This window comes from Streptomyces sp. CNX435 (assembly GCF_059570575.1).
Map to the genome: position 1 here is coordinate 115,344 of NZ_JCANTA010000013.1, position 57,671 is coordinate 173,014.

A 57,671-nucleotide genomic window follows, 5' to 3' on the forward strand; every position below is an offset into this window, starting at 1 on the left:
CCGTCCACGCCGCCCATGCCGAGCGCGCGCACCGCCACCGCTGGCTGATCCTCGGCGTCCTCGGCCTCGCCCAGCTGATGGTCGTCCTCGACGTGACCATCGTGAACATCGCCCTGCCGTCCGCTCAGGCCGACCTCGGCTTCTCCGACGGCGACCGGCAGTGGGTCGTCACCGCGTACTCGCTGGCCTTCGGCAGCCTTCTGCTCCTCGGCGGGCGCATCGCCGACCTCTTCGGCCGCAAGGTCACCTTCCTCGCCGGCCTCGTCGGCTTCGCCGCCGCCTCCGCCCTGGCCGGCGCCGCCGTGAACTTCGACATGCTCATCATCGCCCGCGCCCTCCAGGGCGCGTTCGGCGCGCTCCTCGCCCCGTCCGCGCTGTCCCTGCTGACGACGACGTTCACCGACCCGGGCGAGCGGGCGAAGGCGTTCAGCGTCTACGGCGCCGTGTCCGGTGCGGGCGGCGCCATCGGCCTGCTGCTGGGCGGCGTGCTCACCGAGTACCTGGACTGGCGTTGGACGCTGTACGTCAACCTGATCTTCGCCGTCTTCGCCTTCGCCGGCGCCGGCGCGCTGCTGGCCCGTACCGCGCGCGACCGCAGCGTCACGCTCGACGGGCCCGGCACGGCCCTGGTCACCACCGGCCTGTTCGCCGTCGTCTACGGCTTCTCCAACGCCGAGCACCAGGACTGGGGCGCGCCCGCCACCTGGGGGCTGCTGATCGCGGGCGGCGTGCTGCTCGCCGCGTTCGCCTGGTGGCAGACCCGCAGCCCGCATCCGCTGCTGCCGATGCGTATCGTCACCGACCGCAACCGCGGTGCGTCCTTCCTCGGCATGCTGATCGCCTCCGCCGGGATGTTCGGCGTCTTCCTGTTCCTCACGTACTATCTGCAGACCGGCCTGGAATACACCCCGGTCGAGTCCGGGCTCGCCTTTCTGCCCATGGTCGGCGGCCTCGTGATCGCCGCGACGCTCGCCACCAACGTCGCCGTGCCGCGCCTCGGGCCGCGGGCGGTGGTGCCGGTGGGCATGGCGATCGCGACCGCCGCCCTGGTGTGGATGACGACGCTGGACCTGAGCAGCTCGTACGTGGGGCACATCCTGCCGATGATCGTCGTGGCCGGCTTCGGGCTCGGGCTGGTCGTGGCAGCGGCGATGAGCCTGGGCACGCTCGGCGTCTCCGTACACGACGCGGGCGTGGCCTCCGCGACCGTCAACGCCATGCAGCAGGTCGGCGGCTCCATCGGCATCGCCCTGCTCAACACCCTGTCGGCCAGCGCCGCCACCGACTACCTGTCCGGGCGCGACCCCAGGGACCCGGCCGTGCGGGCGCAGGCGGCACTGGAGAGCTACCACACCGCGTTCTGGTGGTCGGCGGGCATCTTCGCCGTCGGCGCCATGGTGACCGTGTTCCTGTACCGGCGGGGTGCGCCCAAGGAACTGTCGGGCGGGGCGCCCACGATTCACATGTGAGCCCCGCCCGCGCCCGGTTCACGCCCTCACGCCCTCAGGCCCTCAGGCGCTCAGGCCCTCACGCGCTCACACGACGAGCAGCGACTTGCCCACCGTCGCGCGCCGGGCGAGCGAGGCGTGCGCCTCCTCGGCGCGCGCCAGCGGGTAGGTCGCGCCGATCGCGGGCCTGATGCGGCCCGCGGCGGCGAGGTCGAGGGCCTCGACGAGCGCGGCCTGCGCCACGGAATCGGCGGGAGGGCCGCTCGCCAGGGCGTTCGTCGCCCGTACGCCCCGCTCCTCCGCCCTGCCCGGGTCGATGTCGGCGAAGGCGCCGTCGGACGTCCCGTACGTCACGAACCTGCCGCCGCGCGCCACCGTCTCGAACACCACCCGGCCCAGCTCGCCCCCGGCGCCGTCGAAGGCCAGGTCGACGCCGTCCCCGCCGGTGGCCTCGCGGACCCGGTGCTGCCAGCCGTCCTCGGAGTAGTCGACGGCGTGCTCCGCGCCCAGCTCGCGGGCGAGGGCGAGCTTGCGCTCCCCGCGCGCCGCCGCGACGACGTGCGCCCCGGCGCCGCGCGCCAGCTGCAGCACCAGCGACCCCGCCCCGCCGGCCGCCGCCGCGACCAGCACCGTCTCGCCCGCGCGGGGCTGCCCCGCGCGGGCGAGGAGCACCGCCGTGACGCCGTCGTGCAGCACGGCCGCCGCCTCGGCGAAGCCGAGCCCGTCGGGAATCGCGGCGATCTTCGCCCCGTCGGCGACGACCCGCTCCGCGTACCCGCCGGACGCCGGGGCGACGACGCGCCGCCCGACCCACGCCCCGTCGACGCCCTCCCCGACGGCCAGCACCGTCCCGGCACCGCCGCCGCCCGGCACGTACGGCGGCTTCACCGGGAAGTACTCGCCGCCCCAGCCGCTGCGCAGCAGGGTGTCCAGGTAGATGACGTCGGCCACCTCCAGCCCCACGACGACCTGCCCGGGCCCGGCCACCGGCTCGGGCACCTCCGCCGGCACCAGCACCTCGGGCCCGCCGAACTCCCGTACCTCGATCGCACGCACCGCGACCACGCTCCCGTCTTGATCGACTCGACGCGGCCCAACGTAGGAGTTGAACAAGGGTTCAGGTCAACCGGCGCGGCCGGCGGGTCCGTCCCCCGCGCTGTCGCCGCCGCGGACCAGCTCCACCAGCGCGGCGTGCGTGTCGCCGTCCGCCGCCGCGATCAGCCCGCCCACACTGTCGTGCGGCGGGCGGCCGTCGATGCCCGTGACGACGCAGCCGGCCGCCCGGCACAGCGCGATCCCGGCGCCGAAGTGCACGCTGGCGCTCAGGTCGCCGCCGTCGGTGACGTACGCGGCGCGCCGGCCGGCGGCGACCCAGGCCAGCGCCAGCGTGGTCGACAGCACCCGCGGCCGGAAGCGGGCGGCGAACCCGGGGGCGGTCGGCAGCCGCGCCGCGTCGAAGGCGGGGGAGTGGGGGAACGGCGGGTCGAGGTTGACGTCGACGAGGCCGGAGCCGGGTGCCGGTGCCAGTTCCTCGTCCACGCCGTCGCGGCGCAGCAGGGCCCGTACGCCGTCGGTCCAGAACACCTCGCCGGCGAACGGGTCGGCGACGGCGGCCACGGTCGTCACGTCCCCGGCGCGCAGGGCGACGTTCACGGCGACCAGCGCGGTGCGGGCGGCGTAGTTCAACGTGCCGCACAGCGGGTCGACCAGCCACCTGCGCCGCGTGTCCGCCGGGCCGATCGCGCCGCTCTCTTCGCCGGTCACGGCGTCGTCGGGGCGGGCGGCGCGCAGCACGGCGACGACGGCCCGCTCGGCCTCGACGTCGGCGGTCGTGGCGAAGTCGCCCGCTGACTTCTCGTAGCGCCGCAGCGTCGTGCCGTACAGGTCGCGGAGCACCGCCGCACCCGCCAGGGCCGCCGCCACGGCCAGGCGCGCGTCGCTCGCACCCGGCGCATCCCCCGCCGCGTGCACCGGTTTCAGTTCTTCGTCCATACGACCAGCCTCCCCCCGCCGTACGCGACAGCGGCCGGCGGGGGGAGGCCGGGCGGAGCCTCCGGATCAACGGACCCTAGCGACTCGGCTGTTCGTCGCCCGCGGGCCGGGGCTGGGGCATGGTGTTCCGGACGGAGTCCAGGATGGTCAGCCCCTGGCCGACCAGCCCCGCCGTGAGCTGGCCGAGGCCGTCGGCGCCGTTCAGCACGTTGATGTTGGCGCCCTTCAGCCCGGCGGCGGCCTTCTCGACGATCTTCGGGAGCTGGTCGATCAGCTGCTGGTCCAGCGCGACCCGCTCGTACGAGGACGCCGCCTCGGCCTGGATCTTCATCCTCTCCGCCTCGGCCAGCGCCAGCACCCGGACCCGTTCGGCCTCCGCCTCCGCGGGCTTGACCACCTCGGCCTGCAGCTCCTGCTGGCGGAGCCGGGCCGCGCGCTCGGCCAGCTCGGTCTGCGCGGCGAGCACGTCCTGCTGGGCGTGCGCCCGCGCCAGCGGCCCGGCCTGCGCCGCCTCCGCCTCGACCCGGCTGACCTCGGCCTGGTACTGCGCCCGCACCATGGCGGTCTCCCGGGCGTACTCGGCCTGCTTCCGCGCGGACTCCTGCTCCGCCTCGGACGCCTTCTGCGCCGCCTGCGCCTCGGCGATCTTCGCCTCCCGCTGGATGGCCGCCTGGTGCGGCGCCGACATCGCCCTGATGTAGCCGGTGTCGCCGTCGTCGATCGACTGGATCTGGAACGAGTCGACGATCAGGCCGATCCGGCCCATCTCGCTCTTGGAGGTCTCCACCACCTCGGAGGCGAGCTTCTGCCGCTCGGTGACGATCTCCTCGACCGTCATCGAGCCGATGATGGCGCGGAGGTGACCGGCGAAGATCCGCCCGGTCAGCACCGACATCTCCTTCTGCTCGGAGAGGAAGCGCTGCCCGGCGTTGACGATGCTCTCGATGTCGTTGCCGACCTTGAAGGCGATGACGGACCGTACCGTGAGCGGGATGCCCTGCCTGGTCACGCAGTGCTCGGCGACCTCCGCCTCGTGCATCGCCAGCGACAGGAAGCGGGTCTTGCGGAAGATCGGCAATACGAACCTGCCGTGCCCGACGACGACGCGGAACGGCGCACCGTCCCGCCGGCGCCTGCCGCCCGACACCAGCATGGCCTGGTCGGGGGCCGGAACGCGATAGCCGAACATGCTTACCTCCTCAATCGACGGGACCGATGCCGCCGGTCAGCTCGTCCAACGGATCGGTCCACGCGATCACGGTGACCTGGCGACCGCCGCAGTACTCGGTGACCAGCACCTCCGCCCCCTCGGGCAGCGGCTCGGCGGACCAGGCGAGAAAGGTCTCGGTGCCGCCCCTGACCCGTACCAGGACCTCGCCGGGGCCGGCGGAGCCGCGGGTGGCGATGACGAGTACGCCGAGACAGCCGATCACGGCGTCGTCAGGCACCATCGATGGATCCCCTCCATCACCCTGCTCGCGACGGTCATGCTTACCCTGCTCACGACGACGGCCGCTCAATCTTGGTTTCCTCCCTCCGGGAGGGGGCCCGGGCGGGTTTCGCTCTTGGGTGTCAGTGAGGGCCCGTAGGCTGGCCCCCATGGCGAAGAGTGGCAAGGCAGCGCCCGCGGCCGGGGGCCGCGCGGTGGTGCGCAAGGCGAAACCGGCGCCGACGCGGACGGGGCTGGTGCGGCAGGCCCGGCGGATCTACCGCGAGCTGGCCGAGGTGTATCCGTACGCGCACCCGGAGCTGGACTTCGAGAACGCGTATCAGCTGCTCATCGCCACCGTGCTCTCCGCGCAGACCACCGACCTCCGGGTGAACCAGACGACGCCCGCGCTCTTCGCGACGTACCCGACGCCCGAGGACCTGGCCGCGGCCAATCCGGAGGAGGTCGAGGAGCTGATCCGGCCGACCGGCTTCTTCCGCGCCAAGACCAAGTCGATCATGGGCCTTTCGCAGGCCCTGCGGGACGACTTCGGGGGCGAGGTCCCGGGGAACCTGAAGGACCTGGTCAAGCTGCCGGGCGTGGGCCGGAAGACCGCGTTCGTCGTCCTCGGCAACGCCTTCGGGGTCCCCGGCATCACGGTCGACACGCACTTCGCCCGGCTCGTGCGGCGCTGGAAGTGGACCGAGCAGACCGACCCCGACAAGATCGAGCAGGAGATCGGGTCCCTCTTCCCGAAGAAGGACTGGACGATGCTCTCGCACTACGTGATATTCCACGGCCGGCGCATCTGCCACTCCCGCAAGCCCGCCTGCGGCGCCTGCCCCATCGCCCCGCTCTGCCCGGCGTACGGCGAGGGGGAGACGGATCCGGAGAAGGCGCAGAAGCTGCTGAAGTACGAGAAGGGCGGCATGCCGGGGCAGCGCCTCAAGCCGCCGCCGGACTACCCCGGCAAGCCCGCGCCCCCGCTGGGAGCCGCATGACGCGCGCACGCGGGATGCCCGGCGGACCGGGCGGCGGCGGCGCGGCCACGGGGGCGGGCCCGGGTGCGGGTGTGGCGGCGGCGCACGGGGGCGCGCGGAGTGCCGCCGGGGACGCGGACTCCGCCCGTACGCCGGTGGATTCGGCCCGTACGCCGGTGCACTCCGCCGCTACGCCCATGGACTCCGCCCGTACGCCCGCGGATTCGGCCGGTGCGCTCGCGGACTCGGCGCGCGCGTCCGTGGCCGTCAGCGACGACGGGCTGCCCGACTGGCTGACGCCCGTCGCCGACGCGGCCCGTACCGTACGGCCCGAGCAGCTGAGCCGTTTCCTCCCGCCTGACGGCGACGGCGGCCGGCCCGCCGCCGTGCTCGTCCTCTTCGGCGACGGCGACCACGGCCCCGAACTGCTGCTCACCGAGCGCGCCAGCTCGCTGCGCTCGCACGCCGGCCAGCCCTCCTTCCCCGGCGGCTCCCTCGACCCCGAAGACGGCGACCCCGAGGGCGAAGGACCGCCGCGCGCCGCGCTGCGCGAGGCGCAGGAGGAGACCGGACTCGACCCCGCGGGCGTGCAGGTGTTCTCCGTGCTCCCCCGGCTGTACATCCCGGTCAGCGGCTTCGTCGTCTCGCCCGTGCTCGGCTGGTGGCGTGAGCCCAGCCCCGTCGGCGTCGTCGACCCGGCCGAGACGGCCCGGGTGTTCAGCGTCACCGTGGCGGATCTCACCGACCCGGCGAACCGGGCCATGGCCGTGCATCCGCGCGGCCACCTCGGCCCCGCGTTCCTCGTCGGCTCCGCGCTGGTCTGGGGTTTCACCGCCGGCGTGATCGACCGGATTCTGCACCTGGCGGGGTGGGAGCGCCCGTGGGATCGCGAACGCCGGGTGCCGCTCGACTGGCACGCATGAGACGGTTACCGGGTGAACGTGCTGGACATCCTGCTGGTGGTGGCGGCCATGTGGTTCGCCGTGGTCGGCTACCGCCAAGGCTTCGTGGTCGGCGTCCTGTCCGTCTGCGGCTTCGTCGGCGGCGGGCTGCTGGCCATCTATCTGCTGCCGGTCATCTGGGACTTGGCGACCGACGGCGCCGCCCTCGGCCCGACGGCCGCGTTCGGCGCCATCGTTCTCGTGCTCATAGCGGCCTCCGTGGGCCAGGGGCTCACCACCCACCTCGGCAACCAGCTGCGGCAGTACATCACCTGGTCCCCCGCCCGCTCCCTCGACGCCACCGGCGGCGCGCTGGTCAACGTCGTGGCGCTGCTGCTCGTCGCCTGGCTGCTCGGCACGGCGCTGGCGACGACGACGCTGCCGACCGTCGCCCGCGAGGTGCGTGCGTCGAAGGTGCTGGGCGGCGTGGCCGAGGTGATGCCGAAGAGCGCCGACACCTGGCTCGGCGAGTTCAGCTCGGTGCTCTCGGAGAACCGCTTCCCGCAGGTCTTCGCGCCGTTCCAGAGCGAGCAGATCACGAACGTCCCGGCGCCCGACCCCGCGCTGGTCAACAGCCCGGTGGTGGAGCAGGCCCGGGAGAGCATCGTCAAGGTCGTCGGCACCGCCCCGTCGTGCGGCAAGCAGCTGGAGGGCACCGGGTTCGTCTTCGCGCCGCAGCGCGTGATGACCAACGCGCACGTCGTGGGCGGTGTCGACGAGCCCACCGTGCAGATCGGCGGCGAGGGCCGGATCTACGACGGCGAGGTCGTGCTCTACGACTGGGAGCGGGACATCGCCGTGCTGGAGGTCCCCGAGCTGGACGCCCCCGCCCTGCCGTTCGACCAGGACGACGCCGGGCGCGGCGACGACGCCATCGTCGCCGGCTTCCCGGAGAACGGCGGCTTCGACGTCCGGGCGGCGCGCGTGCGCGACCGTATAACGGCCAACGGCCCGGACATCTACCGCCGCGGCACGGTCAACCGCGACGTCTACTCGCTCTTCACCCTCGTCCGCCAGGGCAACTCCGGCGGCCCGCTGCTCAACCCCGAGGGCGCCGTCGTGGGCGTCATCTTCGCCCGGTCCATGGACGACCAGGACACCGGCTATGCGCTGACCGTCGACGAGGTCCGGGACGACATCGAACGCGGACGCACGGCATCGCGGCAGGTGGACAGCGACAGCTGCGCCATGTGAGACGCCGGAGGGCTGGGGGCGGGGCCCGCGGGATCCTTATGGAGACCCGGATGGAGAACCGGATGAAGATCCGGATGAGGACCTGGACCCGGTGGTGCCGCTCAGTGCACGCGCCGCAACCGAGCGCTCATCCAGCGGGCCCGGCGGCGGAGAATGTGCGGGATCCCCAGACGGAGGTCCACTTCACGGTGCGCCGCTGCGCCCGGGAGCGGTCTGGCGTCCGGGGCGGTTGCGCGGTGGGTTCCTACGTCGTTGTAGTCATGCGTCCAACCCATACCCCGGATCCTCCCCTCACCCGGCGGCCGGTAATCGCCCTTTCTCGTGCCGATCTGCCTATGCAGGATGCAATTGACATGTGCAGTTTCAGTCGCCGCCGCGCCGGGGCCGCGTCGCTTCCGCGGCGGCCGGCGCCGTACGGGCGGTGGACCGGCCGCCCACCTGGGGTGGCTCAGCGGTCGGGCTCGGGATCCCGTAGCCAGTTGACGAGTTCGGCGGTGAACGCGACCGGGTCCTCCTCGTGTGGGAAGTGCCCGAGACCGTCGAAAAGCCGCCACCGGTACGGCGCTTCCACGTACGCCACCGACCCCGCCGCGCTCCGCGTGCGCATCACCGGATCGAGGGACCCGTGCAGGTGCAGCACCGGCACCCGCACCGGCAGCTTCATCCGGCGGTAGAACTGTATGCCGTCCGGCCGCCCCAGCGACCGTACGAGCCAGCGGTACGGCTCCACCGAGCAGTGCGCCGTCGAGGGTACGGTCATCGCCCGCCGGTAGACCTCCAGCGCCTTGTCGTCCGGCTGCCGCGGCCCCGACCAGGCGCGGATGAGCCGGCCCACCAACGCGGCGTCGTCGGCGACGAGTTGCCGCTCGGGCAGCCAGGGGCGCTGGGCACTCCAGACGAAGGAGCCCGCGGCGCTCTGCCGTGGGTCGGTGAGCATCGCGGAGCGCCAGCGGCGCGGGTGCGGCATCGCGGAGACGGTCAGCCGGCGGATCAGCTTGGGCCGCATCACGGCCGCGGTCCAGGCCAGATAGCCGCCGAGGTCGTGGCCGACGAGCGCGGCGTCCGGCTCGCCGAGGGAGCGGATCACGCCGGTGACGTCGAGGGCGAGGTTCGCCGGGTCGTAGCCGCGGGGCGTACGGTCGCTGCCGCCGACGCCGCGGAGGTCCATGGCCACCGCGCGGTACCCGGCCTCGGCGAGGGCGGGCAGCTGGTGCCGCCAGGTCCACCAGAACTGCGGGAATCCGTGCAGCAGCAGGACCAGCGGGCCTTCGCCCATCTCCGCGATGTGGAAGCGGGCACCGTTCGCCGCGACGTCCCTGTGGGTCCAGGGGCCCTCGATGTGGACTGCCGGTTCGACTGGCGACGGTGCCGTCATGACTCCGAGCGTGCCACGTCCGCGGCCGGCTTGCGTCGGTCCGCCGGATGACTTCGGCCGCGCAGGGAGTCGGAGATGACGGTGGCGGTCTCCTTGGCGGAGTTCATCGCGCGCTCGGGCTTGCTCATTTTGCGCATCTTGGCGATGCCCCAGACGGCGACGAGCGTGCCGAGGAGCAGGTGGACGCCGAAGACGATGAGGAACGACCAGCCGAGGGCGAGGCCCAGGGCGTGCAGCCCGTACGCGGCGGCGAAGCTGAGCACCGGGATGCCGAAGAGGACCAGCGTGGCGGCGATGCCGAGGGCGGCGCCGCCGGCGCCGGCGCGCTTGATGTCCTCCCGGGTCTCGGCCTTGAGCAGGGCGATCTCGTCGTGGACGAGGGCGCTCAGATCGGTGGTGGCGGCCGAGACGAGCCGCCCGAGGCTCTGCTGCGTGTCGAGGTGGGCGTCGGTGCCGATCTCGACGGGCCCGGTTCTTTTCGTCGTGTTGATCACGTCCGCGGCCGTCCGGTTGCCTGCCGCACCGTTGCCGGCTGCGCTCATCGTCCGTCCCTTCGCCGCCTGGAGTCACATCATGCCCGACCGTCCCCCGGATCGCCGGGCGGGTGCCGCGTTTCGGCACGCCTGCGGTGCTCGGCGGCCTTTGCCTCGTAGATGACGGCCATCCGCAGGTGGTACTCCGGGTCGTCCTGCTGGTACATGTCCGGTATGCCGTCGCGGTCGTCGTCGCGCTCGTCCTCCTCCGCTATCGCCTTGTAGCGATTGTCGCGGATCCTGAGCATCACGCACGCGAGCACGGCGGCGATGAACGAGCCCATCAGCACCGCCGCCTTGGTCTCCTCGGCGAGGCCGACGTCCTCGGCGAAGGCCAGCTCACTGATGAGCAGCGAGACGGTGAAGCCTATGCCCGCCAGCGTCGCGACGGCGAACACATCGGGCCAGGAGAGCGCCGGATTCAGCTCCGCCCGGGTGAAGCGGACGGCGAGCCGGGAGCCGAGCGTGATGCCGACGATCTTACCGATGATGAGGCCGAGCACGACCCCGAGCGGCTCGGGGTCGGTGAACACTCCGCCGATCGAGTCGGCGTTCACGGACACACCCGCCGCGAAGAACGCGAAGACGGGCACCGCGAGCCCGGCGGAGAGCGGGCGCGTCTGGTGCTCGATGCGCTCGCCGGGCGAGACCTCTTCGCCCGGTCGGGTGGTGACACGCAGCATCAGGCCCATGGCGACGCCCGCGATGGTGGCGTGTACGCCGCTGGCGTGCATCAGCGCCCAGATGACCAGGGCCAGCGGTACGTACACGTACCAGCCGCGGATGTCGTGACGCTGCAGGAACCAGAAGAGGACGAGGCCGGCGGCGGCGAAGCCGAGGGCCACGAGGTTGATGCCGGCGGTGTAGAAGATCGCGATGATCAGGATCGCGAAGAGGTCGTCCACCACGGCCAGCGTCAGCAGGAAGGCGCGCAGCGCGGAGGGGAGGTTGCTGCCGATGACCGCGAGCACGGCGAGGGCGAAGGCGATGTCGGTGGCGGTGGGGATGGCCCAGCCGTTGAGGTCGCCGCGGCCGGCGTTGACGGCGACGTAGACGGCGGCGGGGGTGGCCATGCCGCAGAGCGCGGCGATGATCGGCAGCGCGGCCGCCCGCGGGTCGCGTAGCTCGCCGTCAACGAGTTCGCGCTTGAGCTCGACGCCGACGACGAAGAAGAAGACGGTCAGCAGCCCGTCCTTGGCCCAGTGCGCGAGGTCGAGTCGGAGGTCGAGCGCGGAGGGGCCGAAGGTGAAGCTCTTGATGTCCTCGTAGGTGCCGCTGAGGGCGCTGTTCGCGAAGACGAGGGCGACGACGGCCGCGGCCAGCAGGATGAGTCCGCCGACGGTCTCGGTACGGAGGGCCTCGGCGAGGAACTTGCTCTCTTTGAGAGACGGCCTGCGCAGGAACTGGGACTGCTGCGGGCGCTGGGGCGCGGTCACGGCGGGGCCTCCCGGGCGGTCGACGGCAGATACACGGGTGCTGTGTGCCGACCAGACTTCCCGGCGCGCCTCAGGGTCTTATCGCTCTCTTCACGTGTCTCCAACACCCTACAGGGCGACGCCGTTCGATCAGCCTGGGGTCAGATTACGGGGCAAAGGGGAGGTACGGCGCGGCCGGACGGCCGGGGCGGGGCGGGGCCTGCCGTCGGCGGCGGGGGACACCCCGCCGCCGACGGCGCTGCTCACCGGCCGACGGCGCTGCCGCGCCGCGCGGCCCTGCCGCGTCCGTCTCGCCGCCGCTCGCCCGGCCTCAGTCCTCCGAGGCGGCACTCGGCAGCTTGGCCTGGATGAGGTCCATGACCGTGGAGTCCGTCAGCGTCGTGACGTCGCCCATCTCGCGGTTCTCGGCGACGTCCCGCAGCAGCCGGCGCATGATCTTGCCGGAGCGGGTCTTGGGCAGCTCCGCGACCGGCAGGATCCGCTTGGGCTTGGCGATCGGGCCCAGGGCCTTCGCCACGTGCGCCCGCAGCTCCTCCACCAGCGCGTCGCCCGCCGCGTCAGCGGCTGATGTCTCGGCCTCCGCGCCCCCGCGCAGGATCACGAAGGCACAGATGGCCTGCGTGGTCTGCGGGTCGGTGGCGCCGACGACGGCGGCCTCGGCGACCTTGGGGTGCGAGACGAGGGCGGACTCCACTTCGGTGGTCGAGATGTTGTGCCCGGAGACGAGCATGACGTCGTCGACCCGGCCCAGCAGCCAGATGTCGCCGTCGTCGTCCTTCTTCGCGCCGTCACCCGCGAAGTACCGGCCCTCGAAGCGGGACCAGTACGTGTCCTGGTAGCGCTGGTCGTCGCCCCAGATGGTGCGGAGCATCGACGGCCACGGCTCCGTGAGCACCAGATAGCCGCCCGAGCCGTTCGGCACCTCGCGCGCCTCGTCGTCCACGACGGTGGCCTCGATGCCGGGCAGCGGCACCTGCGCGGAGCCGGGCTTGGTGCTCGTCACCCCGGGCAGCGGGCTGATCATGATGCCGCCCGTCTCGGTCTGCCACCACGTGTCCACCACAGGGGTGCGGCCGGCGCCGATGTGCTCCCGGTACCAGATCCACGCCTCGGGGTTGATCGGCTCGCCGACCGAGCCGAGCAGCCGTAGGCTGCTCAGGTCGAACTTGGCCGGGATGGCGTCGCCCCACTTCATACAGGCGCGGATCGCGGTGGGCGCGGTGTAGAAGATCGAGACCTTGTACTTCTGGATGACCTCCCACCAGCGGCCCTGGTGCGGGGTGTCGGGCGTGCCCTCGTAGAGCACCTGTGTGGCGCCGTTGGAGAGCGGGCCGTAGACGATGTACGAGTGGCCGGTGACCCAGCCGACGTCGGCCGTGCACCAGAACACGTCGGTCTCGGGCTTGAGGTCGAAGACGGCGTGGTGGGTGTAGGACACCTGGGTCAGGTAGCCGCCGGTGGTGTGCAGGATGCCCTTGGGCTTACCCGTCGTGCCCGAGGTGTACAGGATGAAGAGCGGGTGCTCGGCGGGGAACGCCTCGGGGGTGTGCGTCTCCTCCTGCCGGTCGACGATGTCGTGCCACCACACGTCGCGGCCCTCGGTCCAGGCCACTTCCTGGCCCGTCCGGCGGACCACCAGGACGCTGCGCACCTGCTCGGTGCGCTGCACCGCGTCGTCCACCGCCGGCTTCAGGGCGGACGGCTTGCCGCGCCGGTACCCACCGTCGGCGGTGATGACGACGCGCGCGTCCGCGTCCGCGATCCGGGTCGCGAGCGCGTCGGCGGAGAAACCGCCGAAGACCACCGAGTGGGGTGCGCCGATACGGGCGCAGGCCAGCATGGCGACGACGGTCTCCGGGACCATCGGCATATAGATGGCGACCCGGTCGCCGGTCTGCACACCCAGCTCCACCAGCGCGTTCGCCGCCTTGGCGACGTCCCGCTGCAGCTCGGCGTAGGTGATCGAGCGGGAGTCGCCCGGCTCGCCCTCGAAGTGGATCGCGACGCGGTCGCCGAGGCCGGCCTCGACGTGCCGGTCCACGCAGTTGTACGCGACGTTGAGCGAGCCGTCCTCGAACCACTTCGCGAAGGGCGGGTTCGACCAGTCGAGCGTCTTGGTGGGCGCGGTGGCCCAGCTGAGCCTCCGGGCCTGCTCCGCCCAGAAGCCCAGCCGGTCCGCACGCGCCTGCTCGTACGCCTCCGCCGTGACGTTCGCGTGTGCGGCCAGCTCGGCGGGGGGCTCGAACCGGCGTTCCTCCTTGAGCAGGTTGGCCAGGCTTTCGTTGCTCACGACATCTCCCTTTCCAGGATGTCCGCCTCAGTCCCGGGCCTAGCTCATCAGGCATGGGGAGGGCGTGACAAGTGCCTGGGGATAAAATGGTTTAGACCTGTGGGTAACCGTGAGGGCCGTGTGCTACCGGACATCACGCCGGGGCGGGTTGCTGCTGCAGGCCGGCGGGTCCGGGACGTACCGCGGTGAAGTCGCCGTGCGCGCGCATCACATAGGTCTGCGCCTCGCCGAGGTCGAAGTACATCCCGTGCAGGCTCAGCGAGCCGTCGGCCAGCCGACGGCGTACCCCCGGGTGCCGGCGCAGGTGGTCCAGCTGCTGCGCGACGTTGGCCAGGCTCATCCGTTCGGCGTCGTCCGCATATGGCCGGCAGGTGATCCGAGGGCCGCTGACGCGGGCCCGCGCCAGGGTCGGCAGCCCGTGGCGTAGCCACCGCCGCAGCGGAGTGAGCGGTACGTCGCCGGCGGCGGACCCGGTGTCCCCCCGCGCGGCCTCTTCGGCGAGCAGCGCCTCCATCGCGCCGCAGCCGGAGTGCCCGCAGACCGTGATCGACTCGACCCGCAGGACCTCGACCGCGAACTCGATCGCCGCCGCGACGGAGTCGTCGGGCGGGGCGGTGCCGGCGGCGGCGTCCGCGCCGGCCCCGCCGGCACCCTCCCCGTCCCCGGTCTCGTCCGGCAGCGGCACCAGGTTCCCCACGTTCCGTACCGTGAACAGATCGCCCGGCCCGCTCGACGTGATCATGCTGGGGACCATGCGCGAGTCGGAGCACGTGAGGAACAGCTGCGTGGGCCGCTGCCCCTCGCGGGCCAGCCGCGCCAGCTCCTCGCGCAGCCGCGGCGCGGTGTTGCGCTGGAAGTTGCTGATGCCGCTGAGCAGCCGGTGCGCCGGGGCGGGCCGCTCCGGCGTCGTGACGCAGCAGTGGTTGCGCCACGGCGTCCAGGGGTGGCAGTGGTGCGCCGTGCCCGGCTCGGCGATGCGCCGGCCCGTGGCGGCGGTCAGCTCCGCGGCGCCGCCGTGCGCGATGTGCGCCCGGCGCCACTCCTGCAGCGTCTCGTAGGCGGCGTGGTCCATGAACGAGCCGGTCAGCTCCACCTCCGCCGTCGCGCCCTGCGGCACCTGCGCGAGCACCCGGCTCAGCCGCGGCACGGCGAGGAAGGTGAGCTGTCCGCGCACCTGCACGCGGTACGTGTCCGCCCGTACGCCCCGGCTCTCGCCGCCCGCCGCGCCCGGCACCGGCAAGCGGTCGCGCCGCTCCAGCGTCACCCGCGTGCGGGACAGCCGGTGCAGCGACACCGCCACCGCCACCGCGATCCCCACGGCGACGCCCTCCAGCACCCCCAGCACCACGACGCCGGCCACGGTAGCCGCGTACACGAGGATCTCCCGGTGCCGCCGCACCGACCGCACGTGGCTGACCTTCACCATCTGGATGCCGACGACCATCACCAGCGCCGCCAGCGCCGCCAGCGGGATCAGCTCCAGCATCCCCACCAGCAGCAGCGACGCGAACACCACCCACACCCCGTGCAGCACGGCGGACCGGCGACTGACCGCCCCCGCCGCGACGTTCGCCGAGCTGCGCACCGCGACGCCGGTGACGGGCAGCCCGCCGAGCAGCCCCGCGACGACGTTGCCGGCGCCCTGCGCGCGCAGCTCCTTGTCGAGGTTGGCGCGCGGCACGGGGCACTCGTCGCCGCGTGCCACCGCCAGCTTGTCGACTGCCACCGCGGACAGCAGCGACTCCACGCTGGCCACGAGCGTGATCGTCAGTACCGCGGCCACCAGCCCCAGCGCGGGCCCGTCCGGCATGCCCGCGAGCGCGTGGCTGCTCCACGACGGCAGGTCGACGCGCGGCAGCCGCAGCCCGGCGAGGGAGGCGAAGCCGGTCGCGACCACGATGGCGGCCAGCGCCGCCGGCACGTACCGCAGCGCACCCGTGCCGCGCCCGCGCAGCCACGGCCACCCCAGCAGCACGATGACGACGACGACGCTCACCGACACCGCGCCCGGGTGCAGATCGGCGAGCTGGCCGGGCAGCGCCAGGGTGTTGGCCACGGGCGAGCTCTGCGGGCTGCCGCCGAGGACGACGTGCAGCTGGGCCAGCGCGATGGTCACGCCGATGCCGGCGAGCATGCCGTGCACGATGGCCGGGCTGACCGCCAGCGCGGACCGGGCCACCTTGAGCGAGCCGAGCGCGAGCTGCCCCAGCCCGGCGAGGGCGGTGATGGCGCACGTGGCGCGCCAGCCGTACTGCTGGATGAGGTCGGCGGTGACCACGGTCAGCCCGGCGGCGGGCCCGCTGACCTGCAGTGGCGCCCCGCTGATCAGCCCGACGACGATGCCGCCCACGGCCGCGGACAGCAGCCCGGCCTGCAGCGGGGCGCCGGTCGCGAGCGCGATGCCCAGGGAGAGCGGCAGGGCGATCAGGAAGACGGTGACGGAGGCGGAGAGGTCCGCGACGAGGGGGTGACGGGCAGTTGCGGTCCCGCGGGCCTCGGGGGCTGCCGTGCGTTCCGGATCGTGTTCCAGGTCGTGGTCCGGATCGCGTTCCGGATCCTTCGCGCGCTCGGCGGAAGGGCTTCCCAGGGGAGTCGGGCGTCCTGCGGGCATGTGGCGTCTCCTCGGTAGGGAGGGGGCGTCGTGCAGCACGGGCACACGGCTGACGTCACTCTCGGTGACGGTACGGTGACCCTCAAGAGCGAGTAAATGAATCGTAATGCCACGTAAAGACTGAGCGAAGCGTTTTGCGCCGGTCGGCCCACTTCTCCCATCCATCGAGTGAATGCAGAGAGATAATCTGAATTTCTGGTTATCTCTCTTTCCGAGCATGCGGTGAGAAATCGCGCGCGTATTCGGCTATTCGAGTCGGCGCGTCCGAGGCGGCGTCGGGAAGAGGTGGGAGCTTTGTTCGGAACATGGCGGGCGACCGTGGGAATCTGCGGCGTCCTCGCACTGGGGGGTGTGGCGGTCGCGAGCTGTTCCCCGGGGGACGATCCGCAGCGTTCGGGGAGCGACGGCACGGCGGACGACGCGGCGCCCGGCAAGGGCCGGCCGATGAAGCTCATCGGCGACGGTTCCACCGCCTACACCGGCGCGCAGCCCAACCAGCCCACCGTCAGCCGGATGACGGCGGGCACCAAGCCGCCGCAGTTCGTCGTCTTCTCCTGGGACGGCGCCGGCGAGGACGGCCAGCGCCTCTTCTCCCACTTCCGCAAGGTCGCCCGGGAGAACGACGCCGCCATGACGTACTTCCTCAGCGGCGTCTACGTCCTCCCCCGGGACAAACGCATGGAGTACGCGCCCCCCGGCCACCCCCGCGGCGCCTCCGACATCGGCTACCTGGACGAGGAGGAGGTCGGCGCCACCCTGGAGCAGGTGCGCGGCGCCTGGCTGGAGGGCAGCGAGATCGGCACCCACTTCAACGGCCACTTCTGCGGCCGTACGGGCGTCGCGAGCTGGTCGAAGGAGGACTGGAAGAGCGAGATCGCGCAGGCCAAGCAGTTCGTGCGGCAGTGGAAGACGAACACCGGCCGGAAGAAGGTGGATCCCCTTCCCTTCGACTACGACCGGGAGCTGATCGGCGGTCGGGCCCCCTGCCTGGAGGGCCAGAAGAACCTCATGAAGGCCGCCAAGGAGATGGGTTTCCGCTATGACACCAGCGGTGTCAGCAGTCAGGTGTGGCCAAAGAAGAAGGAGGGCATCTGGGACCTGTCGCTGCAGGAGGTCCCGTTCCCCGGCCGCTCCTTCGAAGTCGTGAGCATGGACTACAACTTCATGGCCAACCAGTCGGGCACCGCCTATGCGCCCGCCGCCCAGCACGGGGCCTTCGAACGTCAGATGCGCGAGGGGCTACTGGCCGGTTTCGAGCGCGCGTACACCGGCAACCGCGCGCCCCTCGTCATCGGAAACCACTTCGAGAGCTGGAACGGCGGCGCGTACATGCGTGCCGTAGAGGACACCATCAAGGCCATCTGTCCTAAGAAGGACGTGCACTGCGTCTCGTTCCGGCAGTTGGCCGACTGGCTGGACGCCCAGGACCCGGGGACGCTGGCGCAGCTGCGCACGCTGGACGTGGGCGAGCGGCCGGAGAGGGGCTGGGAGAAGTTCCTGTCGGCGTCGGCGACTTCCGCTTCGGCGAAGCGGGGGAGCGCGCAGCGTGCCGAGGAGCCGGCGGGGTCCGCGCAGCGGGACCGCGCCGGCACCGCGGACGCCAAGCAGGGTCAGGCGGGCTGAGGCGCGGCGGCGGCGCCGGTCGCGGCGCCGGTTGTGGCCGCCGCGCCCGGCACGGCCGCACCCGGCAGAGGCTGTGCGGACGCGGTCTCGCCCAGGACGAAGCCCGGGTCGATCTGGTCCGTCAGGTCGGCCCCGGTCCTGGCGTTGCCCCAGCTCTCCGCGTTCTTGCGGTGGAAGTGCACCATCTGGGCGGTGTAACGGGCCCAGTCGCGCCGCTCGTATGACGCGTCCACGGCCCCGTACATCTCCCGCAGCACCTGCGCGGCAGGCTCCTCCAGTGCCGCGAACGCCGGCGGACGGCCCTTCTCCATGGCCCGCACCCAGTCGGAGTGCGGGAAGGCGGCCAGCAGGTCGGCGCCCACCTCCGCGCGCAGGAACTCCAGATCCTCCGGGCCCTGCACCTTGTTGCCGACGACGCGCAGCGCGACGTCGAAGTCGCGCGCGTACTCCTTGTACTGCCGGTAGACCGAGACGCCCTTGCGGGTGGGCTCGGCGACGAGGAACGTCATGTCGAACCGCGTGAACATCCCGGAGGCGAAGGAGTCGCTGCCCGCCGTCATGTCGACGACGACGTACTCCTCACGCCCGTCGACCAGGTGGTTGAGGCACAGCTCCACCGCGCCGGTCTTGGAGTGGTAGCAGGCGACGCCGAGGTCGGCCTCGGTGAACGGGCCGGTGACCATGAGGCGTACGGAGCCGTTGTCCAGCCGCACGGGGCGGGCGCAGGCGGCGTACACCGGATTGTCCCCGGTGACCGAGAGCAGCCGGGAGCCCGCGCCGGGAGGCGTCGTCTTGATCATGTCGGCGGCGTCCGCGATGCGCGGGTTGGCGCCGCGCAGGTGTTCCTTGATGAGCGGCAGATGCGCGCCGAGTGCGGGCAGCCGGCCGGCATCCTCCTCGTCGAGCCCGAGGGCGGCGCCCAGGTGCTGGTTGATGTCCGCGTCGACGGCGAGCACGGGGCGGCCGGTGCCGGCGAGCTGCCGGACGAAGAGGGACGACAGGGTGGTCTTGCCGCTGCCGCCCTTACCCACGAAAGCGATCTTCATGTTCAAGTACGGTAGCGGGATCTCGGCCCGGGATCAGGGAAAGGGCGGGAAAAGTCCACTCCATCGGGTTGCGTAGTCTCGTACGCATGACGAGCGTGACCGACCCGCTGGCGGCCCTGAGCACCCTCCCGGGAGTCGAAGAGGCGGTGTCCTCTGTACGGAGAGCGGTCGACCGCGTCTACGGGCACCGGGTCATGCGGCGGCGCGGCACCGAAGTGTCGGCGGAGGCGGCGCTGCGCGGCGCGCGGGCATCGGCGGCGCTGTCGGGGGCGGACTGGGCGCTGGAGGAGGTACGCAGGCGCAGCGACTTCTCCGCGCCGGGGGAGCCGCGGACGGTGGGCGGGGCGCTGCGGGTGAACGCGGAGGCGGGGCAACTGCTGAGCGTGTGGCGGCAGTCGCCGATGCGGGTGCTGGCGCGGCTGCACGTGATGGCCTCGGGGGGAACGGGGGCCGCTTCCGCGGGCGCTGCGGGCGCCGCTCGGGGCGTCGCGGAGGATGCCGGCGAGGCGGTCGGGCGGCCCCGGCTGGCGGGCGAGAGCGTCGTGGAGCCGGGCGTGGCGCTGCCGTCGCCGCTGCCGGACGCCGACGTGACGGCGGCGCGGCTGGACGCGCTGGCGGCCCTGGTGGTCGCGGGCTCCTCCGCTCCGGCGCTGGTCATGGCGGCGGTGGTGCACGGCGAGCTGCTGACGCTGCGCCCGTTCCGTACCGCCAACGGCCTGGTCGCGCGGGCCGCCGAGCGGATCGTGCTCGTCGGCAGCGGGCTGGACCCGAAGGCGGTCTGCCCGGCCGAGGTGGGGCACGCGGAGCAGGGCCGGGAGGCGTACGAGACGGCGCTCGCGGGCTACGCGACCGGGACGCCGGAGGGCGTCGGGGGGTGGATCGCGCACTGCGGCCGGGCCATCCGGCTGGGGGCGCGGGAGAGCACGGCAGTGTGCGAGGCGCTGCAGCGGGGGGCGGCGTAGGCCCTCGGGGACTCCGGTACACAGAGTTGCGGCGGCACCTCGGGGCACCGCCGCCATCTCATGTCCGCCGGGGTACCAGTGCGTGCACAATTCTTTGCCCATCAGGCCCGGAACTCACCGGTTCCTGGTGCGGCGGTCCCTATTCGAGGGATCAGCGTCGCGTGGGTTCCCGACTTCCATGTGCGGTCCGTGGGGCCGTGGTTGCTGAGAGATCCTTCGCGGATGCCCTGGCTCTCGCGGGCCGTAATCCCTTTGTACTCCTGTCCGCGGTAAGAGGGAAGTCCGGCGCTCAGATATTTACTTTCATCTGCAAATGCTGGCGAAGGTTACTAATGGGGTGAAGCGGAAGACGTGCAGGTCAGGGGTGGGTCGGTAGAACTCAGGTCGCCTGCGCACGGCGTCGGTACGCGTACCAGACCACCCCGGCCGCCGTCGCCGCCGCCAGCCCCGCGACGGCCGCGGCCAGCACCGGCCGAGCGGGCAGCGTGAACTGCGGCACCCGCTGCTTCAGCCGTACGGGACGGGCGAACGACAGCACCGGCCAGTCGCGCTGCTCCGCCTCGCGGCGCAGCGCCCGGCCGGGGTTCACGGCGTACGGGTGGCCGACGGCCTCCAGGAGGGGGACGTCCGTGATCGAGTCGCTGTACGCGTACGAACGCGCGAGGTCGTACCCCTCGGCGTCGGCCAGCTCCCGCACCGCCTCCGCCTTGGCGGGCCCGTAGGCGTAGTACTCGATGCCCCCGGTGTAGCGGCCGTCCTCGACGACCATGCGGGTGGCGATCGTGCGGTCCGCGCCGAGCAGCTCGCCGATGGGCTCGACCACCTCGGCACCCGAGCTGCTGACGATGACGACGTCGCGGCCGGCGAGGTGGTGGTCCTCGATGAGGGAGGCGGCCTCGTCGTAGATGATCGGGTCGATGAGGTCGTGGAGGGTCTCGGCCACGATGTCGCTCACCTGGGCCACGTTCCAGCCGCGGCAGAGGTTGGAGAGGTAGGCGCGCATGCGCTCCGTCTGCTCGTGGTCGGCGCCGCCCAGGAGATAGACGAACTGCGAGTAGGCGGACCGGAGCACTGCCCTCCGGTTGATCAGCCCGCCGTGGTAGAACGGCCGGCTGAAGGTCAGCGTGCTCGACTTCGCAATGACCGTCTTGTCCAGATCGAAGAAGGCGGCCGTCCTGGGCAACGAGTGGTTTTCCACGAGTGCGAGCATAGGCGCCCACCATTCGGCGTAAGGTGTGGCGCGTGGGTTTGCCTGAGAAGGCTCTCGGGTACACCATGGAAGTCACGGATCGTTCGCGACCGTGCTAACCCGGACCGGCTCCTCCCCCCCCGAGTCGGCCGTGGGGACGACCCCCGCTCTCCCCCCCGGCGGGGGTCGTCGCATGTCCGGACTTCGACATTCTTGCTTTTCTCCGGCCGCGTCGGATCTTCTTCCGCTCTTCCCGGTCGCTCCTTGCTTCGGGCCGCCCTTCGGGCCGTCTTCATCGCTGTCGTGGGACTAGACGCATCACCGTGGGTAACCGTTGCCCTCGATCTGCACGCTCCCCCGAACGGGTGACGGAGTTGTCCACAACTGGTGGGTTATCCCCAGATCCTGACCAAGATCCACACGGGGTGGGGTGGCCGGGGCACCGTGGGGGTCGGAAGCGGGTCTGGCGCTGTCGCGGACGGCGGTGGCGCGGGCCCGGGGCGGACGGCGTGCCGGAGGGCGCGGCGGAGAACACGGGGAGGCGGCGTGATGGGTCGGGTGCGGAGCGGCGGGCTGCGTAGCGGTGGTCTGCGGAACAGCGGCCTGCGGGACAGCGGGCTGCGGAGTGGCGGGGGCCGGCGGAGCGCGGGCCGGAGGCTTGGCGGGGCCGCGCGGGGTGCGGGAGGCGGCGGTGGTGCGTCGGGGGGTGCGGGGAGCCTTCCGGCCGGTGCCGGGAGCGGAGTTGACGACGGCGGCGCCGGCGGACGGCCGTTGGTCGTCACGGAGGACGAGGAACTTCTGGACGACCTGCTGCGGCTGTGCGCCGCGGCAGGGACGCAGGCGGAGGTTTCGCACGCTCCGGGGCGGCAGGACTGGGCCGCGGCACCGCTGGTGCTGGTCGGGGACGACAGCGCCGGGCGGCTGACGGCGGCGGGGCCGGCCCGGCGGAGTGGGGTGCTGCTCGTCTGCCGGGATCAGGACGATCCGGGGGTGTGGCAGCGGGCGATCGCGGTCGGGGCGGAGCAGGTGCTCGTGCTGCCGGCCGAGGAGACGGCGCTGGTGGACCGGATCGCCGACGCTGCGGAAGGGGTCGGCGTGCAGGCCCGCACGGTCGGCGTGGTCGGCGGCCGGGGCGGCGCCGGGGCGTCCACGCTGGCCTGCGCGCTTGCGGTGACCGCGGCGCGGGCCGGGCAGCGGACGGTGCTGGTCGACGCGGATCCGCTGGGCGGCGGGCTCGACGTGCTGCTCGGCGGGGAGGACGCGGAGGGGCTGCGCTGGCCGGCCTTCGCGTCGTCGCGGGGGCGGATCGGCGGAGCCGCGCTGGAGGAGTCGCTGCCGCGGCTGCACGACCTGCGGCTGCTGAGCTGGGACCGGGGCGGCGGCGACGCGGGGGCGGTGTCGGTGGCACCGGCGGCGATGCGTTCGGTGCTGGCGGCGGCCCGCCGGCGGGGCGGGGTGGTCGTGGTGGACCTGCCGCGGCGGGTGGACGAGCCGGCGGCGGAGGCGCTGGCCCAGCTGGACGTGGCGCTGCTGGTGGTGCCGGCCGAGCTGCGTGCGGTGGCGGCGGCGCACCGCGTGGCGGACGCGGTGCGGATGGTGCTGGGCGACCTGCGGGTGGTGGTCCGCGGCCCGGCTCGGGGCGGCCTCACGGCCGAGGACGTCGCCGATCTCCTGGGCTTGCCGCTGGCCGGCGAACTCCCGGTGGAACCGGGCCTGCCGCAGGCCGCCGAGTCCGGCACCCCTCCCCCGGGCACCCACCCGCGCGCCCCGCTGTCCCGCTTCTGTACGGAGTTCTGGACCCGGGCACTGCCGGGCACGAGCGCGGCGGGCGTGGCGGTATGAGCGGCGGTGGGAGCCGTACGGAACGCGCTGCCGGCAGCCGGGTCACGGAGCCGGGAGGGGCCTCGTCGCGGCACGGCCGGGGCGGTGAGGGCTGTTCAGGACCCGCCCAGGCCGCTGCGGAGCGTACGGCCCGTGGGGACGGCGCCCGGTTGGAGCCGGCCTTGGCGGCGTCCGGCTCCTGAAGCTCGCGTTCGGCGCGGCACTCGCGTGTCGTGTCCGGGCAGCTGGTAGGGGCCGTGCGGCGGCGGTTGGCGGAGAGCGGCGGGGAACCGACGCCCGCCGGGGTGGCGGCCGCACTGCGGCGGGAGGGGCGGCTGCTCGGCGACACGGAGGTGCTGGCCGTCGTGGGCGCGCTGCGGTCGGAGATGGTCGGCAGCGGGCCGCTGGAGCCGCTGCTGGACCGGCCGGACGTCACCGACGTGCTCGTCACCGCTCCGGACGAGGTCTGGGTGGACCGGGGGTGCGGTCTGGAGCGGGTCGACGTGCGGTTCGCGGACGCCGGTGAGGTACGACGGCTCGCGCAGCGCCTCGCCGCCGTCGCCGGGCGGCGGCTCGACGACGCCCGCCCCTGGGTCGACGCCCGGTTGCCCGACGGCACGCGGCTGCACGCCGTCCTGCCGCCGGTGGCCGTGGGCTCGGCCTGCCTGTCGCTGCGAGTGGTGCGGCGGCGCGCGTTCAGCCTCGCGGAGCTGGCCGCCGCCGGCACGGTGCCGCCGGGCGGTGAGCGGCTGCTGCACGGACTCCTCGACGCCCGGCTGTCGTTCCTCGTCAGTGGTGGGACGGGCAGTGGGAAGACGACGTTGTTGAGTGCGCTGCTGTCGCTGGTGCGGCGGGACGAGCGGATCGTGCTGGCGGAGGAGTCGGCCGAGTTGCGGCCGGACCACCCGCACGTCGTACGGCTCGAAGCCCGCCCCGCGAACCAGGAGGGCGTCGGCGAGGTGACGCTGCAGGACCTCGTGCGGCAGGCGCTGCGGATGCGTCCCGACCGGCTGGTCGTGGGCGAGGTACGGGGCCGCGAGGTCGTCGACCTCCTGGCCGCCATGAACACGGGTCACGAGGGCGGTTCGGGGACGGTCCACGCGAACGCGGCGGGCGACGTGCCCGCGCGGCTGGAGGCGCTGGGCGCGGTCGCCGGCCTCGACCGGCCCGCCCTGCACAGCCAGTTGGCGGCGGCGGTGTCGGTGCTGCTGCACCTGGTGCGTGACCGGCAGGGTCGTCGGCGCATCGCGGAGGTGCACGTGCTGGAGCGCGACGGCGCGGGGCTGGTGACGGCGGTGCCCGCGGTGGTGTGGGCGGCCGGGGGGTTCGCGCGGCGGGCCGGGTGGCCGCGGCTGGAGCGGCTGCTGGAGCGGGGCGGGGGAGCGGAGTGAGCGGGGAGGTGACGTCGGTGGCGCCGGTGTGCGGGGCGGCGTTGTGCGCGGGGGCGGCCGTGGTGCTGGCCGGCGGGCGGAGGCCCGCGGCGCGGCGGGCCCGGGGGCTGTTCGGGGCGCGAGGGAGCGTGGCGCGGGCGGGGCCGTGGCAGCGGGTGGTCGCGGTCGTGCGGACGTGGTGCGCGCGGCGGGAGTTGTGGTGTGTGCCGGGCGGCGGTGTGGTGGCGCTGCTGGGTGCGTCCTGGCTGCCGTTGCTCGCCGGGGCGGCGGCCGTGCCGCTGGTACGGCGGCGGCTGCGCGGCCGGGAGCGGCGTGCCGCGGAGGCGCGGCGGGCGACGGCGGTGATCGAGCTGTGCGCGGCGGTGGCGGGCGGGCTGCGGGCCGGCCGACAGCCGGCGGAGGCGTTGCTCGCGGCGGCGCCCGGCGGCCCGGCTAGCGGCCCGGAGGTGCTGGCCGCCGCGCGGTTCGGCGGGGACGTGCCGGGTGCCCTGCGCGGGGCGGCCGGCGAACCCGGCGCGCAGGGGCTGGCTGGCGTCGCCGCCTGCTGGCAGGTGGCCGCGGGTGGCGGCGCCGGTCTCGCGGACGGGCTGGACCGGGTCGCGGCGGCGCTGCGCGCGGAGCGGGACGAACGGGACGAACTGCAGGCCCAGTTGGCCGGCCCGCGGGCGACGGCGCTGCTGCTGGCCCTGCTGCCCGTCTTCGGGCTGCTGATGGGCACGGCGCTCGGCGCCGCGCCGCTGCGGGTGCTGCTGCACACGCCGGCGGGACTGCTCTGCCTGGCGGCGGGCTGCCTGCTGGAGTGGGCGGGGCTGGTCTGGACGGGCCGGATCGTGCGGGGTGCGTATGCGCGCTGAGTTCATCCACAGCCTGTGGACAGCGCTTTCCGTCCTGGCCGCCGTGTACTGCGCGGCGGACGCGGCCCGTGCGTCCTGGCGCGCACATGCTTCGCGTCGCCGGCTGCCCGCCGTGCTGGGCCCGCTGGCGCCGCCCCTGCCGCCTGCGGACGCCGGTCGGCCGGGCGGCGGGCGGGAGTTGGCCGTGGGACGGATCCGGGCGGCGGTGGTGCGGTTTGGTCCGGGTCTGCTCGCGGGGGCCGCGGTGCTCATCTTCGTCGGCGGAGCGGTCGGCGCCCTGGCGGGACTCGCCGCCGCGTACGGCATACGGCGGTGGCAGCGCCGGACCGCCACCGTCGCACGACGCGACGTCGGCATACGCACCGGGGCCGACCTCGCCCTGGCCGCCGACCTCGTCGCCGCCTGCCTCGCGGCCGGCGCCGGGCCGCGGGAGGCCGCCGCCGAGGTGGGCCGCTCGCTGGGCGGCCCGGTCGGGGACCGCCTCGCGCAGGGCGCGGCGGAGCTGCGCCTCGGCGGCGACCCGCGGGCGGCGTGGGCGCCAATGGCGGAAGTGCCGGGCGCCGGGCGGCTGGCCGGGTGGCTGGAACAGGCGGGGCAGACGGGGGTGCCGGTGGTCGACGCGGTCTCCCGGCTGGCCGCCGAGTGCCGGGCGGAGGAGACCCGGGCGGCGGCGGCCCGCGCCCGCCGGGCGGGGGTCAAGGTGGCGGGCCCGCTGGGGCTGTGCTTCCTGCCCGCGTTCCTGGCGGTCGGGGTGGCGCCGGTGGTGATGGGCCTGGCGGCGCAGTTGCTGGGCGGCAACGGATAACGAGCACGGACACGGACACGGAGATACGGGGATCGAGATGGTCGGCAGGTTGGTCCGGAGGGTGCGCGAGCGCGCACGGAGGTTCGGCGGGGACGCGGGGATGACGACGTCCGAGTACGCCGTGGGCACGATCGCGGCGGTCGCGTTCGCGGCGATCTTGTACAAGGTGGTGACGAGTGATGCGGTCAGCGGTGCGCTGCAGGCGGTGGTGGAACGCGCGCTCGACGTCCCGTTCTGACCGGCCGCCCGCCCGTGGGCCGGGGCGCGGTGACGCCGGGGTGGTGACCGCGGAGACGGCTGCGGCGATTCCGGCGCTGGTGTTCCTCGCCCTCGGGCTGGTCTGGGCGCTGATGGCCGCCGCCGCGCAGATCCAGTGCGTGGACGCCGCCCGCGCGGGGGCGCGGGCCGCGGCCCGGGGTGAGCCCGCCGCCGACGTGCGGGGGGCCGCCCTGGCCGCGGCTCCTCGCGAAGCGACCGTGACGGTGGCCCGGGACGGCGATCTAGTGCGCGTACGGGTGCGGGCCGCGGCGACGGGACCGGGGCCGTTGTCCCTCGACCTCGGAGGGGAGGCGGTCGCCCTTGCGGAAGAGACCGTTCGATGACCGGGGCGGGGCGACGGTGTGGTCGGCGCTGGCGTGCTTCGCGCTGTGCGCGGTGTTCGCCGCGGCGCTGGGCCTGGGGCAGGCGGTGCACTCCCGCCACCGCGCCGGCGGGGCGGCCGACCTGGCCGCGCTGGCGGCGGCGGACCGGGCGCTGCTCGGCGAGGCGGCGGCCTGCACGGCGGCCCGCCGGGTGGCGGCGGCGCAGGGTGCCCAGCTGCTGCGGTGCGCCGTGGCCGGAGAGGTCGCGGACGTCGTGGCGTCGGCCCGTACCGGACGCTTCACCGCCGAGGTCCGCTCCCGCGCCGGCCCGCCGTCAGCGGGCGGCTCCCGCCCGCGGGCGGGCTCCCCGCCGCCTGCCGGGGTTTGGGCAGCGCCGACTCCTCGTCGCTCTTCGGCGATCCGGCGGCGCTCGGTCCCGGCTCTGCGGCCGGCCGGCCGCGGGGTTGCGGTAGAGCAGGCTCCAGCCTTGAGAATCCGGCCGTGGCCGGCACAGGACCGGCCGTGGCCGACACAGGAAAGGACTCCGTATGAAGTACCGCACGATCGGCGCCGACCCGCGGCACCGCCGCGAGGTCAGCGTGCTCAGCCTCGGCGCGATGCTGTTCGGCACCGCGACCGACGAGGAGACGTCGTTCGCGATCCTCGACCGCTACGTCGAGGCCGGCGGCACGTTCGTCGACACCTCCGACAACTACGCGTTCTGGGTGAACGGCCTGCAGGGCGGCGAGAGCGAAAGCCTGCTCGGGCGGTGGCGGCGCAGCCGGGGGATCGGGGACGAGGTGGTCATCGCGACCAAGCTCGGCGCCCGGCCGCTCGCGCCCGGCACCTCGTACATCGACAACGCCGAGGGCCTGTCGGCGATGGTGATCCGGCAGTCCGCGGAGGAGAGCCGGCAGCGGCTCGGGGTGGAGAAGCTGGACATCCTGTACGCGCACATCGACGACATGAGCGTGCCGCAGGAGGAGACCGTCGAGGCGTTCGGTGCGCTGGTGGCCGAGGGTGCCGTCGGGCTGCTGGGGGTGAGCAACCAGTGGGTCTGGCGGGTGGAGCGGGCCCGTGCGCTGGCGGCGGCGGCCGGCCTCGCCGGGTACGAACTGCTGCAGTACCACCACACCTACCTGCGCCGCCGCACCGACCTCCCCAGCGAGCTCGACCCGGACGGCTCGCCGGGCGGCGCGGACGGGGCGATGCTCAGCTACGCGCGCCACAATCCCGGGCTCACGCTCGTGGCGTACTCACCGCTGCTGGCCGGCGGCTACGTCCGACCGGACAAGCCGCTGGGGCACGAGCTGGACCACCCGGGGACGCCGGCCCGGCTGGAGGCGCTGCGGGCGGTGGCGCAGGAGGCCGACGCGACGGTGAACCAGGTGGTGCTGTCCTGGCTGATCGGCGGGGAGGTGCCGGTCGTTCCGCTGGTCGGTGCTTCGTCGGTGGCGCAGCTGGACGAGAGCCTGGCGGCGGTGGACCTGGAGTTGACGGCGGACCAGCGGGCCCGGCTCGACGCCGCCGGCTGAGCCGGTCCGTACGCGACGGGGTCAGTCCGCGCCCTCCGCCCCCGCCGCCCCGGCTGCCGCGGACTCCGGTGCCGGCGCGGACTCCGGTGCCGGCGCGGGCCGGGGCACCGGCACCGGCTCCTGCGCCGCACCCTGCTCCGCCCCCGTCAGCAGCAGCGTCGTCAGCAGCCGCAGCGCCGCCGCCTTGTCCAGCGGATCGTTCCCGTTGCCGCACTTCGGGGACTGGATGCAGGACGGGCAGCCGGTGTCGCACTCGCAGGCGGCGATCGCCGAGCGGGTCGCGGAGAGCCAGTCGCGGGCGACGCCGAAGGCCCGTTCGGCGAAGCCCGCGCCGCCGGGGTGGCCGTCGTAGACGAAGACCGTCGGCAGCAGCGTGTCGCCGTGCAGCGGTACGGAGACGCCGCCGATGTCCCAGCGGTCGCACGTGGCGAAGAGCGGCAGCATGCCGATGGCGGCGTGCTCCGCCGCGTGCAGGGCGCCGCCCAGCTGCTCCTGGGCGACGCCCGCCGCGTCCAGCTGGTCGTCGGTGACGGTCCACCACACGGCACGGGTGCGCAGCGTCCGCGGCGGCAGGTCGAGCTTCGTCTCGCCCATGATCTCGCCGGTGATCAGCCGGCGGCGCAGGAAGGAGACCACGTGGTTGGTGACTTCGACCGACCCGAAGCACAGCCGGGCGTCCCCCCAAGGGATCTCGCGCTCGGTCTCCAGCACGGAGACGGAGGTGGTGTCGCGGGCGACCGTGGTGTACGGAGGGTCGGCGCGCTCCACGAGCGCCACGTTGTCCTCCAGGTCCAGGGCGCGGACCACGTAGGTACGGCCCTGGTGGAGGTGGACAGCGCCCTCGTGGACGGTGGTGTGGGACGCCGCGGCGTCGACGGTGCCGAGCAGCCGGCCGGTGCCGTCCTCGACGATGTCGACGGGCCGGCCGCCCCCGCCGCGGATGTCGGTGAGGTCGCAGGCGCGTTCCCGCCGGGTCCAGTGCCAGGCCGCCCCCGGCCCGGCGCCGCCGCGGCGGCGCAGCAGCCCGCGGTCGGCGAGCTGCGGCAGCAGCCCGGCGGCCCCGGCGGCGAAGCACGCGGCGTCGCCGGTGAAGTCGGCGTCGGTCAGCGGCAGTTCGGCGGCGGCGGCGCAGAGGTGCGGGGCGAGCACGTACGGGTTGTCCGGGTCCAGCACGGTGGACTCCACCGGCCGGCGGAAGAGCGCCTCCGGATGGTGCACCAGGTACGTGTCGAGCGGGTCGTCCCGCGCGACCAGCACCGCCAGCGCGCCCTGCCCCGACCGCCCCGCGCGCCCGGCCTGCTGCCACAGCGAGGCCCGGGTGCCGGGGTAGCCGGCGAGCAGCACGGCGTCCAGCCCCGACACGTCCACGCCCAGCTCCAGCGCGGACGTCGCGGCCAGCCCCAGCAGTTCGCCCGACTGCAGCGCGGCCTCCAGGGCCCGCCGTTCGTCCGCCAGATAGCCGCCGCGGTAGGCGGCGACCCGGTCCGCAAGCGCCCGGTCGACGGCCGCCAGCCGGTCCTGGGCGATCATGGCGACCAGCTCCGCGCCCCGCCGGGAGCGGACGAAGGCGACGGTCCGTACGCCCGCCACCGCCAGGTCCGTCAGCAGCTCCGCGCACTCCGCCGTGGCCGTCCGCCGCACCGGTGCGCCCCGCTCGCCGTGCAGCTCCGTCAACGGCGGCTCCCACAGCGCGAACGCGACCTCTCCGCGCGGCGACGCGTCGTCCGTGACCTCCACCACGGCCCGCCCGGTCAGCCGCTCCGCCGACCGCCCCGGCTCGGCCGCGGTGGCGGAGGCGAGGAGGAACACCGGGTCGGCGCCGTAGCGGGCGCAGAGCCGGCGCAGCCGGCGTACGACCTGGGCGACGTGCGAGCCGAAGACGCCGCGGTAGGTGTGGCACTCGTCGATCACGACATAGCGCAGGGCGCGCAGGAAGGAGGACCACCGGGAGTGGGCCGGGAGTATGCCGCGGTGCAGCATGTCGGGGTTGGTGAGGACGAGGTTGGCGTAGAGGCGCACCCACTCGCGTTCCTCGGCGGCCGTGTCCCCGTCGTAGACGGCCGGGCGGACGGCCTTGCCGAGCGGGGCGGCCAGCGCCTTGACCGCGCGCAGCTGGTCGGCGGCCAGCGCCTTCGTCGGCGCCACGTACAGGGCCGTCGCGCCCCGCCCGTTCGCGGCCTCGGAGCCGTCGAGCGCCGCACTGAGCACGGGCGCCAGATACGCCAGCGACTTGCCCGACGCCGTGCCCGTGGCGGCGATCACCGAGTCGCCCGCGAGCGCGTGCGTGGCCATCCGCGCCTGGTGTGCCCACGGCCGCACGATCCCGGCGGCCTCGATGGCCCCCACTACCTCCGGCCGGATGCCCGCAGGCCAATCGGCATGGCGCCCGCCGCGCGGGGGCAGGTGCTCCGTATGAGTGATGCGAGCGGCGCGGTCCTCCCGGGCGGCGAGCCGGCGCAGCGCGGTGCGCGGCGGAACATGTGCGGTACCGTTCCGAGCGCCGTCCGCCGCCGTGCGGTGCGCCGCGCCGTCGGGCGGTCCGGGCGGTGTGACGTGGGGTGCGCCGGGCCGCGGGCCGGGCCCGGTGCCGTCGGCCCACGGGGCCGGCCCGCGCTCGTTCGCGTCCCCCCACTCGTTCGCGTCCATCGGCACGAGTGTGTCACCGATGCGACGGACAATGCCCCCAAGGCGTCGTGCACGCCCGGGGGGAAGTGATTGAATGCCATGGCGGATGCCGATCCGTCTCCGGCCGGACGGCGGGGGACGCCCGGGGCAGCCGCTCGCTGAAAGGTGCTGGAGGATCCGTGGACCTGTCCCTGTCGACTCGTACCGTGGGCGACCGCACGGTCGTCGAAGTCGGTGGCGAGATTGATGTGTATACCGCCCCCAAGCTGCGCGAGCAGTTGGTCGAGCTGGTCAACGACGGCAGCTACCACCTGGTCGTCGACATGGAGCGGGTCGACTTCCTCGACTCCACCGGTCTGGGCGTCCTCGTCGGCGGACTGAAGCGGGTCCGGGCTCACGAGGGCTCGCTCCGGCTGGTCTGCAACCAGGAGCGCATTCTGAAGATCTTCCGTATCACGGGCCTGACCAAGGTGTTCCCCATCCACACCTCGGTCGACGAAGCCGTCGCCGCGAAGGACTGACACAGGCGCCAGACACGGCGGAGGGACCGGGCCGCGCGCCGGGTCCCTCTGCGGTTGGCTCCGGTACGGACGGATACTTCCCGTGGCGATACGGGATGGCGTGGGATGACGTGAAGGGGATGGCATGCCCACCGTTGAATTGCGCTTCAGTGCCCTTCCCGAGCACGTCCGCACGGCCCGCCTGGTGGCGGCCGCGGTCGCGCGCAGGGCCGGTGTGGACGAGGCGGTGCTCGACGAGGTGCGTCTCGCCGTCGGCGAGGCCTGCCTGCGGGCCGTCGGGCTGCACCAGCACCACGGGCTGCCGGGGCCGGTGCGGGTCGTGCTCACCGAGGAGGAGAAGAAGTTCTCCATCGAGGTCGGCGACGACGCGCCGACGGTCCCCGGTCACGTACCCGCCGCCCGCGTCACCGCCGAGACCCACCCGGAACCGGACGGCGACGGGAACGCAAGCGTGCCGGGCGGCGTCGACGCCGACATCGACGACGAGATGGGCCTCGCGGTCATCAGCGGTCTGGTCGACGACGTCGAGGTGACCGCGAGCGAGTCCGGCGGCACGATCCGGATGAGCTGGCCGGCCGCCACCGCCACGGCCGGCTCCTGACGGCCTCCTGGCCCTCCTGACGGCCTCCTGGCCCTTCCGACGGTTAACGGGTCCCCTGGCACTTCTGACGGTCCCCCTCACCCTCCTGACGGCTCTCCCTGCACCTCCCTCCCGGCGCGACCCGGCTCCGCCCCTCCCGCGGGCTCCTCCGCCCCGCCCGGATCCTCTCCGGCCGACTCCGGCCAACTATCGGTCCACCCGCCCCCGGGGCCGTGCCGCGCCCTCCCGCGCCCCGCCCACCCCCGGCCCGTAGCCCCGCGCGACCCACCCCTTGACCCGCGCATTTCAAGATCAAGGGGCTTCTGATCAGCGCTTTCTTCGCGCACCGAGATCATTTTCCCCGTCATTGCCGGGGCGTTCCCGCATCCCTCTTTCGAGGGAATTGACAGATGCTCTCCGAGGCGTTGATCGTCGTCGGAGCCGAATTCCCCGGGGGACGCCCTGTTTTGATCTAGCTCCGCTCCCTACAATCCGTCCACAACTTGCAGCTCAGGACGCCTGAGCGCTGCGGCCGCCCAAACCCCGACCGCTCAAACCCGCAGTCGGGGCTGCCGCGCGCCCATGTGCCGTACGTCAAGGAGGACGAATGGCGGGGCATTTCACCCCACTACAGCAGGACCACCTACTGGCCGTGGAACTCACCAGCGGCAACCGTGCCATCGTGGCGATCATCGCCGTGGTCGCGGTCGCCGCACTCGCGGTCGCCGTGGTGCTGCTCCGTCAAGTGCTCGCCGCCGGCGAGGGCACGGACAATATGAAGAAGATCGCGGCGGCGGTACAAGAAGGCGCAAACGCCTATCTGGCCCGCCAGTTGCGCACCATCGGCATCTTCGCCGTGGTGGTGTTCTTCCTGCTCATGCTGCTGCCCGCCGACGACTGGTCGGAGCGGGCCGGACGCTCGATCTTCTTCCTGGTGGGCGCCGCGTTCTCGGCCGCGACCGGGTACATCGGCATGTGGCTCGCGGTCCGCAGCAACGTGCGCGTGGCCGCCGCCGCGCGCGCTGCCACCCCGCGCGAGGGCGAGCCCGCCAAGGACCTCACCGCGGTGAGCCACGAGGCGACCAAGCTTGCGTTCCGCACCGGCGGCGTGGTCGGCATGTTCACCGTGGGCCTCGGCCTGCTCGGTGCCTGCTGCGTCGTGCTCGTCTACGCGGCCGACGCGCCCAAGGTGCTGGAGGGCTTCGGCCTCGGCGCCGCGCTCATCGCGATGTTCATGCGTGTCGGCGGCGGCATCTTCACCAAGGCCGCCGACGTCGGCGCCGACCTCGTCGGCAAGGTCGAGCAGGGCATCCCCGAGGACGACCCGCGCAACGCCGCCACCATCGCCGACAACGTCGGCGACAACGTCGGTGACTGCGCCGGCATGGCGGCCGACCTCTTCGAGTCGTACGCCGTCACCCTGGTCGCCGCGCTCATCCTGGGCAAGGTCGCACTGGGCGACGCCGGCCTCGCCTTCCCGCTGATCGTTCCCGCGATCGGCGTCGTCACCGCCATGATCGGCGTGTTCGTCGTCGCGCCGCGGGCCAACGACCGCAGCGGCATGACCGCCATCAACCGCGGCTTCTTCATCTCCGCGGTGATCTCCCTGGTGATGGTGGCCGTCGCCGTCTTCGCGTACCTCCCCTCGTCGTACGCGGACCTCGACGGCGTCGGTGCGGGCATCGCCGAGCACGACGGCAACCCGCAGGTGCTCGCGCTCGTCGCGGTCGCCATCGGCATCGTGCTCGCGGCGGTCATCCAGCAGCTCACCGGCTACTTCACCGAGACCAACCGCCGCCCCGTACGAGACATCGGCAAGACCTCCCTGACCGGCCCGGCCACGGTGGTGCTCTCCGGCATCTCCATCGGCCTGGAGTCCGCCGTCTACACCGCGGTCCTCATCGGCCTCAGCGTCTACGGAGCGTTCCTGCTCGGCGGTACGTCCATCATGCTGGCGCTCTTCGCGGTCGCCCTGGCCGGCACCGGCCTGCTGACCACCGTCGGCGTCATCGTCGCCATGGACACCTTCGGCCCGGTCTCCGACAACGCCCAGGGCATCGCCGAGATGTCCGGCGACGTCGAGGGCGACGGCGCCCAGGTCCTCACCAACCTGGACGCGGTCGGCAACACCACCAAGGCCATCACCAAGGGCATCGCCATCGCCACCGCGGTCCTCGCGGCGGCGGCGCTCTTCGGCTCGTACCGCGACGCGGTCAACGAGGCGGTGGCGGAGGCCAGCAACGTCGGCAACCCGCTCGGCCTCAGCCTGGACATCGGCCAGCCGAACAACCTCGTCGGCCTCATCCTCGGCTCCGCGGTCGTCTTCCTCTTCTCCGGTCTGGCGATCAACGCCGTGTCGCGCTCCGCGGGCGCGGTGGTCTTCGAGGTGCGCCGGCAGTTCCGCGAGCACCCGGGGATCATGGACTACACGGAGGAGCCGGAGTACGGCAAGGTCGTCGACATCTGCACCCGGGACGCGCTGCGCGAGCTGCGTACGCCCGGTCTGCTCGCCGTCATGGCGCCGATTGCGGTCGGCTTCACGTTCGGGGTCGGCGCGCTGGCCTCGTTCCTCGCCGGCGCCATCGGCGCGGGCGTGCTGATGGCGGTCTTCCTGGCCAACTCGGGCGGCGCCTGGGACAACGCCAAGAAGCTCGTCGAGGACGGCCACCACGGCGGCAAGGGCAGCGAGGCCCACGCCGCCACGGTGATCGGTGACACCGTCGGCGACCCGTTCAAGGACACCGCGGGCCCGGCGATCAACCCGCTGCTGAAGGTGATGAACCTGGTGGCGCTGCTGATCGCTCCGGCGGTGGTGAAGTTCTCCTACGGAGATGACTCGAACGTCGGCGTACGGATCATCATCGCGGGCGCGGCCATCGCGATCATCGCCGGCGCCGTGTACATCTCCAAGCGCCGGGGCATCGCGGTCGGGGACGAGGAGCCGGAGACCACCGCGGCCTCCAACTCCTCGCCGAAGTCGCCGACCGACCCGGCGGTGGTCAACGGCTGAGACACAGCTCTACGGCACCGCACCCCGCCGGCCGGGAGGCCAGACCGCTCCCGGCCGGCGGGGTGCGGTATGAGAGGCGGGACCACTGTCACTGTTGTGACTGCTGTGGCTGCCGTGGCAAATGGTGCATGACGCGGCGTGCGGCCTCGGCGATTCGTCGTACCGGCGGGGTGCCGGTGTATGTTCCGGGACGAAGGGATGATCCGGTCAACTTCTCGGCCGCAAGCGACCGAGATCGTTGTGTCTCGGCCGGAAGGGTGTTGATTGCAAGTGGAGCGCGACTGGCTGCCGCGTGGTCCCCTGCGTCCGGAACTAGCCTGGGCTGGTTCTGGGGCGGTTGACTGCGCCCCGCTGCCACGCAGCATCGCCGCGGTGGGCGATGTTGCGGGAGCCGTTGTGGTCCGCGTGCAGCACGGTCCCGCAGGACCGGCAGGCGAACCGTGCTTGATTCACCCTGTTCGTGCGGTGGGTATGCCAGCACTCCGAACACTGCCGGGAGGTGTTCCGGGGATCGACTGTGACCACCGGGACACCTGCCCGTCGTGCCTTGTACCCGATGAAGGTGCCGAGCTGGGCGAAGGCCCAGGAGTGCAGTCGTGCCCGCTGGTCTTTCTTGGCCGTGACCCTCTGCCGGATACCGCCCAGGTTTTCCAGGGCGATCCCGCGCGAGGTGCGTTCAGCGGTGGCAACGAGCTTCTTGGCGATGATGTGGTTGGTGTTGGCGGCGTGCCGCGCCTCGCGGCGACGGTTGCGCTTGAGGACGCGCTTGCCTGCTTTAGTGCGCTTCTTCTGGAGCTTGGTCCGCAGGTCGCGGTGGCGCTTGCGGTACCGGTTGAGCCTGCGCCCGGCGAGGACCTGGCCGTCGCTGGTCGTGGCAATGTTGACGACGCCGAGGTCCACGCCGAGGAAGCCGTCGGGCTTGTAGGGGGCGGGCTCGGGGATGTCGATGGTGGCGACGAGGAAGAACTTGCCGTCCCGCATCACCAGGTCGCTCTCGCCCTTGCGGGAGGCGAGGAGCTTGGTTGCCTGGGGCGAGCAGACGAACGGGATGTGCTTGATCCGCCCTGCCACGGTCCAGATGGACACGGTGCGTCGGTCGAGGTCCCAGGTCAAGATGCGGTCGTCGAAGGGCTGGGCGGCGTCGTCGCGGAAGACGATCGGCTTGGACTCCGCCCGCTTGCGGCGCTTGGATCCTGCCGGGCCGAGGTTCCCGGCCGTGATGTTGCCCTTGAGGGTGGCGTAGGCGTCACACACCTTCGTCACCACCCGTACGGCCGGTTGCGCCCCCAGGTCAAAATCAGCCTTGAGGGCGAAGTAGACCTCTTTCTGCAACACGTTGCGGCGCTTGAGGTTCCTGGCGAAAGCCACCTCGGACGCCCGGTTCGCGGCACGGTTGCAGGCACGCAGGGTTGCGGCCAGGGCGTCGGCCACATAGGCCGACCCCGGCTGCAATTTCACCTGCGCAATAATCTTCACGCACAACACGCTAGTACGACGCACGTGAGGGGATCAACCTTGCAGTTGAGACACAGCGGAGGGAACTCCGCCGCCAAGCGGCTCCCTCCCAAGAAGCCAATCCCTCCCGGGCCCACAGCCCTGCGCCTCCTTGGCAGGACACAGTGAACAAGACGCTTGCCGCCACCCTGGCCGGTGCCGCCGTCACGCTGGTCGTGGCGACCGGCTGCGGCGAGGACGACAACGCGGAGGTCCAGAAGTGGGCGGGCTCGCTCTGCGACCGGATCCAGCCGGAGTTGCAGAAGCGGGATGAGGCCAACCTCGCGATCAGCGAGGCGACGACGGAGAAGGACCCGCGGAAGGTGCAGGAGACGGACGCCAAGGCGTTCGGTGAGATCTCGGACGCGTACACGGCCATGAGCAAGGCCGTGAACAAGGTGGGTGCGCCGCCCGTCGACGACGGTAAGAACACCCACGGCGGCGCCGTGACCGAGCTGGAGCAGGTGGCCGCGGCGTACGCGGACCTGCAGAAGCAGGTGGAGGACCTGGACGTCAAGGACCAGGCGGCGTTCGCGGAGGGCCTGCGGGAGCTGGCGGGCGAGGCTGACAAGATCAGCAAGAGCGGCGACCAGGCGCTGAACAAGCTGCAGGCGGGCGAGGTCGGCGAGGCGCTGGCCGAGCAGCAGGGCTGCCAGAAGTCGCAGGCGAAGCCGTCGCAGAAGGCGTAGTCGCGGCAGGCGCGGCAGGCGCGGTAGGCCAGGCAGCCCCGGTAGGCCCGACGGGCCCGGCAGGCGCGGCAGCAGGTCCGGGCGCACGCGGCGGGCCGGTCGGCGCGGGCGCGGCGGCGGCACCACAATGGTGCCCGTGCGTGCCACCGACGATCTCCCCCGCCTCGACCTCCCCCGCCCCGACGGCGCCGCCGAGTTGCGCGCGGCGTTGCTGGCCGCGGGCTTCACCGCCGACGGCCTGCTGGACCTCCTGGGCGCCCCCGCGTACGCGGCCCTGGCCCGCAGCGAGACCGTGCCCGCGGAGCGGGCGACACGGTGGCCGCCGGGCGGCACGCCGCCGGCCCTCGCCACCCTCACCCGGCTCTTCCTCCTCCAGAGCGCCGTCCCCCGCCCACACGCCGAGGCGGTGCTGCCGCTGGCGGCGTGCCTCGCGGACGGCTGGCTGCGCCCGGACGGTGAGGCGGTACGGGCCGTGGTCGACGTCCGGCCGTACGGCGGGCCGGCGGGCCAGGACTGGTGGATCGTCTCGGATCTGGGCTGTGCGGTGGGGGGTGCGGCGGGTGCCCGGAGGGCGGCTGCCGCGGCCGGTGCGTACGGTAACGGCGCCTCCGGTGCGTACGGGAACGGCGGCACGCCCGGCGCCGACCTCGTACTCGGCGTCGGCGGCGCCTCCACCACGCTCGCCGGGCTCACCGTGCCCCTCGACGGCGGGCGCGTGCTCGACCTCGGCACCGGGTCCGGGATCCAGGCGCTGCACGCCGGCGCCCGCGCCGACGCCGTCACCGCCACCGACGTCAACCCCCGCGCCCTCGCCTGCGCCCGGCTCACCCTCGCCCTCTCCGGCGCGCCCGCCGCCGACCTGCGCGCCGGTTCGCTCTTCGAGCCGGTGGCCGGCGAGCGGTTCGACCTGATCGTCTCCAACCCGCCCTTCGTGATCTCCCCTGCCGCCCGGCTGACGTACCGCGACGGCGGCATGGCCGGTGACGAGCTGTGCCGCACCCTCGTCCGCGAGGCCGCGGACCACCTCGCCGACGGCGGCTACTGCCAGCTCCTCGCCAACTGGCAGCACGTCGAGGGCGAAGACTGGCGCGAGCGCGTCGCGGACTGGGTGCCGCCGGGCTGCGACGCCTGGATCGTGCAGCGGGAGGTGCAGGACGTCACGCAGTACGCGGAGCTGTGGCTGCGCGACGCGGGCGACCACGCCGACCACGCGGCCTACGCGGCTCGCTACGACGACTGGCTCGACGCCTTCGCCGCCACCCGCACCAGGGCCGTCGGCTTCGGCTGGATCACCCTGCGCCGCGTCGGGGCGGCGGATCCCGCGGTCACCGTCGAGGACTGGCCGCACGCCGTCGAGCAGCCGCTCGGCGCGGCGGTGGTCGAGCACTTCGCGCGGCAGGACTTCCTGCGCCGTACGGACGACGCGGCGCTGCTGGCGACGACCTTCCGGCTCGCGGACGACGTGGTGCAGGAGCAGGTGGGCCGGCCCGGAGAGGAGGACCCGGAGCACGTGGTGCTGCGCCGGCAGCGGGGGATGCGGCGGGCGACGCGGGTGGACACGGTCGCGGCGGGCTTCGCCGGGGCGTGCGACGGCACGCTGCCGGCGGGCGTCATCCTGGACGCCATCGCGCAGGTGCTGGGGGAGGACCCGGCGGTGCTGCGGGAGCGCACGCCGGGCGAGCTCCGGCGGCTGCTGGAGCAGGGCTTCCTGGCCCCCGCCTGAGTCCTGCCAGAGTCCCGCCTGAGCCCTGCCTGAGCCCCAGCGGCCGGCTGAGCGGGCTGAGTGCGCCGAACGGGCTGAGCCGGCGGTACGAAGCGGCTGAGCCGCTCCGCGGAGCGGCTCAGCCCGCCACGTTCCGTACCACCGCCCACACCACGGCCACGCCCAGCACCGCCGCCGTGCCGAGCCGTCCGAAGGACGGCGTCCAGCGGCGCCCGCGCAGGCCCTCGTAGAGCCAGCGGCCGTACAGCACCGCCGCGAACGGCAGGCCGAGCAGCAGCATCAGGGCGTTGTCGTGGAAGGCGGCGCCGAGGTCGCCGTGGAGGAGGTCGTACGCCATGCGGGTAGCGCCGCAGGCGGGACAGTCCAGGCCGGTGGCCCAGTTGAACGGGCAACGGGGCAGCCAGTGACCCGGGTCGTGGGGGTTCGTGCCGTAGAGGTACGCCGCGCCCGCGGCCCCCGCCGCCGCCAGGGCGACGGGTGCGGCGGCCGGGCGGCGCAGCAGGTTCAGCACGCGCCGTACGCTCCCGCGCCTCCCGCTCCGCTTGCCCTCCGCCCCCGGCGGGCGCACGGTACCCGTCGTCTCCGGTTGCGGGGGAACTGGAGGCGACGGGTCCGGGTGCCCTGGGGGCGCCGGAGGGCGGACGGCGTCAGGAGCGGAGGACGCGGCCCTTGGCATCGGTCTTGTCGTCACTGACGAGGATCATGATGCCGTCGATGAGCGCCCAGATGCCGACGCCGCCGCAGGTGAGGAGCTGGGCGACGGCCATGCCGGTGTGCCCGGTGTAGAAGCGGCCGATGCCCAGCGTGCCGATGAAGAGCTGCAGCACGCCTGCGACGATCTTGGACTTGTCGGAGTACGGGCGACCGTGTGCGTCGTAGCCGTACGGCGCGTTCGGGTCGTAGCCCTGTGCAGCCGGGGCCGGGGCCTGCGGGAGGTTGCCGGGCTGGCCGCCCGGGTAGCCGTATCCCTGCTGCTGGGCGGGCTGCTGCGCGTACGGGTTCTGGTTCGGGTCCTGCTGGCCGTACTGCGGGTAGCCGTAACCCGGCTGACCCGGCTGACCCGGCTGGCCCGGCTGTCCGGGCTGCTGGCCGTAAGGATTCTGATTCGGATCGGACACTGAACGTCCCCCCGGTCGGATGTGTAGTGGTGGGCTCCGAACCGGCCTCGCGGCACGGGTCGGACGCCCATACTCCCATCCGTAGTACTGGCCGTTGTCAAGGGGCTGCGCGTTACAGACCGCGGCGACCGTAATGTGCCCTGTGCGGGAGCTAGGCGGCTTGTCGGGTTACCGTTCGAGTGGCGCCCCGGGTTTTAGCCGCTTGACACGGGGGCGGGTTGTACCGTCACACTCCGCAGCAACGCCCGGCACAGCAACGTACGACCGCACGACCATCCACATAGAGTGCCCACAAGGCCACCGACGACGACCACCGGCAAGATCGCCGCGAATCCCCCCACCAGATCGCTGCCAGCTTCCGACCGGAGAAGAGAGAGCCGAAGTTGTCCGCCACCAGCAAGTCCCGCCGACTCGTCATCGTGGAGTCGTCTACCAAGGCGAAGACGATCAAGGGCTATCTGGGCCCCGGCTACGAGGTCGAGGCGAGCGTCGGGCACATCCGCGATCTCCCGAACGGCGCCGCCGAGGTGCCGGCCAAGTACAAGGGAGAGCCCTGGGCGCGGCTCGGGGTGAACGTCGATCATGACTTCGAGCCGCTGTATGTGGTGAACAGCGACAAGAGACAGCAGGTCAGCAAGTTGAAGAAACTGCTGGCCGAGTCGGACGAGCTGTATCTCGCGACGGACGAGGACCGCGAGGGCGAGGCGATCGCCTGGCATCTGCTGGAGGTGCTGAAGCCCAAGGTGCCGGTGCACCGGATGGTCTTCCACGAGATCACCAAGGACGCGATCCGCCAGGCCGTCGCCAATCCGCGGGCGCTGGACAAGAAGCTGGTCGACGCGCAGGAGACCCGCCGCATTCTCGACCGGCTGTACGGGTACGAGGTCTCGCCGGTGCTGTGGAAGAAGGTCATGCCCCGGCTGTCGGCCGGCCGGGTGCAGTCCGTCGCCACCCGCCTCGTCGTCGAGCGGGAGCGCGAGCGCATCGCGTTCCGCTCCGCCGAGTACTGGGACCTGGCCGGCGTTTTCTCCACTGGCCGCGCCGGCGATGCCACCGATCCGACCGCCTTCGGCGCCAAGCTCTCCGCCGTCGACGGGCGCCGCATCGCCCAGGGCCGCGACTTCGGCCCGGACGGGCAGCTCAAGGGCGGCTCGTCGGCCGAGGTGCTGCACCTGAGCGAGGACTCCGCCCGCGCGCTGGCCGCCGCGCTGCAGAACGCCGCGTTCGCGGTGCGCAGCGTGGAGGCGAAGCCCTACCGGCGTTCGCCGTCGGCCCCGTTTCGTACCACGACGATGCAGCAGGAGGCGTCCCGCAAGCTGGGGCTCGGCGCCAAGGCCACCATGCAGGTGGCGCAGCGGCTGTACGAGAACGGCTTCATCTCCTATATGAGGACCGACTCCACCACGCTGTCGGACACCGCGGTCGCCGCCGCCCGGGCGCAGGTCACGCAGTTGTACGGGAGCGACTACCTCCCGGACCGGCCGCGCATCTACGCGGGCAAGGTGAAGAACGCCCAGGAGGCGCACGAGGCGATCCGCCCCTCGGGCGACCGGTTCCGCACGCCGGCGGAGACGGGGCTGTCCGGCACCGAGTTCCGGCTGTACGAGCTGATCTGGATGCGTACGGTCGCGTCGCAGATGAAGGATGCCACCGGGCAGTCCGTGACGGTGAAGCTGGGCGGCACATCGGCCGCTGGAAGCGGGGAGTGGGCTGGGCGGGACGCCGAGTTCTCCGCGTCCGGCCGGGTCATCACGTTCCACGGCTTCATGAAGGCGTACGTCGAGGGCTCCGACGACCCCTCCGCCGACCTCGACAACCGCGACCGGCCGCTGCCGCAGCTCGCCGAGGGCGACCGGCTGACCGCCGAGGAGATCACAGCGGAGGGGCACGCCACCAAGCCGCCCGCCCGCTACACCGAGGCGACGCTGGTCAAGGAGCTGGAGGAGCGGGAGATCGGCCGCCCGTCCACGTACGCCTCGATCATCGGCACGATCCTGGACCGCGGCTACGTCTTCAAGAAGGGCACGGCCCTGGTGCCGTCCTTCCTCTCCTTCGCCGTCGTCGGCCTGATGGAGAAGCACTTCGGGCGCTACATCGACTACGACTTCACCGCCAAGATGGAGGACGACCTCGACCGCATCGCGCGCGGCGAGGCCGAGTCGGTGCCGTGGCTGCGGCGCTTCTACTTCGGTACGGACGACGTGACCACCCCCGCCGAGGAGCGGGCCGGCGCCGACCACCTCGCGGGGCTGAAGGAGCTGGTCACCGACCTGGGCGCGATCGACGCCCGGGAGGTCTCCACGTTCCCGGTGGGCGAGGGGATCGTGCTGCGCGTCGGGCGCTACGGGCCGTACGTGGAGCGCGGCGAGCGGGACACCGAGGACCACCGGCGCGCGGACGTGCCGGACGAGCTGCCGCCGGACGAGCTGACCGTCGAGCTGGCCGAGGAGCTGCTCGCCAAGCCCAGCGGGGCGTACGAGCTGGGCACCGACCCGGACAGCGGCCACGAGATCGTCGCCAAGGACGGGCGCTACGGGCCGTACGTGACGGAGGTGCTGCCCGAGGGCACGCCGAAGACCGGCAAGAACGCGGTGAAGCCGCGGACGGCGTCGCTGTTCACGTCCATGTCCCTGGACACGGTGACGCTGGCGGACGCGCTGAAGCTGCTGTCGCTGCCGCGGGTCGTCGGCACCGACCCGGAGAGCGGCACGGAGATCACCGCGCAGAACGGGCGCTTCGGCCCGTATCTGAAGAAGGGCACGGACTCGCGCTCGCTGCAGAGCGAGGACCAGCTCTTCACGGTGACGCTTCAGGAGGCGCTGGCGCTCTACGCCCAGCCCAAGCAGCGCGGCCGGGCCGCGGCGAAGCCGCCGCTGAAGGAGCTGGGCGAGGACCCGGCGAGCGGCAAGCCGGTGGTGGTGAAGGACGGGCGCTTCGGGCCGTACGTGACGGACGGCGAGACGAACGCGACGCTGCGGCGCGGGGACGAGCCGGAGTCGATCACGCCGGAGCGCGGGTTCGAGCTGCTGGCGGAGAAGCGGGCGAAGGGGCCGGCGAAGAAGACCGCGAAGAAGACGGCGAAGGCCCCGGCCAAGAAGGCGCCGGCGAAGAAGGCCGCCGCGAAGAAGACGGCGGCGAAGAAGACGGCGGCGAAGGCGGCTTCGAAGACCGCCGCGAAGAAGCCGGCCGGGACGAAGACGGCGGCGGCGAAGAAGGCGACGGCGAAGAAGACCGTGTCGGCGAAGACGGACGTGCCCGACCAGGGGGCGTAGGGGGCACGGGGTGCCCGTCAGGGGTCTGGGGCAGAGCCCCCGGGATCCCTCCGACTTCCGGTCCCGGCGGGCCTGTGCCGGCTGACCCGTCCCGAGGTGCACGGCCGTGCGTACGGCTTGCGGATCCTGACCCCGGCCCGGAGGGCAGGCGTGGAGGCCGCGGGTTGTCCACAACCGGCCGGTAATCCACAGAACCGGGCAAGTGTTCGTGTGGAGCTCATCGGTCCGGCTCGTCCCGCTAGGCTGACGACATGCGAGCCGACCAGCCCACGACAGCGCCGGACCCCACCGAGAGCCTTGTCGCGGACGCGCGCGAGCGCGCCGTGAGGGCGCTGCTGCGCGTGCCGTCACTGAGGCGGATGTGGGGCGCCCATCTCACCAGTGCCACCGCGGACGCGCTGGCGCTGCTCGTGCTCGTGCTGCTCGCGCTGCAGGCGGGGGTCGCGGCCGAGTCGTTCGGCGGTGGCTATCGCGGCGCGGCGGTCACGGTCAGCGTGGTCTTCGCGGTCCGGCTGCTGTCGACGGTCGTCTTCGGCGCCGTGCTGCTGGGCCCGCTCGGGTCGCTGCTCTCCGGGTCCGGGGCGCTGGACCGGCGCTGGGCGATGGTCGGCGCGGACGTGGTGCGCGCGGGGCTGCTCATCGTCGCCCCGCTGTGGATCGACTGGACGCCCGACTCGGCGCTCACCTGGATCCTCGTCACCGTTTTCGTCGCCGGCGCGGCCGAACGGGTATGGACAGTCGCCAAGGACAGCGCCGCCCCCGGGCTGCTGCCCGCGCCGCCGCCCGAGGGCGCGGCGATAAGGCCGCTGCCCGACCAGGGCGCCGCGCTGCGCCGGCTGGCGCTGCGCACGGGGTACGGGGCGCTGCCGCTCGGTGCCGCCGCGCTGCTGGTCACCGCGTGGATCGGCCGGCTGCTGGGCGCCGGGTTCGACTGGTTCGACGGCCACCCGGGCGCGGTCGGCTCGTATCTGGCGGCGGGGCTCTTCGCGGCGTCGGTCTCGGTGCTGTTCTTCATAGAGCTGCCGGACGGCGGGGCGCGGGCCCGCTCCCCGCTGGAGGGCCTGCGCCGGCCGCGCGGCGCGGACGGCGGCCCGGAGCGGGGGCGTACGGGCGCGATCGCGCTGCTCGTCGGCGCCTGCGCGGCAGCAGCCGCCGCGGTCGCCGCCTCCGTGGCGCTCGCCGTCCTGCAGGCGCAGGAGGCGTACGACATCAACGGCACCATCGCGTACGCGCTGCTGGTGCTGGCCGTCGCCGCCGGGCCGGTGGTCGGCGTGCGGACGGCGCCGCGGGTGCTGCCCGCGCTGTCGCGGCGCCGGCTGCTGGCGCTGGCCGTAGGCGTCACCGGGATCGGGCTGCTGCTCGTCGGCCTGGTGGCCGACGCGGCGACCGGGGTGCTGTGCGCGCTGCTGGCCGGGACCGCCGCGGGCGTCGCCGCCGCGACCGGGCACGCGCTGCTGGAGCAGGAGACCGAGGACGCCCGCAGGCCGCGCCTCGTCGACCATCTGCACGCCGTCTCCCGCGTGGCCGTCGCGCTCGCGCTGATCGGCACGCCGCTGCTCGCCGCCGCCATCGGCCGGCACCGCCTGGAGGCGGGCGACCTGGTCTTCGCGCACGGCGGCGCCGCCTTCACGTACATGCTGGCCGGCGCGCTGCTGCTGCCGGTGGCCGTGCTGGTGCTGGTGCGCACGGACGACCGGCAGGGCGTGCCGCTCCGGGTCGACCTGCGGCAGGCGGTGCGCGGCGCGGACCCGGAGGAGGGGCTGTCGCCGAGCGGGTTCTTCATCGCCGTCGAGGGCGGCGACGGGGCCGGGAAGTCCACGCAGGTCGAGGCGCTGGCGCAGTGGATCAGGGACAAGGGGCACGAGGTCGTCGTCACCCGTGAGCCCGGCGCCACCTCCATCGGGCAGCGGCTGCGCTCCATCCTGCTCGACGTCTCCACCGCCGGCATCTCGCACCGCGCGGAGGCCCTGCTGTACGCCGCGGACCGCGCGGAGCACGTGGACGGCCTCGTCCGGCCGGCGCTGGAGCGCGGCGCGGTGGTCATCACCGACCGGTACATCGACTCCTCGGTCGCGTACCAGGGCGGCGGGCGCGACCTGTCGCCGACCGAGGTGGCGCGCGTCAACCGCTGGGCCACCGGCGGGCTCGTCCCGCAGCTGACGGTGCTGCTCGACATCGCGCCGGAGACGGCGCGGGAGCGGTTCACCGAGGCGCCGGACCGGCTGGAGTCGGAGCCGCCGGAGTTCCACGAGCGGGTGCGCGCCGGGTTCCTGGCGCTGGCCGCCGCGGACCCGGGGCGCTATCTGGTGGTCGACGCCGGGCAGGACGCCGGCGTCGTGACGACTGCCGTGCGGCATCGTCTGGACCAGATGCTGCCGCTGTCCGAGCAGGAGCTGCGCGCGCAGGAGGAGGCCCGCCGCAAGGCCGAGGAGGAGCGCAAGCGCCGGGAGGCCGCGGAGGCCGCGCGCAAGGCCGAGGAGGAGCGGCTGGAGCGGGAGCGGCAGGAGCAGCTGGAACGGCTGCGCCGCGAGGAGGAGGAGCGCAAGCGGCGCGAGATCGAGGAGGCCAAGCGCCTGGAGGCCGAGCGCGAGGCGGAGCTGGCCCGGCAGCGCGCCGAGGAGGCCCGCCGCCAGGCGGAGGAGGAGCGCAAGCGCCGGGAGGCCGAGGAGGCCGCCCGCCGCGCCGAGGAGGAGCGGGTCCGCCGGCAGGCCGAGGAGGAGGCGCGGCTGCGCCGGGAGGCCGAGGAGCGCCGCAAGGAGAAGCAGCGCAAGGCGGAGGAGGCGCTGCTGCGCGCGGAGCAGGAGCGGCTGGCGGCGGAGGCGGAGTCGCTTCGGGCCGCGGGGGCCGCGGGAGCCGCGGGGGCCGCGGGCGGGGCGGAAGGTACCGGGTCCGCCGCGCCGAACGACAGCACGCAGCAGCTGCCGGTCGCCGGCTCGGACGACGCGGACATGCAGGAGACGTCCCAGCTGCCGCACGCGCCGCCGCACGAGTCGCCGCACGCCGGCCCGGACGCGGAGGAGACCCGCGTCATGCCGCAGGTGCCGGACCCGGACGCGGAGGACACCCTCCAGGTGCCCCAGGTCCCCGACCCGGAGGACCACGACCACCAGCGCCGCCCCCGCCCGGAGTGGGCGGAGGAGACCCCGCTGGACGACCTCCCGACGCTGGCGGACGAACTGCTGGGCCCCCGCGGCGAGGATGACCGCGACGACCGCCGCCGCTAAGCCCCTGCGGGGCGGCGCCGCGGATGGCGTTGGGGCACTGTGGCGCGGTCGGGCTGAGGTGCCGTGCCCTGCCGGGCACGGCGGCTGAGGAACGAAGAAGCGAAGAAGCGCGGATGAGGACGAGCGCCGCGGGCTGGCGGCTGCGGCCGCCTCCGGACCCGCGACGCCAGGTCCCCGGCCACGCCGTCCCGCCGTGCCGCCCGCAGGGCAGCCCGCAGGGCGTCAGCGGATGAACTGCTCCACGTAGCCCTCGCCCAGGCCGTTGCCCGCGTAGTGCGCGCGGGCCATGTCGATCTTGGTGAACACGTCCTCGTAGCCCGTGTTCCGGTTCTCCTCGTCCAGGTAGATCATCGCGCCGCTGATGTTGAAGAACGTCACCATCTCCGCGCAGTCCTCCGGCACAGCCAGCGTGTGGATCTCGCCCGGCGGCTCGTAGACGAAGTGGCCCTCCTCGGCCACCCACGGGTGCTCGTAGTAGTGCCACTTGCCCTTGATCACGTACCCGAAGACCGCGCCCGGGTGCCGGTGCCGGGAGACGATGCCGGCGGCGGTGACCTTCAGCAGGTTGCACCACTGGCCCGTCACCGTATTGAACAGCAGCGGCCGGAACCACACATGGGGTGCCTGCGGCACCCACACGCGCTCGTCCTCCGGGACGGCGGCGACGGCGAGTTCGGGCGGCAGTGACGTGGTCGCCGCGACGACGGCGGGGGCTACTTCATTGGCCATCCCTCAACGAAGCCACCCCGTCCGAATGCTGGTCAAGGGCCGAGTTTTGAATGGCGGCATTCGCGGAGCGGATATGGCTGTCACGAGCATTACGCCGTGCACGACCGTTGCCCCGGCGTAGTCCGCAACTTAGCCTGAGGACGGCTGTTGATCACTGGTGCCGTTGTGCTGATCAGGCTGATCGGGCTGGTCGGACTGGTTTGGTGCGGGGTGAGGGCAAGATGTTGAACCCGGACGTCAGGCTGGAATGGTTCGTCTCGTTCCTCGCGGTCATCGAAACGGGGAGCTTCGTCGCCGCCGCCGAGTCCACGAAGCGGTCGCAGCCCCGCGTCAGCATGCACGTCGCCGCGCTGGAGCGCGAGATCGGCCTGCCCCTCTTCGACCGCCGGAAGCGGCCCGTGGAGCTGACCGAGGCCGGTGTCGTCCTCGCCGATCACGCCCACGAGATCCTGCGCGCGCTGGAGTCCGCGGAGGCCGCGATGGCCCCGTGGCGCAGCGGCGCCCGCGGCGTGGTGACGCTCGGGTCGTACCCGAGCGCCAGCGCCGCGTTCGTCCCCGCGCTGCTGCAGGATCTGGCGCGGACGAGCCCCGAGGTGCGGGTGGTGCTGGTGGAGCGGTCGACGCTGGAGTTGGACGACGCCCTCACCTCCGGCGCCGTGGACGTCTACCTGCGCCCGATGTCGCCCCCGCCGTCCTCCGCCTCCGTGCGCAGCCGGCTGCTGTGGGGGGAGTCCCTGGTCGCCATCCACCCCAGCGAGCACCCGCTGGCCGACGTGCCCGACCCGCTGTCCGTCGACGCCGTCGCCGAGCACCCGATCGTCTCGATCGGCCGGCTCGACGCCCCGGAGACCCCGGACTTCGAGACGTACCGGACCTTCCGCGACTGCGGCCACGAGATCGAGCCCGTGCAGGCCACCAACCAGCCGCAGACGCTGGTGTCGATGGTCCGCCAGGGCCTCGGCGTCGGCGTGACCAACTCGCTGGCCGCCCAGGTCGCCGATGTCGGCGGCGTGCGCGTACGGCGGCTGGAGGGCGCCCCGGAGCGGCGCGTGGCGGTCTGCTGGGACTCCTCGCGCCCGCTCACGCCGTCGGCCCGTACGCTGCTCCGCGCCATCGTCCGGGCCCGGATCCCCGCCGGCACCCACGCGGTGCCCGCCGCGGCGTGAGGGGCGTGCGTACGCATCCGTCCGGTGCGGCCCGGTATACGCGTGGTGCGGCCCGGCACATCAGCTTTGCGAATACCGTCATTCGCAATTCAGTCTTAACGCCCCGGCAGTCCGCTTCTAATGTTTCCGTAGCCGGAACCATGTACGGCTGGGACCGAATGAAGGGAGAGGGGCGTTGGCGGAGGGGTCTGATTCCCGGACCGGGGATCTGCACGGCCGTCGTGCGCTCATTACGGGAGCGGGCAGCGGAATCGGGCGCGCAGTTGCGCTCGAACTCGCCGCCGTCGGCGCCGACTTGGTGTTGCTGTCGGAGCGCGACAATCTCGATCCGGTGGCCAAAGAGGCCGCTGAATTGGGTGTTTCCGTCACTCGCGTGCACGTCGACCTGACCGATGCGGGTGCCCGCAGGGGCGAGCTTCACAGACTCGTCGAGAGATTCGACCTGGACATTCTGGTCAACAATTCGGGACTCATTCGCCGGGCCCCGGCCGCGGAATTCCAGGACGCCGACTGGTATGACGTCGTGGAGTTGAACCTGCACGCCGCATTCGAGCTGACCCGGGCCATCGGCGCGGGCATGCTGGAGCGTGGTTACGGCAAGATCATCAACATCGCGTCGGTGCTCAGCTTCCAGGGCGGGATGTACGTCCCTTCGTATACGGCGAGCAAGCACGCCCTGGTCGGACTGACCCGCGCGCTGGCCAACGAGTGGGCCGGCCGCGGCGTCAACGTCAACGCCGTGGCCCCCGGCTACATCGACACCGCCGTGACCTCGGAGCTGCGCGCCGACGGAGTCCGCAGCAGCGAGATCCTCGCCCGCATCCCGGCCGGCCGGTGGGGCCGCCCCGCCGACGTCGCCGGACCCGTGGTGTTCCTCGCCTCCCCCGCCGCCGACTACGTCCACGGCCACGTGCTGGCCGTCGACGGCGGCTGGCTGTCGCGCTGAGCATCCTCCCGCGGCACCCCACGCACGCACCAGATCGGAGCCAACACGAGATGACGACGACCATCCCGCCGGAGACCATCGCGGCCTTCCACGGCATAGCCACCGCCTCGGTGGCCGACGCCGTGGAGCAGAAGGGCGTACGCGGCTACCTCACCGGCGGCATCAGAGCGATGCTGCCGGGCAAGTTGGTGGGCCCCGCGGTGACGGTGCAGGAGGTGCCCGCCCAGGTGTCGGAGCCCCCCACGCACGCGCTGCGCGCCATCGACGAGTCGGCGCCGGGCAGCGTCATCTGCATCGCCGCGGGCGGCGCCGACGTCGCGGTGTGGGGCGGGCTGATGGCCGCGGGCGCCGTTGCCAACCAGATCGCCGGCGCCGTCCTCGACGCGGGCGTACGGGACGTCGAGGAGATCCGTCGCGACTACCCCGAACTCCCCATCTACGCCCGCGGCGCCGTGCCGGCCACCACTGTCGGCCGCTACCGGACCGTCTCGCTCAACGAACCGGTCGAGGTCGGCGGCGTGTCCGTACGCCCCGGCGACCTGATCGTCGCGGACAGCGACGGCGTCGTCTGCGTGCCGCTGGAACTGGTCGCCGAGGTGCTGGCCCTGGCCACGGACATCGAGGAGCGGGAGCGCGAGCAGACCCGGCTCATCCGCGAGTCCGGCTCGCTGCAGGGCGGCCTCGAAAAGTACCAGCGGATCTGACGGCGCCCCCCGCACGACAGGCACGACAGGCACGACAGGAACAGCAGGCACGACAGGGACGACAGGGACGGCATGGACAACGACATCCTCGCGATCGGCGAGCCGCTGCTGGAGTTCAACGCCCGCGCTTCAGGCCGGGAGCCGGTCGGGCCGGACGGGCCGGACGACGAATACGCCGTCGGCTACGGCGGCGACTCGTCGAACTTCGCGGTGGCCGCGCGCCGCTCCGGCGCGCGCACCGGCTACGTCACCCGCATCGGCGACGACGACTTCGGCGACGCCCTACTGCGGCTGTGGCGGCGCGAGGGTGTCGGCACCGAACACGTCGTCCGGGAGGCCGGCGGGCGCACCGGGATCTACTTCATCTCCCGTACGCCCGCGGCCAGCAGGTTCACGTACTACCGCGCGGACTCGCCGGCCAGCCGGCTCGCCCCGGCCGACGTGCCGGCCGGGGCGATCGCGCGGGCGCGCATGCTGCACGTCACCGGTATCACCCAGGCGATCAGCCCGTCCGCCTGCGACGCGGCCTTCCACGCCATGGAACTGGCCCGCGGCAGCGGCACGCTGATCGGCTACGACCCCAACTACCGCCCCGCGCTGTGGCCCGTCGAACGGGCCCGCGCGGTGGTCATGCGCAGCGTCGAGCTGTGCGATGTGGCACTGCCGAACCTGGAGGAGGGCAGGCTGCTCACCGGCCTGTACGAACCCGGGGAGGTCCTCGACGCCTTCGTGCGCCGCGGGCCCGGCATCGTCGTGCTCAAGATGGGCGACCAGGGCGCCCTGCTGGCCCACGAGGGCACCGTGACCCGCATTCCGCCCCACCCGGTGCGGGCCGTCGACCCCTCCGGGGCCGGCGACACCTTCGACGGCGCGTTCGCGGCCCGGCTCCTGGAGGGCGCCGTACCGCGTCAGGCGGCCCGCTACGCGGCCGTCGCCGCCGCGCTCACCACCACCGGACCGGGAGCGGTCCTGCCGATTCCGCACCGGGCCGCGGTGGACGCGCTGCTCCCCGGCGCTCCCACACCAGCCCCGTAGCCGTACGGATCAGGGAGAGACTCATGTTTCGCGCAACACGTCACACAGCAGTGGCGGCGGCTTGTTCGGGAGCCCTGCTGCTCGCCGCTTGCGGCAGCGACTCGACCGTGGACGACGACGTCAGCGGTGCCGGCGGCGGAGGCGGCGCCGAACCGACCAAGCTCTCCGCCGGGTACGTCTCCGCCATCGACCAGATCGGCCTGCCGGCCGGCGTCGAGGCGGGGTACTTCGACGAGAACAACCTGAACGTGAAGCTCAAGGAGCCCTACCCCACCGGCGTGGACGCGCTCAACGCGCTGCAGGCCGGCGAGGTCGACGTGGTCCAGGTGGGCACCCCGGCCATCGCCGCCGCCCAGCAGGGCATCGACCTCGTGCTCGTCGGCAACTACACCGGCTCGTCCACGCAGCTGAGCATCGACGAGACGATGGCCGTGGTCGCCGGCGGCGACTCCGGTATCGACGGCGAGGACCTGAAGACGCTGCGCGGCAAGCGCATCGGCGTCTCCGAGGGCTCCATCAACCACCTGTACCTGCTCGGCCTGCTGGCGGAGGCCGGGCTCAAGGCCGGCGACGTCGAGATCGTCAACACCGAGCCGCCGGACATGGCGGTCGCGCTGGAGACCGGCGGCATCGACGCCGGCATCGTCTGGGACCCGTGGCCGATCACGATGACCGAGCAGGTCGACGGCGCCGAGGAGGTGCTGCGCGGCGGCGGCCACATCCCGTTCATCGGCTATCTCGTCACGACGCGCGCGTACGCGGAGAAGAACCCGGCGGTCATCGAGCAGTTCCTCACCGCCCGCGCGCAGACCGACCAGTGGATGCGCGAGAACCCCGACGACGCCGCAGACTCGGCGACGCGCTGGCTGCCGGGCACTGAGAAGAAGGTCGCGCAGGAGGCGATGAAGCACAACGTCAAGCAGCTCGACCCGCGCTTCTCCGCCTGCAACTACCTGGCGCTCGACACCCTCGCCGGGCTGCTGGCCGAGCAGGGCAACGTCGAGGAGGGCTTCGACGTCAACGAGTACTTCCAGCCCAAGCCGATCCTCAAGGTCATGAAGGACAACCCCGACCTCTTCGCCGACCTGCCGCCCGTTCCGGACGCCGCGGTGATCGACGGCGGGTACACCTTCGACCGCGACACGGCCGCCGAGGCATGCCCGTCGTGAGCACCCCCCGAATCGAGAAACAGGCCGCGGACGCCCCCGCCCAGGGGCGTCCGCTGCCGGGCGGGCGACCCCCGGGGCAGCAGCGCAAGCGCAAGCAGGGCGGGTCCGACACCCCGGCCGCCCGCGCGATCTCCGCCCTGTGGTTCCTCACCCCGCTCGCGCTGCTCGTGGTGGTGTGGCTGGTGGCCGTCGCGGTCACCGATCCGCCGCTACGGGTCTTCCCCCAGGTCGGCGACGTGCTCTCGGCGCTGGGCGACATGTGGTCCAGCGGCGAGCTGTTCGACCACCTCGGCGCGAGCCTGCGCCGCATGGGCATCGGCTCCGCGATCGCCATCGCCACCGCCCTGCCCTTCGGTATCGCGCTCGGCTCCAGCGCCGCGCTGTCCGCGTTCTTCTCCCCGCTGCTGCGGTTCTCCGTGGCGCTGGCGGGCATCGCCTGGATCCCCGTCGCCACGCTGTGGTTCGGCTACGGCGACCGGGCCGTGATCTTCATCGTGTGGAACGCGATGTTCTTCGCGATCACGTACAACGCGATGCTCGGCGTCCGGCAGATCCCGGTCCAGCTGCTGCGCGCCGCGCGCAGCATGGGCACGAGCCGGCTGCGGATGTTCTGGGAGGTGCTGCTGCCCGGCGCGCTGCCCAGCGTCGTCACCGGCCTGCGGGTCGGGCTCGGCTACGGCTGGCGCGGGCTGGTCGCCGCCGAGATCATCGCGAGCAACGCGGGCCTCGGCTACGCCCTCTTCCAGGCGCAGAAGTACTTCCAGACCGACGTGATCATCGCCTCGATGGTCATCATCGGCGTGCTCTGGCTGCTGATGGACCGGCTGATGCTGGCCCCGCTGGAGAAGCGCACGGTGGAGCGCTGGGGCATGACGAAGGCGGGGAGCTGATGGCGTCGAATACGGCTGACACCGCCAACACCGCCAACACCCCCAACACCCCCAACACCCCCAACGCCGCCAATACCACCAAGCCCGTACGGCACGAGCCCTCGGGGCGTAAGCCCCGCAAGAGCGGTGCGCGCCCAGGCGTGGTACGCGCCCGGAAGGTCTGGCTCTGGCTCACCCGCCGCCCCTCCTTCCGCACCCTCGGCCCGTTCGTGCCGGTCATCGCGCTGTGGTGGCTGGTGGCGGAGATGGGCGTCTTCGACGAGGCGTTCTTCGTCGGCCCGCCGCGGGTGGTCGAGGAGTTCGCCGACCTGATGGAGAAGGGCATCCTCCCCGGCTACCTCACGGACTCGCTGACGAGGCTGGCGTACGGCGTCGGCTTCGGCCTCGCCATCGGCCTGCCGATGGGCTTCGTGATCGCGATGCTCGCCAAGGCGCGTCGCTTCTTCTGGCCCATCCTGCTGTTCTTCCAGGCGGTCGCCGACATCGCCTGGCTGCCGATCGTGATCGTGTGGTTCGGCTTCAGCCTCACCGCCGTCACGTTCGTGATCGTCTACACGATCGTCTTCCCGCTGATGCTGAGCGTCGTCGCGGGCGTGGAGCAGGTGCCGCGCGAGCTGCTGCGCGCCGCGCGCAGCCTCGGCGCCGGCCGGCTGCGGGTGTTCTTCGAGGTCATCCTCCCGGGCGCGCTGCCGTCCGTGGCGGGCGGCATCCGCACCGGTCTCGGCTACGGCTGGCGGGCCCTGGTCGCCGCCGAGATCATCGTCGGCACCAGCGGCGTCGGTTTCATGATGTTCGACGCCCGCCGGGTGGGCGACATCAGCCAGGTGTTCCTGGGCATGGCAGTGCTGGGAATCCTGTGGTACGCACTCGACGCCATGGTCCTGGCGCCGTTCGAGCGAGCCACCGTCGAACGGTGGGGCATGGTACGGAGTTTGGAGGCCGACGGATGACGGCGCTGGAGATCACAGGACTGCGGAAGGACTACGTCGACTCGTACAGCGGCGAGGAGGTCACCGCCATCGGCGACGTCTCGTTCAGCGTGGACGAGGGCGAGTTCGTCTCCGTGCTCGGCCCGAGCGGCTGCGGCAAGACCACCGTGCTGAACATCGTCGCCGGCTTCGTGAACCTCACCGAGGGCTCGGTCGTCGTCGACGGCCAGGCGGTCCGCGGCCCCGGCCCGGACCGCGGCGTGGTGTTCCAGAGCCACGCGCTCTTCCCGTGGAAGACGGTGCTCGGCAACGTGGTCTTCGGGCTGCGGATGAAGGGCGTGCCGCGCGCGGAACGGGACGCCCGGGGCAAGGAGTTCCTGGAGCTGGTCGGGCTCGGCGGCTTCGGGCACAGGTACCCGCACGAGCTGTCCGGCGGCATGCAGCAGCGCCTGGGCGTGGCCCGCGTGCTGGCCAACGAGCCGGCCGTGATGCTGATGGACGAGCCGTTCGCCAGCATCGACGCCCAGACGCGGCGCAAGCTGCAGGAGGACCTGACCCGCATCTTCGAGAAGCGGCACCCGACGGTCTTCTTCGTCACCCACGACGTGGACGAGGCGGTGTTCCTCTCCGACCGGGTCGTGGTGCTGTCCCAGCGGCCGAGCCATGTGCGGGAGATCGTCACGGTCGACCTGCCGCGACCGCGTCAGTGGCGTACGACGGTGGAGCTGCCGGAGTTCCGGGAGATCGCGAACCGGGTCAACGAGCTGCTCGTAGACGACGAGGCCGCGGCCGACGCGGCGTCCGCCGACGGCGCGAACGACGGCGCGGGAGGTGGGAGCGATGGCGACGGAACGGCAGTCGCTGGCGTTTAGGACGCTGCGCAGCCCCACGGTCCGCCGGCTGGCCATCCTGGTCCTGCTCATCGTCGCGTACCAGGTCTGGCTGACCGTCCAGGCGAGCGGCAAGGTCGACCCGGCGGTGGGCGACGAGCGCGACATGCGCGGGCGCTTCTCCGCCGACGTCGAACTGGGCTTCCCGCCGGAGCGGTACCACATCCTGCGGATGCAGAAGCACGGCCGCATCGCCGGCACCGACGGCAACGTCGTGCACCTGCGCGGCGTGGCGCCGGCGGGGGTGGACGCGCTGGCGCGGGAGTACTGGATCGAGCGCATCGTGCCGCCGGAGGACGAGCGGCCGGCGGCGCGGTGAGCGCGCGCACGGCGCGCTGAGGAGCGGGAGCCCGTACGCACCACCCTGGTCGGGTGCGTACGGGCTCCTTCTCTGTACGTAGTACGAGCCGCGCCCCTCAGCTCCGCGATTCCGGGAATGCTGCACCCCATTCACCAGGAAGGCGAATGGGTGCAGGGGCGGGCCGCCGGATTCGCTTAGCGAATGGCCGTATACGTAACTCGCCCTTAACATCCGGGGATCCTCCTACGTACGCTGCGCCCAACCCCCCTGTGCGGCGGCGCACGACGTACGAGGCACTGCCTGTACGTACCTCGACGTACGCGCCTGCCGCAGACGCACCCCGCAGAACGCACTACCGCACCATCCGGCAGCCGGCAGAGCACAGAAAGCGAAGGTGACGTATGGGATCCCCCGCGCACGACGGCAGTTCGCGCCGCTCCTTCCTCAAACGCGGCTCGACGGCCGCCGCCGCGATCGGCGCCTCCGCCGCCGCCGGCGGCGCGGGCCCGGCTTTCGCCGCGTCCGGCCAGGACGGTTCCGGGAGCCCGGGCGGCGGCGGCCACGGCGGCGACGCCCCCTTCCCGCGGCTGAACTGGCCCGACGACGTCCGCGAAGGCCCCGACACCCCCAAGCTCTGCCAGTGGATGTCCCGCAATCCCGACGAGGCGACCGTCCGCCGCTGGCGGCAGGCTGGCATCACCGGTGCGCTCGTCACCGACGTGCCCGAGGTCCCCTGGGACGCCGCCGAACTGCGCGCCGACCGCGAGCGCATCGAGGACATGGGCATGCACGTGACCGCGTACCTCATCAGCGCCCCCGACGCGGTGGTGCGCGGCGAGGACGGCCGGGACCAGGCCATCGAGGACATCAAGACCTCGCTGCGGGCGGCGGGCGAGGCCGGCATCGGCGTCGTCGAATACAACTGGTACGTCCACCGGCTGAAGGAGGGCTACTACGAGGAGATCGACGAGACCGACCGCATCGGCGCCGGCTACACGGCCTTCGACCTCGACCACGAGGTGGACGGCGTCAAGGTCCGCGACCTCCCCCGCCCCGACGGCGTGCCCGCCTTCACCCGCGAGGAACTCTGGGAGCACTACGAGCACTTCCTGCGCGAGGTCATCCCGGTCGCCGAGGAGGCGGGCGTGCGCATGGCCGTGCACCCCAACGACCCGCCCGCCGCGATCAGCCGCGGCAACCCGCAGATCATGGGCTCGGTCCCGGACTGGAAGCGGATGGTCGAGACCGTCGACAGCCCGTCGAACGGCATGACCGTGCACGCCGGCGTGACGGCCGAAGTCGGCTTCGACTCCGTCGACTTCCTGCGCTGGATGAGCGGCAAGGACCGGGTCAACCACATCCACTACCGCAACGTGCGCGTGGATGAGCCGCAGGTGAAGTACGCGGAGGTGTTCCCGGACACCGGCGAGACCGACATGTTCGGCTTCATGCGCCAGCTCGTCCGCGCCAGCTACGCGCGTGGCATCCTCGCCGAGCACCCGCGCGCCAACGACTTCGACCGGGAGAACGGCTCCGACCAGAGCAACCAGTACAAGGACGTGGGCGGCGGCGGCCACGGCATGGAGCTGTACGACACCGGCTACGCGCGGGCGATGATGCAGGCCGCGCTGATCATGGAGCGGGGCCGCTTCGACGGTGGCGACGACGGTGGCGACGACGCGCGGTGAGCGGGCTGCTCTTTGAGGACGCGGCGCGGGCGGCGCTGCGCCGCGGCGTGGACGCGGTCGCGGACGCGGCCCGGGTCACGCTGGGGCCGCGCGGGCGGCTGGTGGTGCTGGGCGGCGGTACGGGCCCGGGGTCGGCCGGCTCCCGTAGCACCCGCCCGGGTCCCGGCCGGTCCGGTTCCGACCGCTCCGGGGCCGGTGCCGGGACGGGGGCGGGGGCCGGTGCCGCCAAGGGCGCCGGCTCCCGGGCCGGCGGCGGGGCCGGCACCGCCACCGGCCCCGTCGCCACCCGCGACGGGGCCACCGTGGCGGACGCGGTCGCCGACGCCGTCCGGCTCTCCGACCCGCACGCGCACCTCGGCGCCGCCCTCGTCCGCCAGGCCGCCGCCCGCACCCGCCGCGCCACCGGCGACGGCACGACGACCACCGTCGTACTCACCCAGGCGCTGTTCGCGGCCGGGCTGCGCGCCGTGACCGCCGGGGCCGATCCGGTGGCCGTGCGGCGCGGCCTCGACGCCGCGGCGGCAGCGGCGGTCGCATACCTGACGAGCACCGCCCGCGGGGTGACCGGCGCCCAGGACACCGCGCGGGTCGCCGCCGCGGCGGCCCGCGACCCCGAGCTGGGCGAGCTGGTCGCCCGCGCCTTCGCCAAGGCCGGCCGCAACGCGGCGATCTCCGTGGAGGAGGCGCATGTGGCGGGCGTGGAGCTGGAGTTCACGGACGGCCTGCGGCTGGACCGCGGCTTCCTCAGCCCGTTCATGATGACCCACCCCGAGCAGGGCACGGCGGTGCTGGAGGACCCGTACATCCTGCTGCACCACGGGCGGATCGCCGGGCCCGGCGACCTGCTGCCGGTGCTGGAGCGGGTCGCGGCCACCGGCCGCCCGCTGCTGGTCGTCGCCGACTCCGTCCAGCAGGACGCGCTGGCGGCACTG

Annotated in this window: 47 protein-coding genes and 1 pseudogene (2 of these 48 cut by a window edge); 32 read left to right on the plus strand and 16 right to left on the minus strand. The window is 73.1% G+C overall.

Going from position 1 to position 57,671, the window contains the following annotated elements; genetic code table 11:
- Positions 1-1,469, plus strand: the 3' portion of a protein-coding gene (locus T328_RS21740) for an MFS transporter (protein WP_496497791.1). The gene continues 88 nt to the left of window position 1, outside the view; the window shows 1,469 of its 1,557 coding nt (coding positions 89-1,557); the start codon falls outside the window, past its left edge; the stop codon is at positions 1,467-1,469.
- Between the two features lie 66 nt (positions 1,470-1,535).
- Here the strand turns inward: T328_RS21740 and T328_RS21745 are convergent, their stop codons facing one another.
- The 4 genes from T328_RS21745 to T328_RS21760 all read right to left on the minus strand — a co-directional run bounded on the left by T328_RS21745 (position 1,536) and on the right by T328_RS21760 (position 4,891).
- A complete protein-coding gene (locus tag T328_RS21745) occupies positions 1,536-2,504 on the minus strand; it encodes a zinc-binding dehydrogenase (RefSeq protein ID WP_496497792.1) in 969 nt (322 codons plus the stop codon).
- 66 nt (positions 2,505-2,570) lie between these two features.
- Positions 2,571-3,440, minus strand: coding sequence for an inositol monophosphatase family protein (locus T328_RS21750; protein WP_496497793.1), 870 nt, complete (start codon positions 3,438-3,440; stop codon positions 2,571-2,573).
- A 76-nt stretch (positions 3,441-3,516) separates the two neighbouring features.
- Positions 3,517-4,629: a flotillin family protein gene (locus T328_RS21755; RefSeq protein ID WP_496497794.1), complete on the minus strand. Its 1,113-nt coding sequence runs from the start codon at positions 4,627-4,629 to the stop codon at positions 3,517-3,519.
- Positions 4,630-4,639: 10 nt separating this feature from the next.
- A complete protein-coding gene (locus tag T328_RS21760; RefSeq protein ID WP_496497795.1) occupies positions 4,640-4,891 on the minus strand; it encodes an NfeD C-terminal domain-containing protein in 252 nt (83 codons plus the stop codon).
- 148 nt (positions 4,892-5,039) lie between these two features.
- On the opposite strand from T328_RS21760, the gene nth reads away from it, so the two are divergent.
- From nth to T328_RS21775, 3 genes are all read left to right on the plus strand, one after another.
- Positions 5,040-5,870 (plus strand): endonuclease III, encoded by an 831-nt coding sequence (nth, locus tag T328_RS21765; RefSeq protein WP_496497796.1) that lies wholly within the window; start codon positions 5,040-5,042, stop codon positions 5,868-5,870.
- Between the two features lie 176 nt (positions 5,871-6,046).
- The gene (locus T328_RS21770) at positions 6,047-6,772 is read left to right on the plus strand and encodes an NUDIX hydrolase (RefSeq protein ID WP_496497876.1); all 726 of its coding nucleotides are present in this window, start codon (positions 6,047-6,049) and stop codon (positions 6,770-6,772) included.
- A 12-nt stretch (positions 6,773-6,784) separates the two neighbouring features.
- The gene (locus tag T328_RS21775; protein WP_496497797.1) at positions 6,785-7,984 is read left to right on the plus strand and encodes a MarP family serine protease; all 1,200 of its coding nucleotides are present in this window, start codon (positions 6,785-6,787) and stop codon (positions 7,982-7,984) included.
- Positions 7,985-8,432: 448 nt separating this feature from the next.
- Here T328_RS21775 and T328_RS21780 read toward each other — a convergent pair whose 3' ends face one another.
- From T328_RS21780 to T328_RS21800, 5 genes are all read right to left on the minus strand, one after another.
- Positions 8,433-9,359 (minus strand): alpha/beta fold hydrolase, encoded by a 927-nt coding sequence (locus tag T328_RS21780; RefSeq protein ID WP_496497798.1) that lies wholly within the window; start codon positions 9,357-9,359, stop codon positions 8,433-8,435.
- On the minus strand, positions 9,356-9,901 hold the full coding sequence (locus tag T328_RS21785; protein ID WP_496497799.1) for a phage holin family protein: 546 nt from the start codon (positions 9,899-9,901) through the stop codon (positions 9,356-9,358). Before T328_RS21785 ends, T328_RS21780 begins: the two co-directional genes overlap by 4 nt.
- 29 nt (positions 9,902-9,930) lie before the next feature.
- On the minus strand, positions 9,931-11,328 hold the full coding sequence (gene nhaA / locus T328_RS21790) for a Na+/H+ antiporter NhaA (RefSeq protein ID WP_496497800.1): 1,398 nt from the start codon (positions 11,326-11,328) through the stop codon (positions 9,931-9,933).
- Between the two features lie 310 nt (positions 11,329-11,638).
- Complete coding sequence (gene acs / locus T328_RS21795) at positions 11,639-13,618, minus strand: acetate--CoA ligase (protein ID WP_496497801.1); 1,980 nt, start codon at positions 13,616-13,618, stop codon at positions 11,639-11,641.
- Between the two features lie 133 nt (positions 13,619-13,751).
- On the minus strand, positions 13,752-16,229 hold the full coding sequence (locus T328_RS21800) for a bifunctional SulP family inorganic anion transporter/carbonic anhydrase (RefSeq protein ID WP_496497802.1): 2,478 nt from the start codon (positions 16,227-16,229) through the stop codon (positions 13,752-13,754).
- 444 nt (positions 16,230-16,673) lie between these two features.
- Between T328_RS21800 and T328_RS21805 the strand changes: the two genes are divergently transcribed.
- Complete coding sequence (locus T328_RS21805) at positions 16,674-17,852, plus strand: polysaccharide deacetylase family protein (RefSeq protein ID WP_496497877.1); 1,179 nt, start codon at positions 16,674-16,676, stop codon at positions 17,850-17,852.
- On the opposite strand, the gene T328_RS21810 is transcribed toward T328_RS21805, so the two are convergent.
- A complete protein-coding gene (locus T328_RS21810; protein ID WP_496497803.1) occupies positions 17,840-18,898 on the minus strand; it encodes an ATP-binding protein in 1,059 nt (352 codons plus the stop codon). The genes T328_RS21805 and T328_RS21810 overlap by 13 nt on opposite strands.
- 86 nt (positions 18,899-18,984) lie before the next feature.
- Here T328_RS21810 and T328_RS21815 point away from each other — a divergent pair, with 86 nt between their 5' ends.
- On the plus strand, positions 18,985-19,860 hold the full coding sequence (locus T328_RS21815; RefSeq protein ID WP_496497804.1) for an oxidoreductase: 876 nt from the start codon (positions 18,985-18,987) through the stop codon (positions 19,858-19,860).
- 379 nt (positions 19,861-20,239) lie between these two features.
- On the opposite strand, the gene T328_RS21820 is transcribed toward T328_RS21815, so the two are convergent.
- The gene (locus tag T328_RS21820) at positions 20,240-21,070 is read right to left on the minus strand and encodes an HAD family hydrolase (protein ID WP_496497805.1); all 831 of its coding nucleotides are present in this window, start codon (positions 21,068-21,070) and stop codon (positions 20,240-20,242) included.
- A gap of 750 nt (positions 21,071-21,820) precedes the next feature.
- Between T328_RS21820 and ssd the strand changes: the two genes are divergently transcribed.
- From ssd to T328_RS21860, 8 genes and pseudogenes are all read left to right on the plus strand, one after another.
- Entirely contained in the window at positions 21,821-22,891 is a 1,071-nt protein-coding gene (gene ssd / locus T328_RS21825; RefSeq protein ID WP_496497806.1) for a septum site-determining protein Ssd, read from the plus strand.
- A 224-nt stretch (positions 22,892-23,115) separates the two neighbouring features.
- Positions 23,116-24,261 (plus strand): TadA family conjugal transfer-associated ATPase, encoded by a 1,146-nt coding sequence (locus T328_RS21830; RefSeq protein WP_496497878.1) that lies wholly within the window; start codon positions 23,116-23,118, stop codon positions 24,259-24,261.
- Complete coding sequence (locus T328_RS21835; protein ID WP_496497807.1) at positions 24,258-25,115, plus strand: type II secretion system F family protein; 858 nt, start codon at positions 24,258-24,260, stop codon at positions 25,113-25,115. Before T328_RS21830 ends, T328_RS21835 begins: the two co-directional genes overlap by 4 nt.
- Positions 25,099-25,920: a type II secretion system F family protein gene (locus T328_RS21840; RefSeq protein WP_496497808.1), complete on the plus strand. Its 822-nt coding sequence runs from the start codon at positions 25,099-25,101 to the stop codon at positions 25,918-25,920. Before T328_RS21835 ends, T328_RS21840 begins: the two co-directional genes overlap by 17 nt.
- Before the next feature lie 37 nt (positions 25,921-25,957).
- Positions 25,958-26,158, plus strand: a complete 201-nt coding sequence (locus tag T328_RS21845) for a DUF4244 domain-containing protein (RefSeq protein ID WP_496497809.1) — start codon at positions 25,958-25,960, stop codon at positions 26,156-26,158.
- Complete coding sequence (locus T328_RS21850) at positions 26,100-26,522, plus strand: TadE family type IV pilus minor pilin (protein ID WP_496497810.1); 423 nt, start codon at positions 26,100-26,102, stop codon at positions 26,520-26,522. Before T328_RS21845 ends, T328_RS21850 begins: the two co-directional genes overlap by 59 nt.
- A gap of 52 nt (positions 26,523-26,574) precedes the next feature.
- Positions 26,575-26,772: pseudogene (locus tag T328_RS21855) on the plus strand (Rv3654c family TadE-like protein); the annotation flags it as partial.
- A 277-nt stretch (positions 26,773-27,049) separates the two neighbouring features.
- Positions 27,050-28,036, plus strand: coding sequence for an aldo/keto reductase (locus T328_RS21860; RefSeq protein WP_496497811.1), 987 nt, complete (start codon positions 27,050-27,052; stop codon positions 28,034-28,036).
- Between the two features lie 21 nt (positions 28,037-28,057).
- On the opposite strand, the gene T328_RS21865 is transcribed toward T328_RS21860, so the two are convergent.
- A complete protein-coding gene (locus T328_RS21865; RefSeq protein WP_496497812.1) occupies positions 28,058-30,682 on the minus strand; it encodes a DEAD/DEAH box helicase in 2,625 nt (874 codons plus the stop codon).
- A 158-nt stretch (positions 30,683-30,840) separates the two neighbouring features.
- On the opposite strand from T328_RS21865, the gene bldG reads away from it, so the two are divergent.
- The 3 genes from bldG (at position 30,841) to T328_RS21880 (ending at position 34,772) form a co-directional block, all read left to right on the plus strand.
- Positions 30,841-31,182 carry an anti-sigma factor antagonist BldG gene (bldG, locus tag T328_RS21870; RefSeq protein ID WP_018835875.1) on the plus strand — a complete coding sequence of 114 codons (342 nt, stop codon included), beginning with the start codon at positions 30,841-30,843 and terminating at the stop codon, positions 31,180-31,182.
- A 124-nt stretch (positions 31,183-31,306) separates the two neighbouring features.
- On the plus strand, positions 31,307-31,783 hold the full coding sequence (locus T328_RS21875; RefSeq protein ID WP_496497813.1) for an ATP-binding protein: 477 nt from the start codon (positions 31,307-31,309) through the stop codon (positions 31,781-31,783).
- 586 nt (positions 31,784-32,369) lie between these two features.
- On the plus strand, positions 32,370-34,772 hold the full coding sequence (locus tag T328_RS21880) for a sodium-translocating pyrophosphatase (protein WP_496497814.1): 2,403 nt from the start codon (positions 32,370-32,372) through the stop codon (positions 34,770-34,772).
- A 312-nt stretch (positions 34,773-35,084) separates the two neighbouring features.
- Here T328_RS21880 and T328_RS21885 read toward each other — a convergent pair whose 3' ends face one another.
- A complete protein-coding gene (locus T328_RS21885) occupies positions 35,085-36,248 on the minus strand; it encodes an RNA-guided endonuclease InsQ/TnpB family protein (RefSeq protein ID WP_496497815.1) in 1,164 nt (387 codons plus the stop codon).
- A 143-nt stretch (positions 36,249-36,391) separates the two neighbouring features.
- On the opposite strand from T328_RS21885, the gene T328_RS21890 reads away from it, so the two are divergent.
- The gene (locus tag T328_RS21890) at positions 36,392-36,955 is read left to right on the plus strand and encodes a small secreted protein (RefSeq protein WP_496497816.1); all 564 of its coding nucleotides are present in this window, start codon (positions 36,392-36,394) and stop codon (positions 36,953-36,955) included.
- Positions 36,956-37,082: 127 nt separating this feature from the next.
- Positions 37,083-38,678: a DUF7059 domain-containing protein gene (locus tag T328_RS21895; protein WP_496497817.1), complete on the plus strand. Its 1,596-nt coding sequence runs from the start codon at positions 37,083-37,085 to the stop codon at positions 38,676-38,678.
- A gap of 118 nt (positions 38,679-38,796) precedes the next feature.
- Here T328_RS21895 and T328_RS21900 read toward each other — a convergent pair whose 3' ends face one another.
- Together T328_RS21900 and T328_RS21905 are read right to left on the minus strand one after the other, a co-directional pair.
- The gene (locus T328_RS21900; protein WP_496497818.1) at positions 38,797-39,189 is read right to left on the minus strand and encodes a DUF2752 domain-containing protein; all 393 of its coding nucleotides are present in this window, start codon (positions 39,187-39,189) and stop codon (positions 38,797-38,799) included.
- Between the two features lie 136 nt (positions 39,190-39,325).
- Entirely contained in the window at positions 39,326-39,796 is a 471-nt protein-coding gene (locus T328_RS21905; protein WP_496497819.1) for a TM2 domain-containing protein, read from the minus strand.
- Positions 39,797-40,179: 383 nt separating this feature from the next.
- Between T328_RS21905 and topA the strand changes: the two genes are divergently transcribed.
- The gene (gene topA, locus T328_RS21910; protein WP_496497820.1) at positions 40,180-43,068 is read left to right on the plus strand and encodes a type I DNA topoisomerase; all 2,889 of its coding nucleotides are present in this window, start codon (positions 40,180-40,182) and stop codon (positions 43,066-43,068) included.
- Between the two features lie 251 nt (positions 43,069-43,319).
- Positions 43,320-46,292, plus strand: coding sequence for a dTMP kinase (gene tmk / locus T328_RS21915; protein ID WP_496497821.1), 2,973 nt, complete (start codon positions 43,320-43,322; stop codon positions 46,290-46,292).
- Positions 46,293-46,514: 222 nt separating this feature from the next.
- On the opposite strand, the gene T328_RS21920 is transcribed toward tmk, so the two are convergent.
- Positions 46,515-47,021, minus strand: coding sequence for a 2,4'-dihydroxyacetophenone dioxygenase family protein (locus T328_RS21920; protein ID WP_496497822.1), 507 nt, complete (start codon positions 47,019-47,021; stop codon positions 46,515-46,517).
- 221 nt (positions 47,022-47,242) lie between these two features.
- Here T328_RS21920 and T328_RS21925 point away from each other — a divergent pair, with 221 nt between their 5' ends.
- The 11 genes from T328_RS21925 to groEL form a co-directional block, all read left to right on the plus strand.
- A complete protein-coding gene (locus tag T328_RS21925; protein WP_496497823.1) occupies positions 47,243-48,187 on the plus strand; it encodes a LysR family transcriptional regulator in 945 nt (314 codons plus the stop codon).
- Positions 48,188-48,362: 175 nt separating this feature from the next.
- Positions 48,363-49,133, plus strand: a complete 771-nt coding sequence (locus T328_RS21930; RefSeq protein WP_496497824.1) for an SDR family oxidoreductase — start codon at positions 48,363-48,365, stop codon at positions 49,131-49,133.
- A 50-nt stretch (positions 49,134-49,183) separates the two neighbouring features.
- The gene (locus tag T328_RS21935; protein WP_496497825.1) at positions 49,184-49,837 is read left to right on the plus strand and encodes an RraA family protein; all 654 of its coding nucleotides are present in this window, start codon (positions 49,184-49,186) and stop codon (positions 49,835-49,837) included.
- A gap of 72 nt (positions 49,838-49,909) precedes the next feature.
- Positions 49,910-50,872 carry a sugar kinase gene (locus T328_RS21940; RefSeq protein WP_496497826.1) on the plus strand — a complete coding sequence of 321 codons (963 nt, stop codon included), beginning with the start codon at positions 49,910-49,912 and terminating at the stop codon, positions 50,870-50,872.
- Between the two features lie 23 nt (positions 50,873-50,895).
- A complete protein-coding gene (locus T328_RS21945) occupies positions 50,896-52,041 on the plus strand; it encodes an ABC transporter substrate-binding protein (RefSeq protein WP_496497827.1) in 1,146 nt (381 codons plus the stop codon).
- A complete protein-coding gene (locus T328_RS21950; RefSeq protein WP_496497828.1) occupies positions 52,038-52,931 on the plus strand; it encodes an ABC transporter permease in 894 nt (297 codons plus the stop codon). Before T328_RS21945 ends, T328_RS21950 begins: the two co-directional genes overlap by 4 nt.
- Complete coding sequence (locus T328_RS21955) at positions 52,931-53,881, plus strand: ABC transporter permease (protein WP_496497829.1); 951 nt, start codon at positions 52,931-52,933, stop codon at positions 53,879-53,881. The genes T328_RS21950 and T328_RS21955 overlap by 1 nt, the downstream gene beginning before the upstream one ends.
- Positions 53,878-54,732, plus strand: a complete 855-nt coding sequence (locus tag T328_RS21960; RefSeq protein WP_496497830.1) for an ABC transporter ATP-binding protein — start codon at positions 53,878-53,880, stop codon at positions 54,730-54,732. Before T328_RS21955 ends, T328_RS21960 begins: the two co-directional genes overlap by 4 nt.
- Positions 54,701-55,069 (plus strand): hypothetical protein, encoded by a 369-nt coding sequence (locus T328_RS21965; RefSeq protein WP_496497831.1) that lies wholly within the window; start codon positions 54,701-54,703, stop codon positions 55,067-55,069. Before T328_RS21960 ends, T328_RS21965 begins: the two co-directional genes overlap by 32 nt.
- Before the next feature lie 383 nt (positions 55,070-55,452).
- Positions 55,453-56,739 carry a mannonate dehydratase gene (locus tag T328_RS21970; protein WP_496497832.1) on the plus strand — a complete coding sequence of 429 codons (1,287 nt, stop codon included), beginning with the start codon at positions 55,453-55,455 and terminating at the stop codon, positions 56,737-56,739.
- Positions 56,736-57,671 carry the beginning of a chaperonin GroEL gene (gene groEL, locus T328_RS21975; RefSeq protein ID WP_496497833.1) on the plus strand. Its footprint extends 1,089 nt past the window's final position, so only the first 936 of its 2,025 coding nucleotides appear in the window; its start codon is at positions 56,736-56,738; the stop codon falls past the right edge of the window. The genes T328_RS21970 and groEL overlap by 4 nt, the downstream gene beginning before the upstream one ends.

Coding starts and splice junctions, on each gene's coding strand:
- T328_RS21880 (WP_496497814.1), top strand. CDS start 32,370: ATGGCGGGGCATTTCACCCCACTACAGCAGGACCACCTACTGGCCGTG.
- T328_RS21875 (WP_496497813.1), top strand. CDS start 31,307: ATGCCCACCGTTGAATTGCGCTTCAGTGCCCTTCCCGAGCACGTCCGC.
- T328_RS21815 (WP_496497804.1), top strand. CDS start 18,985: ATGACGAGCGTGACCGACCCGCTGGCGGCCCTGAGCACCCTCCCGGGA.
- T328_RS21850 (WP_496497810.1), top strand. CDS start 26,100: ATGCGGTCAGCGGTGCGCTGCAGGCGGTGGTGGAACGCGCGCTCGACG.
- T328_RS21770 (WP_496497876.1), top strand. CDS start 6,047: ATGGACTCCGCCCGTACGCCCGCGGATTCGGCCGGTGCGCTCGCGGAC.
- T328_RS21960 (WP_496497830.1), top strand. CDS start 53,878: ATGACGGCGCTGGAGATCACAGGACTGCGGAAGGACTACGTCGACTCG.
- T328_RS21940 (WP_496497826.1), top strand. CDS start 49,910: ATGGACAACGACATCCTCGCGATCGGCGAGCCGCTGCTGGAGTTCAAC.
- T328_RS21955 (WP_496497829.1), top strand. CDS start 52,931: ATGGCGTCGAATACGGCTGACACCGCCAACACCGCCAACACCCCCAAC.
- T328_RS21920 (WP_496497822.1), bottom strand. CDS start 47,021: ATGGCCAATGAAGTAGCCCCCGCCGTCGTCGCGGCGACCACGTCACTG.
- T328_RS21935 (WP_496497825.1), top strand. CDS start 49,184: ATGACGACGACCATCCCGCCGGAGACCATCGCGGCCTTCCACGGCATA.
- T328_RS21860 (WP_496497811.1), top strand. CDS start 27,050: ATGAAGTACCGCACGATCGGCGCCGACCCGCGGCACCGCCGCGAGGTC.
- T328_RS21865 (WP_496497812.1), bottom strand. CDS start 30,682: ATGGACGCGAACGAGTGGGGGGACGCGAACGAGCGCGGGCCGGCCCCG.
- T328_RS21810 (WP_496497803.1), bottom strand. CDS start 18,898: ATGAAGATCGCTTTCGTGGGTAAGGGCGGCAGCGGCAAGACCACCCTG.
- T328_RS21750 (WP_496497793.1), bottom strand. CDS start 3,440: ATGGACGAAGAACTGAAACCGGTGCACGCGGCGGGGGATGCGCCGGGT.
- T328_RS21760 (WP_496497795.1), bottom strand. CDS start 4,891: ATGGTGCCTGACGACGCCGTGATCGGCTGTCTCGGCGTACTCGTCATC.
- T328_RS21945 (WP_496497827.1), top strand. CDS start 50,896: ATGTTTCGCGCAACACGTCACACAGCAGTGGCGGCGGCTTGTTCGGGA.
- T328_RS21785 (WP_496497799.1), bottom strand. CDS start 9,901: ATGAGCGCAGCCGGCAACGGTGCGGCAGGCAACCGGACGGCCGCGGAC.
- T328_RS21965 (WP_496497831.1), top strand. CDS start 54,701: ATGGCGACGGAACGGCAGTCGCTGGCGTTTAGGACGCTGCGCAGCCCC.
- T328_RS21780 (WP_496497798.1), bottom strand. CDS start 9,359: ATGACGGCACCGTCGCCAGTCGAACCGGCAGTCCACATCGAGGGCCCC.
- T328_RS21925 (WP_496497823.1), top strand. CDS start 47,243: ATGTTGAACCCGGACGTCAGGCTGGAATGGTTCGTCTCGTTCCTCGCG.
- nth (WP_496497796.1), top strand. CDS start 5,040: ATGGCGAAGAGTGGCAAGGCAGCGCCCGCGGCCGGGGGCCGCGCGGTG.
- T328_RS21970 (WP_496497832.1), top strand. CDS start 55,453: ATGGGATCCCCCGCGCACGACGGCAGTTCGCGCCGCTCCTTCCTCAAA.
- T328_RS21805 (WP_496497877.1), top strand. CDS start 16,674: ATGAAGCTCATCGGCGACGGTTCCACCGCCTACACCGGCGCGCAGCCC.
- T328_RS21845 (WP_496497809.1), top strand. CDS start 25,958: ATGGTCGGCAGGTTGGTCCGGAGGGTGCGCGAGCGCGCACGGAGGTTC.
- T328_RS21755 (WP_496497794.1), bottom strand. CDS start 4,629: ATGTTCGGCTATCGCGTTCCGGCCCCCGACCAGGCCATGCTGGTGTCG.
- T328_RS21895 (WP_496497817.1), top strand. CDS start 37,083: ATGGTGCCCGTGCGTGCCACCGACGATCTCCCCCGCCTCGACCTCCCC.
- T328_RS21820 (WP_496497805.1), bottom strand. CDS start 21,070: ATGCTCGCACTCGTGGAAAACCACTCGTTGCCCAGGACGGCCGCCTTC.
- tmk (WP_496497821.1), top strand. CDS start 43,320: ATGCGAGCCGACCAGCCCACGACAGCGCCGGACCCCACCGAGAGCCTT.
- T328_RS21800 (WP_496497802.1), bottom strand. CDS start 16,229: ATGCCCGCAGGACGCCCGACTCCCCTGGGAAGCCCTTCCGCCGAGCGC.